This window comes from Moraxella atlantae NBRC 14588 (genome assembly GCF_001591265.1).
GTDB lineage: Bacteria > Pseudomonadota > Gammaproteobacteria > Pseudomonadales > Moraxellaceae > Faucicola > Faucicola atlantae.
Genome location: NZ_BCUL01000005.1, coordinates 1 through 57,671, shown reverse-complemented (window position 1 = coordinate 57,671; position 57,671 = coordinate 1). Strand labels below are relative to the sequence as shown.

Annotated in this window: 52 protein-coding genes (1 of these 52 running past the window's edge); 30 read left to right on the top strand and 22 right to left on the bottom strand. The window is 48.7% G+C overall.

Features of this window, described 5'->3' with window-relative positions:
* Positions 1-585: the end of a 5-(carboxyamino)imidazole ribonucleotide synthase gene (locus MA2_RS04550; RefSeq protein WP_079351957.1), read on the top strand. 606 nt of this gene lie to the left of the window's left edge; the window shows 585 of its 1,191 coding nt (coding positions 607-1,191); the start codon falls outside the window, past its left edge; it ends in the stop codon at positions 583-585.
* A 93-nt stretch (positions 586-678) separates the two neighbouring features.
* Here the strand turns inward: MA2_RS04550 and MA2_RS04545 are convergent, their stop codons facing one another.
* On the bottom strand, positions 679-1,920 hold the full coding sequence (locus tag MA2_RS04545; protein ID WP_067057192.1) for a toxic anion resistance protein: 1,242 nt from the start codon (positions 1,918-1,920) through the stop codon (positions 679-681).
* 536 nt (positions 1,921-2,456) lie between these two features.
* The gene (efp, locus tag MA2_RS04540) at positions 2,457-3,029 is read right to left on the bottom strand and encodes an elongation factor P (protein ID WP_067057189.1); all 573 of its coding nucleotides are present in this window, start codon (positions 3,027-3,029) and stop codon (positions 2,457-2,459) included.
* A gap of 183 nt (positions 3,030-3,212) precedes the next feature.
* Between efp and epmB the strand changes: the two genes are divergently transcribed.
* From epmB to MA2_RS04510, 6 genes are all read left to right on the top strand, one after another.
* On the top strand, positions 3,213-4,244 hold the full coding sequence (epmB, locus tag MA2_RS04535) for an EF-P beta-lysylation protein EpmB (protein WP_067057186.1): 1,032 nt from the start codon (positions 3,213-3,215) through the stop codon (positions 4,242-4,244).
* Positions 4,245-4,436: 192 nt separating this feature from the next.
* The gene (locus tag MA2_RS04530) at positions 4,437-6,599 is read left to right on the top strand and encodes an EAL domain-containing response regulator (RefSeq protein WP_067057183.1); all 2,163 of its coding nucleotides are present in this window, start codon (positions 4,437-4,439) and stop codon (positions 6,597-6,599) included.
* A 53-nt stretch (positions 6,600-6,652) separates the two neighbouring features.
* Complete coding sequence (locus tag MA2_RS04525; protein WP_067057180.1) at positions 6,653-7,102, top strand: c-type cytochrome; 450 nt, start codon at positions 6,653-6,655, stop codon at positions 7,100-7,102.
* A gap of 60 nt (positions 7,103-7,162) precedes the next feature.
* On the top strand, positions 7,163-8,149 hold the full coding sequence (locus MA2_RS04520; protein WP_067057177.1) for an AAA family ATPase: 987 nt from the start codon (positions 7,163-7,165) through the stop codon (positions 8,147-8,149).
* Positions 8,150-8,184: 35 nt separating this feature from the next.
* Positions 8,185-9,243, top strand: coding sequence for a DUF58 domain-containing protein (locus MA2_RS04515; protein WP_067057174.1), 1,059 nt, complete (start codon positions 8,185-8,187; stop codon positions 9,241-9,243).
* Between the two features lie 67 nt (positions 9,244-9,310).
* Positions 9,311-11,464: a transglutaminase TgpA family protein gene (locus MA2_RS04510; protein ID WP_245945348.1), complete on the top strand. Its 2,154-nt coding sequence runs from the start codon at positions 9,311-9,313 to the stop codon at positions 11,462-11,464.
* A gap of 104 nt (positions 11,465-11,568) precedes the next feature.
* Here MA2_RS04510 and MA2_RS04505 read toward each other — a convergent pair whose 3' ends face one another.
* Entirely contained in the window at positions 11,569-13,602 is a 2,034-nt protein-coding gene (locus MA2_RS04505) for a PhoX family protein (protein ID WP_067057168.1), read from the bottom strand.
* Between the two features lie 400 nt (positions 13,603-14,002).
* Here MA2_RS04505 and murG point away from each other — a divergent pair, with 400 nt between their 5' ends.
* The 7 genes from murG to lpxC all read left to right on the top strand — a co-directional run bounded on the left by murG (position 14,003) and on the right by lpxC (position 23,071).
* Positions 14,003-15,238, top strand: a complete 1,236-nt coding sequence (gene murG / locus MA2_RS04500; protein ID WP_067057164.1) for an undecaprenyldiphospho-muramoylpentapeptide beta-N-acetylglucosaminyltransferase — start codon at positions 14,003-14,005, stop codon at positions 15,236-15,238.
* Positions 15,239-15,442: 204 nt separating this feature from the next.
* Complete coding sequence (murC, locus tag MA2_RS04495) at positions 15,443-16,876, top strand: UDP-N-acetylmuramate--L-alanine ligase (RefSeq protein ID WP_067057395.1); 1,434 nt, start codon at positions 15,443-15,445, stop codon at positions 16,874-16,876.
* A 14-nt stretch (positions 16,877-16,890) separates the two neighbouring features.
* Positions 16,891-17,838, top strand: a complete 948-nt coding sequence (locus MA2_RS04490; protein ID WP_067057162.1) for a D-alanine--D-alanine ligase — start codon at positions 16,891-16,893, stop codon at positions 17,836-17,838.
* A 245-nt stretch (positions 17,839-18,083) separates the two neighbouring features.
* Positions 18,084-18,992: a cell division protein FtsQ/DivIB gene (locus tag MA2_RS04485; RefSeq protein ID WP_245945347.1), complete on the top strand. Its 909-nt coding sequence runs from the start codon at positions 18,084-18,086 to the stop codon at positions 18,990-18,992.
* A gap of 193 nt (positions 18,993-19,185) precedes the next feature.
* Complete coding sequence (gene ftsA, locus MA2_RS04480; protein WP_067057156.1) at positions 19,186-20,469, top strand: cell division protein FtsA; 1,284 nt, start codon at positions 19,186-19,188, stop codon at positions 20,467-20,469.
* A 236-nt stretch (positions 20,470-20,705) separates the two neighbouring features.
* Complete coding sequence (gene ftsZ / locus MA2_RS04475) at positions 20,706-21,953, top strand: cell division protein FtsZ (RefSeq protein ID WP_067057153.1); 1,248 nt, start codon at positions 20,706-20,708, stop codon at positions 21,951-21,953.
* A 200-nt stretch (positions 21,954-22,153) separates the two neighbouring features.
* Positions 22,154-23,071 carry a UDP-3-O-acyl-N-acetylglucosamine deacetylase gene (gene lpxC / locus MA2_RS04470; protein ID WP_067057151.1) on the top strand — a complete coding sequence of 306 codons (918 nt, stop codon included), beginning with the start codon at positions 22,154-22,156 and terminating at the stop codon, positions 23,069-23,071.
* A 348-nt stretch (positions 23,072-23,419) separates the two neighbouring features.
* Here lpxC and MA2_RS04465 read toward each other — a convergent pair whose 3' ends face one another.
* Positions 23,420-23,902: a hypothetical protein gene (locus MA2_RS04465; protein WP_067057148.1), complete on the bottom strand. Its 483-nt coding sequence runs from the start codon at positions 23,900-23,902 to the stop codon at positions 23,420-23,422.
* Positions 23,903-24,074: 172 nt separating this feature from the next.
* Here MA2_RS04465 and MA2_RS04460 point away from each other — a divergent pair, with 172 nt between their 5' ends.
* Positions 24,075-24,776, top strand: coding sequence for a M23 family metallopeptidase (locus MA2_RS04460; RefSeq protein WP_067057145.1), 702 nt, complete (start codon positions 24,075-24,077; stop codon positions 24,774-24,776).
* Positions 24,777-24,842: 66 nt separating this feature from the next.
* Here the strand turns inward: MA2_RS04460 and MA2_RS04455 are convergent, their stop codons facing one another.
* Together MA2_RS04455 and yhbY are read right to left on the bottom strand one after the other, a co-directional pair.
* Positions 24,843-25,604: a DOMON domain-containing protein gene (locus MA2_RS04455; RefSeq protein ID WP_067057142.1), complete on the bottom strand. Its 762-nt coding sequence runs from the start codon at positions 25,602-25,604 to the stop codon at positions 24,843-24,845.
* Entirely contained in the window at positions 25,597-25,959 is a 363-nt protein-coding gene (yhbY, locus tag MA2_RS04450; RefSeq protein WP_245945346.1) for a ribosome assembly RNA-binding protein YhbY, read from the bottom strand. Before yhbY ends, MA2_RS04455 begins: the two co-directional genes overlap by 8 nt.
* 158 nt (positions 25,960-26,117) lie before the next feature.
* On the opposite strand from yhbY, the gene MA2_RS04445 reads away from it, so the two are divergent.
* From MA2_RS04445 to MA2_RS04415, 7 genes are all read left to right on the top strand, one after another.
* Positions 26,118-26,750, top strand: coding sequence for an RlmE family RNA methyltransferase (locus tag MA2_RS04445; RefSeq protein WP_067057389.1), 633 nt, complete (start codon positions 26,118-26,120; stop codon positions 26,748-26,750).
* A gap of 370 nt (positions 26,751-27,120) precedes the next feature.
* The gene (gene ftsH / locus MA2_RS04440; RefSeq protein ID WP_067057387.1) at positions 27,121-29,022 is read left to right on the top strand and encodes an ATP-dependent zinc metalloprotease FtsH; all 1,902 of its coding nucleotides are present in this window, start codon (positions 27,121-27,123) and stop codon (positions 29,020-29,022) included.
* 111 nt (positions 29,023-29,133) lie between these two features.
* Positions 29,134-30,021, top strand: coding sequence for a dihydropteroate synthase (gene folP, locus MA2_RS04435; protein WP_067057139.1), 888 nt, complete (start codon positions 29,134-29,136; stop codon positions 30,019-30,021).
* A gap of 32 nt (positions 30,022-30,053) precedes the next feature.
* Complete coding sequence (locus tag MA2_RS04430) at positions 30,054-30,335, top strand: FAD assembly factor SdhE (protein ID WP_067057136.1); 282 nt, start codon at positions 30,054-30,056, stop codon at positions 30,333-30,335.
* A 20-nt stretch (positions 30,336-30,355) separates the two neighbouring features.
* The gene (locus MA2_RS04425; RefSeq protein ID WP_067057133.1) at positions 30,356-30,823 is read left to right on the top strand and encodes a hypothetical protein; all 468 of its coding nucleotides are present in this window, start codon (positions 30,356-30,358) and stop codon (positions 30,821-30,823) included.
* A gap of 95 nt (positions 30,824-30,918) precedes the next feature.
* Positions 30,919-32,235, top strand: coding sequence for a glutamate-1-semialdehyde 2,1-aminomutase (gene hemL, locus MA2_RS04420; RefSeq protein ID WP_067057130.1), 1,317 nt, complete (start codon positions 30,919-30,921; stop codon positions 32,233-32,235).
* Between the two features lie 31 nt (positions 32,236-32,266).
* Positions 32,267-33,058, top strand: a complete 792-nt coding sequence (locus tag MA2_RS04415) for an NRDE family protein (RefSeq protein ID WP_067057127.1) — start codon at positions 32,267-32,269, stop codon at positions 33,056-33,058.
* A gap of 25 nt (positions 33,059-33,083) precedes the next feature.
* On the opposite strand, the gene MA2_RS04410 is transcribed toward MA2_RS04415, so the two are convergent.
* From MA2_RS04410 to MA2_RS04400, 3 genes are all read right to left on the bottom strand, one after another.
* On the bottom strand, positions 33,084-33,740 hold the full coding sequence (locus tag MA2_RS04410; RefSeq protein WP_067057124.1) for an anthranilate synthase component II: 657 nt from the start codon (positions 33,738-33,740) through the stop codon (positions 33,084-33,086).
* Entirely contained in the window at positions 33,737-35,158 is a 1,422-nt protein-coding gene (locus MA2_RS04405; protein ID WP_067057121.1) for an anthranilate synthase component I family protein, read from the bottom strand. Before MA2_RS04405 ends, MA2_RS04410 begins: the two co-directional genes overlap by 4 nt.
* Before the next feature lie 90 nt (positions 35,159-35,248).
* Positions 35,249-35,542 carry a Trp family transcriptional regulator gene (locus MA2_RS04400; RefSeq protein ID WP_079351968.1) on the bottom strand — a complete coding sequence of 98 codons (294 nt, stop codon included), beginning with the start codon at positions 35,540-35,542 and terminating at the stop codon, positions 35,249-35,251.
* 202 nt (positions 35,543-35,744) lie between these two features.
* Here MA2_RS04400 and MA2_RS04395 point away from each other — a divergent pair, with 202 nt between their 5' ends.
* The 5 genes from MA2_RS04395 (at position 35,745) to MA2_RS04375 (ending at position 41,586) form a co-directional block, all read left to right on the top strand.
* On the top strand, positions 35,745-36,785 hold the full coding sequence (locus tag MA2_RS04395; protein WP_067057115.1) for a DNA cytosine methyltransferase: 1,041 nt from the start codon (positions 35,745-35,747) through the stop codon (positions 36,783-36,785).
* A 9-nt stretch (positions 36,786-36,794) separates the two neighbouring features.
* Positions 36,795-38,225 carry a protein NO VEIN domain-containing protein gene (locus MA2_RS04390; RefSeq protein WP_067057111.1) on the top strand — a complete coding sequence of 477 codons (1,431 nt, stop codon included), beginning with the start codon at positions 36,795-36,797 and terminating at the stop codon, positions 38,223-38,225.
* A complete protein-coding gene (locus MA2_RS04385) occupies positions 38,195-39,181 on the top strand; it encodes a DNA cytosine methyltransferase (RefSeq protein ID WP_067057108.1) in 987 nt (328 codons plus the stop codon). Before MA2_RS04390 ends, MA2_RS04385 begins: the two co-directional genes overlap by 31 nt.
* Positions 39,182-39,186: 5 nt before the next feature.
* Positions 39,187-39,885, top strand: a complete 699-nt coding sequence (gene bioD, locus MA2_RS04380) for a dethiobiotin synthase (RefSeq protein WP_158080591.1) — start codon at positions 39,187-39,189, stop codon at positions 39,883-39,885.
* Positions 39,886-40,119: 234 nt separating this feature from the next.
* Positions 40,120-41,586, top strand: a complete 1,467-nt coding sequence (locus tag MA2_RS04375; protein ID WP_255246908.1) for a C13 family peptidase — start codon at positions 40,120-40,122, stop codon at positions 41,584-41,586.
* On the opposite strand, the gene MA2_RS04370 is transcribed toward MA2_RS04375, so the two are convergent.
* From MA2_RS04370 to MA2_RS04350, 5 genes are all read right to left on the bottom strand, one after another.
* Entirely contained in the window at positions 41,546-42,706 is a 1,161-nt protein-coding gene (locus MA2_RS04370) for a glycosyltransferase (RefSeq protein ID WP_067057105.1), read from the bottom strand. The genes MA2_RS04375 and MA2_RS04370 overlap by 41 nt on opposite strands.
* 140 nt (positions 42,707-42,846) lie before the next feature.
* Positions 42,847-43,203: a hypothetical protein gene (locus tag MA2_RS04365; RefSeq protein WP_067057102.1), complete on the bottom strand. Its 357-nt coding sequence runs from the start codon at positions 43,201-43,203 to the stop codon at positions 42,847-42,849.
* A 105-nt stretch (positions 43,204-43,308) separates the two neighbouring features.
* Entirely contained in the window at positions 43,309-45,075 is a 1,767-nt protein-coding gene (locus MA2_RS04360) for a phospholipase D family protein (RefSeq protein ID WP_067057099.1), read from the bottom strand.
* Between the two features lie 181 nt (positions 45,076-45,256).
* Entirely contained in the window at positions 45,257-46,672 is a 1,416-nt protein-coding gene (locus tag MA2_RS04355; RefSeq protein WP_067057096.1) for a nicotinate phosphoribosyltransferase, read from the bottom strand.
* Positions 46,673-46,779: 107 nt separating this feature from the next.
* Positions 46,780-47,889, bottom strand: coding sequence for a bifunctional nicotinamide-nucleotide adenylyltransferase/Nudix hydroxylase (locus MA2_RS04350; RefSeq protein WP_067057092.1), 1,110 nt, complete (start codon positions 47,887-47,889; stop codon positions 46,780-46,782).
* A 294-nt stretch (positions 47,890-48,183) separates the two neighbouring features.
* On the opposite strand from MA2_RS04350, the gene nfuA reads away from it, so the two are divergent.
* Complete coding sequence (nfuA, locus tag MA2_RS04345) at positions 48,184-48,828, top strand: Fe-S biogenesis protein NfuA (RefSeq protein ID WP_067057089.1); 645 nt, start codon at positions 48,184-48,186, stop codon at positions 48,826-48,828.
* A 424-nt stretch (positions 48,829-49,252) separates the two neighbouring features.
* Here the strand turns inward: nfuA and MA2_RS04340 are convergent, their stop codons facing one another.
* The 5 genes from MA2_RS04340 to metX all read right to left on the bottom strand — a co-directional run bounded on the left by MA2_RS04340 (position 49,253) and on the right by metX (position 52,897).
* Entirely contained in the window at positions 49,253-49,864 is a 612-nt protein-coding gene (locus MA2_RS04340; protein ID WP_079351962.1) for a tetratricopeptide repeat protein, read from the bottom strand.
* A gap of 310 nt (positions 49,865-50,174) precedes the next feature.
* Positions 50,175-50,783, bottom strand: coding sequence for a methionine biosynthesis protein MetW (metW, locus tag MA2_RS04335; RefSeq protein WP_067057085.1), 609 nt, complete (start codon positions 50,781-50,783; stop codon positions 50,175-50,177).
* Positions 50,784-50,891: 108 nt separating this feature from the next.
* Entirely contained in the window at positions 50,892-51,218 is a 327-nt protein-coding gene (locus MA2_RS04330) for a hypothetical protein (RefSeq protein ID WP_067057083.1), read from the bottom strand.
* Complete coding sequence (gene dcm / locus MA2_RS04325; RefSeq protein ID WP_373279750.1) at positions 51,193-51,651, bottom strand: DNA (cytosine-5-)-methyltransferase; 459 nt, start codon at positions 51,649-51,651, stop codon at positions 51,193-51,195. The genes MA2_RS04330 and dcm overlap by 26 nt, the downstream gene beginning before the upstream one ends.
* 37 nt (positions 51,652-51,688) lie before the next feature.
* Positions 51,689-52,897: a homoserine O-succinyltransferase MetX gene (metX, locus tag MA2_RS04320; protein WP_373279751.1), complete on the bottom strand. Its 1,209-nt coding sequence runs from the start codon at positions 52,895-52,897 to the stop codon at positions 51,689-51,691.
* Between the two features lie 408 nt (positions 52,898-53,305).
* Between metX and hemH the strand changes: the two genes are divergently transcribed.
* Both hemH and MA2_RS04310 read left to right on the top strand, forming a co-directional pair.
* Positions 53,306-54,328 carry a ferrochelatase gene (hemH, locus tag MA2_RS04315; RefSeq protein WP_067057077.1) on the top strand — a complete coding sequence of 341 codons (1,023 nt, stop codon included), beginning with the start codon at positions 53,306-53,308 and terminating at the stop codon, positions 54,326-54,328.
* 43 nt (positions 54,329-54,371) lie between these two features.
* Complete coding sequence (locus tag MA2_RS04310; RefSeq protein ID WP_067057073.1) at positions 54,372-54,737, top strand: glutaredoxin family protein; 366 nt, start codon at positions 54,372-54,374, stop codon at positions 54,735-54,737.
* A 132-nt stretch (positions 54,738-54,869) separates the two neighbouring features.
* Here the strand turns inward: MA2_RS04310 and MA2_RS04305 are convergent, their stop codons facing one another.
* The 3 genes from MA2_RS04305 to MA2_RS04295 form a co-directional block, all read right to left on the bottom strand.
* On the bottom strand, positions 54,870-55,868 hold the full coding sequence (locus MA2_RS04305) for a MetQ/NlpA family ABC transporter substrate-binding protein (RefSeq protein ID WP_079351971.1): 999 nt from the start codon (positions 55,866-55,868) through the stop codon (positions 54,870-54,872).
* 111 nt (positions 55,869-55,979) lie between these two features.
* Complete coding sequence (locus MA2_RS04300) at positions 55,980-56,675, bottom strand: methionine ABC transporter permease (RefSeq protein ID WP_067057069.1); 696 nt, start codon at positions 56,673-56,675, stop codon at positions 55,980-55,982.
* 139 nt (positions 56,676-56,814) lie between these two features.
* Positions 56,815-57,555: a methionine ABC transporter ATP-binding protein gene (locus tag MA2_RS04295; RefSeq protein WP_067057376.1), complete on the bottom strand. Its 741-nt coding sequence runs from the start codon at positions 57,553-57,555 to the stop codon at positions 56,815-56,817.
* Positions 57,556-57,671: the final 116 nt, after the last annotated feature.

Genomic DNA, 57,671 nt, shown 5'->3' with positions numbered 1-57,671 from the left:
GAAGGTTTTATCCACTTTGAGCGTGAAGTATCTATCATTGCGGCACGTGACCAACACGGCAATGTGGCGTATTACCCGTTGGTTGAAAACCACCACCATCAGGGTATGCTGGCAAAAACCACCGCACCTGCACCCGATAGCGACGCATTAACCACCGATGCGCAAGCTGCCATCAAAAAACTGCTTGAGCACCTTGACTATGTCGGTGTGTTGGCATTGGAATTATTCGTCACCCAAGACGGGCTACTTGCCAATGAAATCGCGCCACGGGTGCACAATTCCGGGCATTGGTCGATTGAAGGCGCGGTCACCAGTCAGTTTGAAAACCATATCCGCGCGGTGGCAGGCTTGCCATTGGGCGATACGCGTATCGTTCAGCCATCGGTCATGCTAAATATCATCGGCGAATATCCCGACTTGGCAGCGGCAACGGCGGTGGCAGGCGCGCACGTGCATTTGTATGACAAAGAAGAACGCGACGAGCGCAAAATCGGACATATCACGGTGATGCCTGCCGATCGCAGTGAGCTTGCCGCACGGGTGGCAGAGGTGGTAGCGTGTTTGCCCAACACAATGGGTTTGTAACAAAATACATGACCAATAACGCCTGGTGATTGCTAACCTTTTGTTTTACAATCAATTTGTGAAGATGGTTTGGCATTTTTGATACCGTCTGAGTCAGATTTTAACCTCACCCAACGTTGATGTATCTTCAAGGCGCAACGTGCTGGACACTTCTTTGATGGTGGTTTGGCGATTGGCTTTATCCAAATATTGTTGTGCCTTGTCCACTTCTTGCGTCAGTGCATTGATGGTCTGCTGCATGTTGCCCAGTGCTTGCACTTTAAATTGGTCAATCGCATCCATCGTTTCATAAATATTGTTAAACGCTTTTTGTAATTTTTCAACTTCAATACCACTGGTGCTTGCCGCTTCGTGGACTTGTGTGGTTTGCTGTTTGAGTAGCATAGAGGTCGATTCAATCAGGCTACTGGTGGTGGTGTTGAGCGCGTTGATTTGGTCGAGTACCAATTTTTGGTTACTCAAGGCTTGCGACACCATCACTGCCGTGCGCAGTGCCGAGATTGTTGTGGTAGTCGCGCGATCCACGCCTTTGATCAGCTCAAGATTGTTTTTGCGAATCATGTCAAGTGCCAGATAGCCTTGGATATTGACTGCCAGTTGGGTGAGAAAATCCATGTTTTTTTGGCGCACATAAAACAGCATTTCTTCTTTGACGATGCGTGCTTTTTCAGGGTCAGTGGCTTCAAGCTCGGCGATTTTTTGCTCAAGACGTTCGTCGATTTTTTTGCCAACATAAATGTACTGGCGTAGCGACTGCATCAACGCCCACATATTGACTTTTTCTTGCTCGATGATAGCGTTGTCTTTAATCAGCTCGTCTTTGCCATTGTACAGGCTTTCGATGATGGCGTTGAGGTGCGCCTGTGAAGACTCGTAACGGCGAAAATAATCCTGCACGCCTTTGCCCATCGGAATGATGCCCAAAAATTTGCGCGGGCTAGACAACGCGCCTTGCTTGCTAGGGTCAAGATCTTCGACCACACCGCGCAGTTCGGTCAAGGATTTGGCGATGGGCGAATTGTCAAACAATGCCTTGTCTACACTTTTGGCAGGGCGGTCAAGCATACGATTGGACACCTGCGCCGATGCCCGAATCTCCGCGCTGCCCAATTGGTGAATGGCGTTGACTTTTTCATCAAACGTTGGTGTATTGACGGGGTTTGATAGTACGGCGGCGACAAAGTCATTGACCTTTTTATCAAGCTCGGGCACTTTGGATTGGTCAAGCTTGACCATTTGGTCGGCTTCGTCTTGTGGTACAACTGCCACAGGCTCAGGTGCTTCTAGCGTGATAACGGGGGTGGCGTTGCTTTTGGGTGGGATGAGTTCTTGCATGGTAGATCCTTATAAAAATATATAAAAATTTAAATTAATAAAATTTAATTTAAGCCAAATTAACGCTACTTTAACTGGCACTCAAGCTCACCAACCATGGTTTCGAGCACGTCATAACTGGGTGTGTTGATGACTTCGGTCAGCTCATCGGGCACATGATTAAGTTTTTGCAACTGAGCCAATCAAGCCTTTGATACTCAACACTTGCTTGACGGTAAGCGTTGCCTGTTGGGCAGTCACACGCGCGGTGTGTTCACGCTGCTAGCCATAATACAATACGCCGTCCAACGCCAGTACCACAAGGCAAAATAACGCGATGGCAAGTTGTTTATTCCTTCAATTCCTATTGTTGTCATGCATAGTATTATTTTAAAGGATTTATAACATAAAATTATCAAATTGCAAACCATCTGATAGCTAGTTAATGCCGCAATGGTTGCTTGTTTGTAACTTTTACGCCCTGTCAGTGGGTACAAAAAAAGCACAATCTTAACCGATTGTGCTTGTATTAAAGATAACAATCTAAACGTTAAAAATTATTGCACACGTGCCAAATACTCGCCTGTGCGCGTATCAACGCGGATTTTTTCGCCTTGTTGGACAAACAGCGGCACACGTACCACCGCGCCCGTCTCTAGCGTAGCAGGCTTACCGCCACCGCCTGAGGTGTCACCTTTTAGCCCAGGGTCGGTCTCGGTGATGGTCAATTCAACAAAGTTTGGCGGAGTTACGCTCAATGGCACACCATTAAATAACGTGATGGTGCATAGCTCGTTGCTGTTGTCTTTGAGCCATTTAGGCGCATCGCCCATGGCGTTGGCATCGGCTTGTAGCTGCTCAAAGCTCTCAGGGTGCATAAAGTGCCAAAACTCACCGTCACTGTATAGATAGTTCATTTCGGTATCGACAACGTCCGCACCCTCAAGGCTATCGCCTGATTTAAAGGTATTTTCAAGCACCTTGCCTGTTTTAAGGTTACGCATTTTGACGCGGTTAAACGCTTGTCCTTTACCGGGTTTGACGTATTCATTTTCTAAAATTGAATACGGGTTGCCGTCTAGCATGACTTTTAAGCCAGCTTTAAATTCATTGGTAGAATAACTTGCCATAATAAATCCTAAAAAGTTAGCAATTGCTCGCCCACAAAGGCGTTAAAAACATCGTGAAAACCGAACGCATGAAAAATCGTTGCCGCGTTGTAGGCACTTGCCAAACGCGCGTATAATAGCATGTTTCGATGACCGCGCGCCGATACGCGCCGCGGTTTGCATTTACGTGATAGTTAGACCGCCATGATACCGCATTTAGACCAACAAAAAAACTGGCAAGACGCATTTTCTGATTTAATCGACAGCCCCGAAGCCTTGGCACAGGCATTAAGCCTACCAAGTGATGCGTTTGCTGATGTGTTTGCCCATGCCAACAGTGGCTTTGCGCTTAAAGTACCACGGCGGTTTGTGCAAAAAATGCGCCGCGGCGATATCCACGACCCACTGCTGCGCCAAGTGCTGCCAACGTTTGCCGAAAACGTTGCGGTGTCAGGTTTTGTCACCGACCCGTTGGGCGAAAATGCCGCCAATCCGCTCAAAGGCATCATTCACAAATATGCCTCACGCGTGCTGATTCCTGTGACAGGGGCATGCATGGTGCATTGTCGCTACTGTTTTCGCCAGCATTTTGCCTACAACGACAACCTACCGACAGGCAATGACTGGCAAGCGATTGGCGAGTATATCCGCGCCCATCCTGTCATTCATGAGGTGATTTTAAGTGGCGGCGACCCGTTGTCGTTGAACGAACGGCGGCTTAATCAGATTTTAGACACGCTTGAAGCGTTGCCGCAAATCCGCACCATTCGGCTACACAGCCGCGTGCCTGTCGTAATTCCCGAACGCTTGGATGACGCGCTTTTGACCCGTCTGCAAGCCAGCCGCTGCCAGATCGTATTGGTGGTTCATGCCAATCACCCCAACGAGCTTGATGACGCGACGTTACACCACTTGGCGCGCACGCGAATGGCAGGCGTGACCGTGCTCAATCAATCGGTTTTGTTAAAAGGCATCAATGACAACGCCGATACACTTGCCAAATTAAGCGAACGCTTATGGCAAGCGCAGGTATTGCCGTATTATCTGCATGTACTGGACAAGGTTGCAGGTGCGGCGCATTTTTATATCCCCGATGAACAAGCGGTGGAGGTTTATTGGCAATTGTTGGCAAAATGCGCTGGGTATTTGGTACCCAAACTGGTGCGCGAATTACCCGATCAGCCCAACAAAACCCCGTTGGATCTGTACAGACACGCGCCCGCAATTGTTACGTGAATCTTAAGCAAAATAACAAGATAGCGTCTTACGGTGTGCTATCATGTGGTATGGTATCACTGATTATTATGTGGGATTAAAACAATTTTTATTTGCTCCCATAAAACGCTATACTACCCCGTGATAAATATTTGATGGCATCAAACTGCCATAAGCTTGGTTTATTGATCGTTGAATCAACGGATTTTGCCCATGTCAAACCCTACACGCCTCAATCTATTGGTTGTTGATGATAACCAACTGTTTGCTGAGCAGTTGGTTGATAAGTTATCGGACTATTATGACCGCGTGAATTTGGGTTTTTTGGATGCCAAAGATGAGCTGATCAAATTGTTGCGCCAATCGTGGGACGTGTTGGTCATGGGCAAGGCGTATGACATGACGTTTGTTCAGGTTATTGATATTATTAAGCAGCAAGACCTTGATTTGCCCGTTATTGCCATGATATCGACAAGCGGTGTATACGGTGATTTGTCTGCCAAGGACAAGCCATGGCTTGAGCTGGTCGGCGCAGATGACGCAACCGAGCCGAGCCTGCCGTTATATCTGCATTGGGGTGCCGCAGATGCCATTGCAAAAAATCGCTTGGTTGAGATGGCAGCGCAAATCTATCAACAACACCGCCAAAAGCAGGTGCGTGATGAGCTTGCTAAGCTGCGCTGCATACTCAAAGATGCCGAGCAACGCGCCAATTTGCTGATTAAAAACTCCAAAAGTGCGGTGGCATACATTGAAGACGGTATTCACATCTACGCCAATGAGCCGTATTTACAACTGTTTGGTTTTAAAAACCTAGATGAGCTGCGCGGCGTGCCTGTGGTCGACTTGATTGCCAGCAACAATATCAAAGATTTTAAACAGTTTTTAAAAGACTTTGAAAAAGGCAACCGCGACAACGTTGAATTTAAGTTTGAAAGCGTGCGCACCGATGGTTCAACGTTTGCTGCCAAATTACAACTTGCTGCGGCCACCTATGAAGGCGAGCCGTGTCAGCAGGTGATCATCCAACAAGAGGCAGGCAACAGTGCCGAATACGCCAAAAAACTGGCAGCGATTGAACGCAAAGACGCACTTACAGGGCTATACAACCGCCGCGGTTTTGAGGAAACTTTGGCAAGTATTCGTGCGGCAACGGTGGCACAAAACGGCACGGCAGGTTTGGTTGATGTGCGTATTGATAACGTTGGGCAATTACAAGCCAGCCTTGGCTTTCAAAGTACTGATGAGATCGTGATGACGCTTAGCCAAGCGTTACGACATCAGGTGGCGCAGGTACTGGGTGAGCCTGTGCAAGATGGCTTAATTAGCCGTTTTAATGACGTAAACTTCATGCTGATTTTGCCAAATCTTGATGAGGCACGCCTGTTGGCGTTTTGTCAGCAGCTGCAACAAGCGGTAGCAGGTGACCGTTTTGCGGTGGGCTCACGCAGTATTAAGGTCACTGTAACGCTGGGTGCGACGATGATCAATACCAGCTCACCTGATACCACAACCTTGATTGAGCGCGTGACCCATGCTGTTGTGACGGCCCTTGAAAACACCGACAAACAAGGCAACGGGCTGTATCTATACGACCCATCACAATTTGCCAGCAGTGATGAAGGTGCATTGCTTGAGGTCCTCAAATCCACTTTGCAGCAAAATAAATTTGGGCTGTTGTACCAACCGATTTATGACATCGAAACCGATACCAGTAACCTATTTGAAATTTATTTGCGCTTGCCTCTAGCCGATGGCACCAGCATGAAACCCAATGCGTTTGCCACTATTGCCGCCCAACACGGCTTGATGGAAAAAATCGACCGTTGGCTATTGTTGCATGCGTGTAAACGTCTCAAGGATTACCGTGCCAATGTCGATGCAAATGCACGGCTGCTAGTGCATCTAAGCGCGCAGTCGCTTAGCGATGACAGCTTACCCAAATTTGTGCAAAAACTATTGCAAGCAGTCGGTGGGCAGATAGATGGCGCACTGACGCTACAATTTGCCGAGCACACACTCAACGACTATCTGGCAGTGGCCGCCAAACAACGAGCAAGTTTTGCACAAATTGGCTGTCAATTTGGTATTTATGACTATGGCAGCACACCAAATACCGCTGAAGTCATTACCAACGTACAGCCCGATATCGTGCGCCTAGCGGCTAACCAAATCAAAGATTTATCCAACCCCGACAATGTGCAGACCTTGATGGCAACCGTGCAGCAAATCAACGCCACGGGCGCGGCGTGCCTCATGCCCTATATCGAAGACCCTGCCACCATGTCCACTGCATGGACGGTGGGCGCACGTTACTTACAAGGTGACTACCTGCAAGCCCCAAGCCCTGATATGCATATCGAAACCGAAGCTTAGCAAAGTGTTGTCATCGTGGGTATGATTGAATAGTAAATTACATGATTTTAAAAATGAGTTTAGCAAAAAAAACATGTGGTGATTGGCAGATGATCGGTTTATGCACCATCGTGGTGCTTGCTGTTAGTGGCTGTCATCGTGAACCACCGTCAGAACGCGCTGCGGTCACCTTGCCTGTGTATCACCCCGAATTGGTTGAGCAAGGGCGCGTTGCCTACCAAAACGACTGTGAGCAGTGCCACACCATACGACCTGGTAGCAACCACAAAGCCCCACAACTGATGCGCGTGTACGGTGCGCCAGCAGCACAACTCAAGGATTATCAATATACCGATGCCATGCAAGCCAAAGCCCAACAAGGCTGGCACTGGACAGCGCAAAATCTTGACCGCTACATCGCTGATCCTCATGCCGCAATTCCCGACACGCGCATGGAGTCTGAAAAAATTACCGACCCTGCCGAGCGGCAAGCGATTATTGCGTATGTATCAACCTTACGCTAATGATTTAAAAAACCTTAAGCTTTGTTAAAATAAAAACTGCTAAAATAATAGTTAAAATCCATGCCAACCAATCTAACCCAACACCTTACTGCCAACTATCCACCTGCCCAACTGCAAGCGCGGCTACAAGCCATGCTGACCAGTATCAACCAGATCGTGTTGGACAAAGCCGAGGTAGTCAAGCTATCCGTGGCGTGTTTGCTGGCAGGTGGGCATCTGTTGCTGCAAGATTTACCAGGCATGGGTAAGACCACATTGGCGCACGCCATCGCGCTGCACTTGGGGCTGGATTTTAACCGTGTGCAGTTCACCAGTGATATGCTACCCGCTGATATTTTGGGTTTGTCAATTTACCGCAATGACAGCGGTACGTTTGAGTTTAAACCCGGCCCTGTGTTTTGCCAACTGCTGCTTGCCGATGAAATCAACCGTGCCAGTCCCAAGACCCAGTCTGCGCTGCTTGAGGCTATGGAAGAACGCCAAGTGTCGCAAGATGGCGTGACGCGCGCGCTGCCATCACCGTTTTTTGTCATTGCCACCCAAAACCCAACCCAGCAAGCAGGCGTGTTTGTTTTGCCCGAGTCGCAACTTGACCGTTTTTTGATGTGTTTGTCTTTAGGCTATCCATCGGTGAATGCCGAGCGTGAGCTATTGCTAGGCACTGACCGTCGGCAGCTGTTGGCGCAAATTACGCCCATGCTGACGGTGGCAGAGCTACAAGCCGCGCAGCAACAAGTGGCAGCGGTGTATCTTTCGCCAACGGTGGTGGATTATTTGCAACGCTTGGTGGCAAAAACCCGTGAAAGCCGTGATTATCATGGTTTATCAACGCGCGGTGTGCTGGCGCTCAAACACGCAGCGCAAGCGTTTGCGTATTTGGGGGGTTATCAGGAGGTCACGCCTGAGGATGTGCAAGCGGTGTTTGCGCCCGTGGCTGATCATCGTTTGGGGCAGGCGTTTGTGCCGTTTAGCCAGTTAGGCGGCAGCGCGCCCGACAGCCTAGCGCGGCAAATCATGCGCCAAGTACCTGTTTTAAATTCGTTATAAAAGTCAAATAAAAATTAAAGAACCGAGCGCAACCAATGGCACGCCGTCAAGCCACCGCAAGGCTAACCCGTAAAACCACCAAACCGCCTAATCGTTTGCAGCGGTTGTTTTTGGAATGGGCTCAGCGGCGTGTGGCAAAGACCACCCAAACTACGCTCAATGTCCACAATATTTATATTTTTTTGAGCCGTGAGGGCGTGTTTTATGCAGTGGTGATTGCCATTACGTTTGTTGCAGGGATCAATTACGCCAACAATCTGGTACTTGGCTTGTGTTTTTTGATGACAAGCTTGCTGGTGATTACCATTCACTATACCTTTGCACATCTGGCAAATTTGCAGGTCAAGCTGATCGACGTGCAGCCTGCCCAAGTCGGGGATTATGTCGAGGTGCGTGTGCAGCTTGCCACGGTTGCACGCCGACCACATCGGCAAATTCGGCTAAGCCTTGGTGATGATGACAGCGATTTGACCATGCCTTTGTTGCCAAATGAGCAAGATAGTCCAAGCCAAACGCCCCGTGCGGTGCAGACTTTGGCGCAGGTGCAAACGGCGCAAACGGTGAGTCTGTGGCTACCTGCTGACAAACGCGGGCGACTAAAAATACCGCGCTTGACGATTAGTACCGTGTATCCGCTGGGGATTTTGCGCGCGTGGGCATATGTGTTTTTGGATGCTGAAGGCTGGGTCTATCCGCGCCCATTGGCGTATGACACAGCAGCACAGGCGTTTACGGTGAGTGCCGATGCCGAGCACGCCAATCAGACACAAGCAGGGCAGACCGATTTTTACCAGTTAGATAATTATCAGCTTGGTGAATCATTGTCGCGGATTTCGTGGGCGCATGTGGCACGTGGGCAAGGGCTGTTAGCAAAACGCTTTGCCGAGCCTGTCGGGCAGCAGCAGGTGCTGGATTATTACCAAATGCCTGCTGTCACGCATGAGGAGCGTTTGGCACAGCTGCGTTATGGGCTTGATACCTTGCAGCAAGCGCAAGTGGCGTATCGCTTGCGTCTGCCTGATGGCGAAGGAGAATTTGGGCAAGGCACAGCGTTTTATCATGACAACTTGCTGCGTTTGGCGCAGACACCGTGATGGTTATATGAGGTAAACAAACTAATCTATTCGCGACGCTATCAGCACACGTTACCAAAAGCACATTATGCCAAATATGTTATCCGCCACCAGCCAAAACCCTGCCCCAAACCTGCCAAAGCGTAGGTTTGGGTGGCGTGTGGCGCAGCTATCGGGCTACAGTTGGATTTTGCTGGCGCAGTGTGTGGTCTTGGCGGTTTACGCGCCCGTTATGCCACTGTGGCTGATTGGCTATGGCGTGGCGGTGATTGCGCTGCAGTTACCATTGCTGCGCCCTATACTGCCTCAAGTCTTCACCCGTGCGCGCGCCTTACAGCTGATCCAGTATATCGGCTTTATTGCAGGTTTGTTTGGGTTGTATGCCACTTACCACACGGCGATTGGGCTTGAGGTCGGGCTGGCGTTTTTGCTGTTGTGTGCGTTGAGCAAGCTACTTGAGCTCAACACGCGGCGCGACGGCTATGTGGTGCTGTGCTTGGCGTTGTTTGTGTTGGCAGGGCGGTTTTTGCTTGACCAAGGGCTATCCACGACGCTTGCGGTGGCGATGGCGATATTGCTCAATATTTTTGCCATGATTGCCCAGAACGATGATGGCACGGGGCGTTATCGCACACTGGGGCTGATGCTTGGGCAGGCGTTGCCGCTGCTGGTGGTGCTGTTTTTGTTTTTTCCGCGTTTGCCGCCGTTGTGGTCAGTACAATTGGGTGGTCAAAACCAAGCCACTACAGGCATGTCTGATAGCATGTCCCCTGGGGATTTTGCCAGTTTAAGCCAGTCCACCGAGCTGGCGTTTCGCGCTGAATTCACAGGCACGCTGCCACCGCAAGCGCAGCTTTACTGGCGTGGTTTGGTGTTTGATGCGTTTGATGGCAAAACATGGCGACCAAGCCACCAACCGCTAAAAATGTGGGTGCCAACCAGTTCTGCTGCACCTGTCAATGCAGGCACGCGCAATGGTGAGCCCTACGACACCGCCACGATGCCCAGTTGGCTGATTCCGACCGTGGTGCAAAGTCAAGTTGCCAACCAGCCGCAAGCCAATCGCTATCGTGTGATTTTGGAGCGCACGGGGCAACCTTGGCTATTTGCGCTTGATTATCCACTAACTGCGCAGCGCGGCATTGTGTTGACATCAAATTTCACCCTGCGCTATTGGGATAATGTCAATCAGCGGTTGGTGTATCAGGTGCAATGGCTCAATGATGCTGCCATAGGGCAGGCGTTGGCTCCATATGAGCGGCGGCAAGATTTGCAACTTCCTGATGATGGTAACCCGCAAAGCCGCCAGTTTGCCCGTGATTTATTCGCCCAAAGTGGCAATGATCCCATCGCATTTAGTCAAAATTTGGCGCGTTGGATTCGTACCCAGCCATTTCGCTACACCTTATCACCGCCTGCTTTGGGATCTGACCGCATTGACGAGTTTTTATTTGGCACACGGGCAGGGTTTTGTGAGCATTATTCGTCAAGCTTTGTGTTTTTGATGCGGTCGGCAGGCGTGCCTGCGCGTGTGGTGGCAGGCTATCAAGGCGGACAGCTAGGACGCGATGGCAAAAGTTGGGAAGTGCGCCAAATGGACGCCCATGCGTGGGCAGAGATTTGGGTCGAAGGACGCGGTTGGTTGCGTGTTGATCCCACGGCGTTTGTCGCGCCTGAGCGTGTTGAGCAGGGCATGGACAGGCTGACGCAAACGGCAGGTGCGCAGCTGTTTGGTGATGGTGCGGCGGCAAAATTTAGTTATCGGCAGTTTCAGATGCTTCAGCAAGCAAGGCGATTGTTTGACCAAGCAGGCTATTATTGGCAGCGCAACGTCGTCGGCTATGATCAAGACCGCCAAAAATCATCGCTACTCAAGTGGTTTAGCATCCAGTCGGTGTATCAGCAAGTGATGTGGATGGCAGCATTGTCGGTGCTTTTGTTGGCAATATTTGGGCTGTGGCTGTGGTGGCGACGGCGCAAACATTGGGACAAAGCTGACAAAGCGTTGGTTGATCTATCCGCCCGTCTTGCCAAACAAGATAGTACCCTTGCACGGCAAGCCGATGAGGGTGTGCTGGCGTATTTGACGCGTTTAGAAAGCGCGGTGCAGCAGCCTGAGCGCGTGCGCGAGGCGGCAGTGTTGTATCGCAAATTGCGCTACGCTGCGCTTGATGCTACACCCAACAATCAATTTTATGCTGATTTAAAGCGGTTGCTTAAATCCGTGCAGCCTTTGCGCTAACTGATATAAACTTTGATTGGCACGGTTTTTAGCCAACTTCAGCCAATAAAAAACCTCCGTATTTACAGAGGTTTTTTTGAACGTTTAAATTTACCGTGACAGCATTACGCTTGGAACGCCAAGTAACCCACACCACCTGCATAGGTGTTGTTATAGTTTTTCTTGATCTCTTCCATCAAGGCTTTAAACTTGTCGCTGCCCAAGGCTTTTTCATAGCTTTCTAGCTCATCGCCTGGGTGTTGGAAGTTTGACATCACATAAGTAAAGCCATTAACTTCATCAATCGCATGCAAGCCTGTAGATTCTGCACCTGCTGGGGTAGATAAAATACGTGATAGTTTACCGCTTTGAACATTGTATGCCCACAAGAAGTTGTTGATGTGCATACCGCTGTCTTCACCGATAAATAGGGTCTTGAACGCGTTTGAGTATTTCAAGTTATCGGGGTTAGCAACCAAATTGTCATCAGCAGTGTTGCCTAAGCTGTCTGGCTTATCTAGGTCTTTACCTGCTAAGCCTGACACTAGGTACATACGGGTTGAAACCCACTCTGAGTTGATGGTATTGCCGTCGGTATCTTTTTGCCCACCAGTTAGATCATGGGTATAGGTGCCACCTGCTTTTAGTGTACCGACATTTACACCGTAGGCAGGGTCATTGGTTTTGTCACCACCAACCATGCTCTTATATTGATATGAAATGGCAGAATAGGCTTTTTTGTCTTCAGGATTGACAGTTGTACCTTCATTTTTGGTGAATGCCATCGATGCGCCTTTAAGGGCAGCATAGCGTTGGGTCTCTAGGAACGCTGCGGCTTTTAAGGCAAATTCAGAGTTACTGGTCAATTTAACCCAGTTGTCTTTGCCGTTGTATTTGATTTTGGTGTAGGTGCTGTCTTTAGGATCTTTTAGCTGAACATCCATAAAGTCGCTGATTTTGATTTTGTTGGTTACCATGCCTTGGATTTCGGCACTGGTGGCATGACCTAGTTTGATCCATTGCACACCAAAGTCGCCCAGTTTGTCGCCAGCAGGAGAGCGTTGGTTCATTTTGGCGGCATACAGCGTGCCAGCAGATAAATCTTTGGCGTTGTCAGCGATAAACATAAAGATGCCTGCGTTGGTCGCATCATTACCCATCAACACAGTTTTTTGGTCAGGCATTACTTGCACCAATTCGTGTGATAGACGACCTAGGCAGTAATGTTTTTTACATGTACCTGTGCCATCGGCATTGACGGTGATTTCTGGTAGATGACCGTAGTTATAGACATACGCTGTGTTTTCATCACCAAACAAGTTTTTGCTGTACGCCGCAAATTGTTTGTCTGACGCGTTGCCATTGATGCTGATCAACCCGTCTGGCTCATACTCTTCTGATGATAAATGTGTGTTCCAAGGTGACAATGACGCACCACAGGTGATCCACAAGCCTTTGGCAGGTGACGTATCCACGTTGTGGTAGCGCACAAAACGCAATGCGCCTGTATTGGGATCTTGGTCAAAGGTCAGCACGGCAATCGGTGATGGCAGCTTGCCATACATGCTGTCGCCTGCTAAGTTTTTGGTGGTGTATTCAAATTGTACCACGGCAAAGACAGCGTTGCCTGCCACGCCAGCAGGCTTCGCGCCATTGATGGTTAGCATTGAAGTACCATCTGGACAATCTGAGAAGAATTGGCGTTTTTGACCATCAACAGAGGTGTCATAAATTGGGTTGCCATTGATGTCAAAATAGCCACCAGAGATGATGTTGCCGCCTGTGGTGCTTGGTACAGATTCGCCAGTGTTGAAAACTTTGTTATACACCAGTTTGTAGCTTTTGCTGGTGCCATCGGTCATTGTGGCTTGTAGTTTTGAATTAACAGTCGTGGTTGCCATCTCAGCGACATTAGTCGGTGCATCCATACCGACAAACTCAACCGATTTAACAGTTTTTGGTGCGTTGTATAAAGTGTTGTTTGGTGTGGTGGTTGCACTAACGACTTTTACATCATCATCGTCATCATCACAACCAGTCAATAGCATGGTGCTAGAACCTGCGGCAAGTGGCAGTACAGGCACACCTGCCAAAAAGCGCAATACTTGGCGACGGCTTAATTCTTTGGTCGCTAAACTGTTTTCTACGGGCTGGTTCATATTTACCTCTGGCGAGTTAGCTGGATAAAATATAAAAAACAAGTGGCAGCTTGGGGTGCTTATATTTGCAGCATCTTACCGCTGCCCAAAATCTGCAGACGGTAGTATACGGCAAAATTATGACAATTCTTTGACGAAAGCCTTACTTTTTCCTAACAAAAGTGAATGGTGTAAAAATTTTTGCAACAACTCGACACATTTTGTCAGGCGCACAACACGCTTAGCCAAGCGGTTAGACTTTTTTATTTAGCCAGAAAGTGCTATGATTTGTCCATTTTATTGAACCAATTTTATACCGCTATTTTTATCAAGTGATTTTGATCAGCACGATCAGGTGATCGGTGTTATTAAGTGAATTGATGCGCGATTAAAAGTCATATTGATGAACAAGGAATGACCCATGAGCCGTTCGCTGTCTGTCCCAACCGCCGAGCCATCATCCAAGCATGCGCCGCGCGTGTTGATGATGGCAGCAGGGACGGGTGGGCATGTGTTTCCTGCATTGGCGGTTGCGCAGGCCTTGGAACAACAAGGCGCGACCGTGCACTGGCTGGGCACGCTGATGGGCATGGAAAACGATTTGCTGGCGGATACAGGTTTTGTGTATCACGCTATCAATATGCAAGGCTTGCGGCGTAATGGCATGGGACGGCTGCTCAAAGCGCCTAGTACGCTGCTTAAAGCCACGTTGGCGTGTGTCAAAATCATTCGCAGTAATCACATTGATGTGGTTGTCGGCTTTGGGGGTTATGTCACCGCACCAGGTGGTCTGGCGGCAAAAATCTGTAAAGTTCCGCTGCTGATTCATGAGCAAAACGCCATTGCAGGTATGAGTAACCGCTATCTTGCCAAGATGGCAAATCGCGTGTTACAAGCCTTTCCGAATACGTTTCGCGAAAATAAGCCCGATGGTTTGGTGACGGTTGGCAACCCCGTGCGTGAAGCAATTGTTGAGTTGCCGCCGCCTGAAGCGCGCATTGATCCTAACGACCAAAGTCCGCTGCGTTTGTTGGTGATTGGCGGATCATTGGGCGCGCAAGTGCTCAATCAGACCATCGCGCCAACGCTTAAGCTGTTAGAAAATCAACCATCACAACATCGCCCACCAACTGCACCCAATATCCAACGTTGGCAGGTGCGCCACCAATGCGGGCGCAACAATTTGACCGACACACAAGCGGTATACGACCAAGCTGATTTGCAGCACACGCAATATGAAGTCACGCCGTTTATTGCCGATATGGCAGAAGCGTACGCGTGGGCAGATGTGATTGTGTGCCGTGCAGGTGCGCTGACTGTGACAGAGGTAGCAACAGCAGGTTTATTGGCGGTGTTCGTGCCGCTACCACATGCCGTTGATGACCACCAGACTGCCAATGCGCGTTGGCTTGCCAATCAAGATGCGGCGATTTTAATGCCGCAGCCGCAGCTGACCGCGGAGCATTTGGCGCAAACGCTGGGTAGACTTGATCGTGCCACGATTTTAGCCAAGGCAAAAAAAGCGCGCGCCCTTGCCCAACCAGATGCCACTGCCAAAGTCGCTGCACTGGTGTTGGCGGCGTGCCAAACCAAGCCGATGCTAAACGCACCCAGCACAAACCGTGCGGCATCCAATCTGCCGCCAAATGAAACCTGATTTAACCGTTAAACCAACCGTTTCACCTAGGTAAACGCCAGCGTTTGCCATGGGTGTTTGTAAGACCATCCAACCGAGCCTGCTATGCCAACCACCGCCAACCCCGATTTAATCGACCAAACCGCTATCCAACCATCCACATCACTCACCCCCAATCTGATAGGCGGCAGACGCTTTAGCAAACGCGTGATTGAGATTCCCGAAATGCGCCGTATCGAGCGCGTGCATTTTGTCGGTATCGGTGGGGCAGGCATGTGTGGTATTGCCGAAGTCGTGCATAATCACGGCTATGCGGTCAGCGGTTCAGACATCAAAGCCAGTCCTGTCACCGAACGCTTGACTCAAATGGGCGTGCAGGTCTTTATCGGGCATGATTCCAAAAATATCAGTGCCGCCGATGTGGTGGTGGTGTCATCAGCGATTGACCGCCAAAACCCCGAAATTCAAGCCGCCTTGACCGCGCGTATTCCTGTCATTCGCCGCGCCGATATGCTAGGCGAGCTGATGCGTTATCGCCACGGTATCGCGGTTGCTGGCGCGCATGGCAAGACCACAACCACCAGTCTTTTGACCACCATTTTGACCGAAGCAGGGCTTGACCCGACCTATGTCATCGGCGGTAAGCTCAACGCCTCAGGCAAAAATGCATCCTTGGGCAAAAGCTGTTATTTGGTTGCCGAGGCTGATGAGTCGGACGCGTCGTTTTTGTCGCTGCGCCCGATGGCGGCGATTGTCACCAACATCGACCAAGATCACATGGACACGTACGGCAATAGTTTTGATAAGCTCAAAGCGGCGTATGTCCAGTTTTTACAAAATATGCCGTTTTATGGCTTGGCGGTGTTGTGCGGCGATGACAAAGAACTGTATGCCATGATTGATGATATCGCGCGCCCTGTGCTGACCTTTGGACTTGAAAAACACAACGACGTACAAGCGGTGGATGTGCAAACCGATGGGCTAAAAACCCGTTTTACCGTACTGCGTAAAGACCGTGAGCCGTTGCCGATTACCTTAAATATTCCTGGTATTCACAATGTCTATAACGCATTGGCGGCGATCGCGATGGCGACCGACGAAGGCGTGCCCGATGATGCCATTGCGCGCGCGGTTGAAAAATTCTCAGGCGTGGGGCGGCGTTTTGAGCATCACGGGCGGTATACCGTGCCACAGGCAGCCGATCATGCAGCGGACAGCACGGCAAATGATGTCATCATGGTTGATGATTACGGGCATCATCCGACCGAAGTGGCTATGACCATCAAGGCGGCACGTCAAAGCTACCCCGACCGCCGTTTGGTCATGTTATTTCAGCCACACCGCTATTCACGCACGCGCGATTGTTTTGATGATTTTGTCGAGGTGTTATCGCAAGTTGATGTTTTGTTGCTACTTGATGTGTATAGCGCAGGCGAAGCACCGATCGAGGGTGCGGACAGCCGCAGTCTTGCGCGCAATATTCGCTTGCGTGGGCAGGTTGAGCCGATTTTGCTCAATATCAATGACATGGCGCAAATCCGCCAAATCTTGCCCAACGTGCTCAAAGCCAATGACCTGCTGATTACCCAAGGCGCAGGCAACGTTGGGCAGTTGTGTTTAGACTTAGCCAACAGTGGTTTATTTTTTAATCAACAATAAGTGGATAGCTGCCCATGAATGCGTTTTTTGGTAATCATATGGATATTAAAAATTTGGATGTACGCGCGTTTGGCAAGGTTGCCGTGGTGTGTGGCGGTTGGAGTAGCGAGCGCAAAGTATCTTTACACAGCGGTGAAGCGGTGTTAAATGCGCTGCAATCTAAAGGGGTGGACGCGCACCACTTTGACCCACAAGCGCAAGATATCGCTCTGCTGCGTCAGTTTGACCGTGTATTTAATGTACTGCACGGCACGTTTGGTGAAGATGGTGGCTTACAAGGCGTGCTTGAGGGCTTTAATATCCCGTACACAGGCTGCGGCGTGTTGGCATCAGCGATTGCGATGGACAAGTTTCGCACGCGGTTAGTCTGGCAAGGGCTGGGCTTGCCCAATGTGCCGTATGTGGTGCTGCACGATGACAGCGATTTTGCCGCGGTGGAAGCCGAACTGGGTTTACCGTTGTTTGTTAAACCTGCAGCAGAGGGTAGCAGTGTGGGCGTGATGAAAATCAAACGCCCAGGCGAGCTTGCTGAGGTGTATCCCACGCTCAAGCAATATCACGGCGAAATCTTGGCAGAGCGTGCCATCACAGGCGGTGAATATGCCTGCGCAATTTTGGGCGAGCAAGCCTTGCCAAGTATCCGCATCGTACCTAAAACCGAGTTTTACGACTATGAAGCCAAATACCTGCGTGATGACACCGAGTACCAATGTCCATCGGATTTGACCGAAGCGCAAGAGCGCGACATGCACACACTGGCAAAACGTGCTTTGGCAGCTTTGGGTGGCAAGGGTTGGTCACGGGTGGATTTTTTAAAGGACGATGACGGCAAGCTGTATTTGTTGGAGATTAACACCGTTCCAGGCATGACCGATCACAGCCTTGTACCGATGGCAGCCAAGCATTGCGGCATGGATTTTGCTACTTTATGCCTAGCGATTTTGGCGCAAACACTGGCATAAACATATAAGCGCAAATGATGATCTGTGTGCTGGCTAATGGCTTGCCCAAGCATATCATAGCATAAAAATCCGTCGCATGGCATGGTCAAGTGGGAGTTGATATGCTATGCTATTAAGACTTATAATTACCGTGTTTTAGCGCATGGCTAACTGCTTGATTTAGCAGGATTTTTGTATTTTGCGCGCCGAGTCTGTGGTGATTGTTGGTTTTGCCTGCCTGTTTTAGCCGATCTGGTGTTGTGGTTATGTCATCGTCTGCTTCTTCTTCTGCCTCTGCTGTCAAGTCTGCTGCACCGACGACAGCCTCTACAGATGAGGCACAAGGTATGATGGACGATGCTTCATTGCAGATGGTCGCCGAGCAAACAACCATCACGACCCATCAAAGCCGCCGCTTAACAGCAAGGGTTGGATCACACACACTGCGTCAAGGGCTGTCACTAATCGTGGCACTGCTGTTGGTTGCACTGGTGGCATTGGCAGTGTATCGGATACAGCAGTTGCCCAACGCGCCGATCGTGGTCAATCCAACCGGGCTGTCTGCGCTACAGTATCACCAATTGGCTGACACGTTAGGCACGCAAGCGGATAACAATGTGCTACAAGCGGATTTACCAAGCTATTTGGCACAGGCACAAACGCTAGATTGGGTTGCGCAAGCTGATATCCGCCGCGATTGGCAACAAGGGCTGCAGGTGCATGTGGTACCACGGCAGGCGGTTGCCAAATTTGGCAGTGAACACTTGGTCGATGCCACGGGTACGGTGTTTGCACCTGCCGATAGTAATGATTTAAATCAGCCGTATTGGGTGCGCTTGCAGGGTGAGCGTGAATACGCCGCCGCCATGCTACAACAAGCCAAACAAGTTACCGATTGGTACGCTCCACTTGGGCTAAGATTGCAAGAGGTCATCGTTACCCCACGGCTGTCTTGGTTGCTGCGGTTTGACAATGGCTTGCGTGTGTTGGTTGATAATGAGCGCACGACTGAAAAATTGTATCAGCTAAGTATTTTGTTACAAAATCAGTTGCAGCCACAGCTTGCCAAACTCCAGACCATCGATTTACGCTATAAAAATGGCATGGCAGTGACGTGGCGGCAGCCAGATTATGCGCCGACTAGCGATGCTGCGGCAAAAGACAGTGGCAAGTAAGTCTATACCAAAGCCAATCACGCCGCAGTAAGTCCAGCGAAGCGTGCGGCAATTTGTAAAGTGTGATATCCAACCCAATCGACTGAACTAACCGCCAAACCCACGGTCATAGCGTGCCGATTTAACCAGATTTGTTGCAAGATTTGCGCGACGGGTCGGGCTGATAAGCCTGTTTGATTAACCCCAACCAACCATGAAAAAACCAGATACCCTCGTTGTTATTCACCTCACCGCCACTGCCATTCATACCGTCATTGGGCAAGTGTATTCTGCGAGCGACATTCGCATCATCGGCATTGGCAGCGTCAAAAGCTACGACTTTTACCAAGGCACGATCCGCCACCGCGAACGGCTAAAGTCTGCCATCAAGCAATCCATGCAAGAAGCAGAGGACATGTCAAATTGCCGTATCAATAGCGTCTGGCTTAGCTTTGCTACACCAGATTTGCAAAGTCTCAACAGTGTCGGTGAAGTCGCTATCCATCATGACACCATTCAAGCCAAAGACGTGGTGACTGCACTGACCCAAGTCAAGCAGCAGCATGTGCGCGATGACATGTACTTGATGCATTACACCCAGCAGGGCATCGCGCTTGATGATGACGACCAAATGATTAACGATGCCATCGGTATGCAAGCCAAGCGTATGACGGTGCTGTATCATCTGATGATGATGCCCGTACGCGGACGGCAAAACCTGCAGCAGCTGTTGCAAGAATGTGACGTCAAAATTGACCAAATGCTGTTTGATGCGGTGTCATCTGCCGAATACTGCTTACTGGCGGATGAAAAATACCACGGTGTGTGTCTTATTGACATTGGCTATGCCTCAACCAGTGTGTGCGTGTACCGCGAGCACAAATTGGTCTATACCCATTGCTTTGCCGAAGGTGGTCACGATGCCACGTTAGATATCTCTATGCTACTGGATGTGACCATTGCTGAAGCTGAATTAATTAAGAAAAACCAAGCCAATGTTGATCGCCACGGCATCGATGCCAGCGCGTTTTTTACCGTCAAGCGTACCCAATTTGACGATGAAAAAGCCATCAACATGCAGCAGTTGCACAATATCGTACATGCCCGTTATGCCAAGCTGTTGGGCGATATCAAGCGCTCACTTGATGACGCTGGTTTGAGTGATTTTTTGCAGCAAGGTTATGTCTTGACAGGTGGCGGCAGCGATATGCGCGGCTTACTGCCACTTGCCAAACAAATGTTTGCCAACAAAGTGCATAAAGCCAATACCAACTCTGCCATTAGCCCTTACGCGCCATTTAGCGACAGCGATGAAAAACTGCGTGATTTGGTCACGCTAATTGAGCAGCGTAAATTTCAAACCGCGTTTGGTACACTGCTATACAGCCAAAGTGAAGACTTTTTACACAGTGAAAAAGCTTCACCCGATGCGCTTAAACAGCCTGCCTTACAGCGGCACATGCAGCAAATGGGCAATTTTTTGCGGCGATTTTTTTAAAACGATGATCAATGACATTGGGGTGGTGTACTAACTGCTAATTTCAAGCGATATTTTACGCTACCTAAAGTCATGGTATGATAAGACAATTTTGGTAAAACTTGGATGAATGCAACGGCGTGGAGTAGCCATGAGTATGGCTCAAAGATATGACGGCAAGCCGATATAGTCAAAATTAGCCGTGCGTTACCCACCATCAGCAAACAGCAAACAAATAGCGAGATAGGAAACCAGCAATGACTTTAAAATTCACCGGCGTAAGCGAGCAACCCGTCGATGATGGCATGGCGCGTCTCACCGTAATTGGTGTAGGCGGCGGCGGTGGCAATGCCGTCGAGCACATGGTGCAGTCGGGCATTAAAAACATCAATTTTGTTTGTATCAATACTGATAGACAAGCACTTGACCGTATGACTGCGCCCAACCGCTTGCAGTTGGTTGCCGATACCAATCGCGGGCTTGGCGCAGGCGGTAATCCTGAAGTGGGGCGCGAGGCGGCTGACAGTGAAGAAGAACACATCCGCCAACTGCTTGCCACCACCGATATGGTATTTATTACCGCAGGGATGGGCGGCGGTACAGGCACAGGCGCAGCACCCGTGATTGCGCGGATTGCCAAAGAAGAAGGCATTTTGACCGTTGCGGTTGTCACCACGCCGTTTAGCTTTGAAGGTGGGCGGCGCATGAAAGTCGCCAATGAAGGCATCGAGCAGCTAACCACCTATGTCGATTCTATCATTACTATTCCTAATGATAAGCTGATGAGCGTGTATGGCAAAATCTCCATGCGCGATGCGTTCAAAAAAGCCGATGAAGTCTTATTGCAAGCCGTGCAAGGCATTGCAGATATGATTACCTTTGATGGTCATATGAATATCGACTTTAATGACATCAAATCTGCCATGGCAACGCGTGGGCACGCGATGATGGGTACGGGACGCGCATCGGGCGAAGACCGCGCCGAAGCTGCCACCGAAAAAGCCATCAAAAGCCCACTGTTGGATAATCTATTGCTTAAAAATGCCAAAGGCTTGGTGGTCAATGTCATCAGTGGCGGTGACTTTAGCTTGGATGAACAAGCACGGATTACCGAAAAAGTTCGCAGCCTCGTTGATATTGACGATGCCAATATTTTCTATGGCTTTGTGTTCAACGATGAGCTAGGTGAAGAGCTCCAAGTTACCGTTGTGGCAACGGGCTTGACGATTGACAACACGCCAAAAAATGAGCGCCGTTTTGTACCTGATGCCAACAGCAACAGCAAGGTAGAAGCAGGCACCCATGAGGCGGCTTATCGCGACGCGCCAAGCTACCCACAATCGCCAAGTCAGCCTAATTCACACACGAGCCAAGTGGCTTACGCGCCACAACCTGCTACACCTGCGCCGCAGCCAAGTCCTGCACCTGCACAGCCAGAACCTGCCCCACGCACAGGTAACGGTATGCGCATTCAAGACTATTTGCGCCGCCAACAAGGCAAATAAGCGTTTAGTATAGTCAAATCATGCCCAACCCAATACCCTGAAGGTGTTGGGTTTTTTGCGCAATTGTTAAGCCGATGTTGGGCAACGATTGTCTCAACGGCGCTCCCCCTGCACAATCCTGCCAAATTTGCTACAATCGCCAATCAGAACACGCTGACGCAACAGTTTGCGCCTAGCACCTGATGACAGGAAAACGCCCGATGACCATTTCATCCACGCCGCTAACAGCAACCACCTTGCGCCAACGCACGCTGGGCGCACCGCTCGCGCTATCAGGCATTGGTTTACACAGTGGCAAAACTGTGCACATGACCCTACAGCCTGCACCAATCGACAGCGGCATTACGTTTGTCCGTACCGATCTTGCCGATGCTCAGCCTATCGCTGCGCATTTTACTGGCGTACGTGGTGCACAAATGGCATCAAATTTAGTCAATGACAAAAATCAGCGTGTTGGTACGGTTGAGCATTTGATGAGCGCGTTGGCGGCTTTGGGTATTGATAACCTGCGCGTCGAACTTGACGCGCCTGAAATTCCAATCTTAGACGGCAGCGCGCAAAACTTTTTCACCGCAATTCGCCCTGCCATCGTCGAGCAATCTGCTGCCAAAAAATTTATTGAAATTATCCAACCTGTTGAAGTGCGTGACGGCGACAAAATCGCGCGTCTCATCCCATACGACGGTTTTGCGCTTGATTTTACCATTGACTTTGCCCACCCTGCATTTTGTGCTGAGCACGCGACCTATCGCTTTGAATTCACCACAGATAATTTTGCCAAACAAATTGCACCTGCACGCACGTTTGGTTTTTTAAAAGATATTGAGGCATTGCAACGCCAAAATTTGACCCTTGGCGGCAGCATGGACAATGCTATTGTATTGGATGACAGCCGCGTGCTTAATCCAGAAGGGCTACGTTTTGCCAATGAATTTGTTCGTCATAAGATTTTGGATGCGATTGGCGACTTATACTTGGCAGGGCATCAAATTTTGGGCGAATTTTATGCCTATAAATCTGGTCACAGCCTCAACAATCGCCTATTACAAGCGGTATTCGCTGATGCAGCAAACTGGCAAATTGTAACAAAAGATGTCAAAGATGCGCCAAAATTTTAGCTTATTGGTTAGTTTTTCTTATGCTATTCGAAGTATAAATTTAACATTATGTAAAAAACTTGCAGATTGTGTAACATTTTAGCGTTATTCTTATATGAAACTTAAGAGACAATATTTTATTGATAATTTTTGGTTATATGCCTAAAAAAAATAATAACCATTAGCGTGTGCGCCAAACGACTGGTAGTAACTACCTTGGGAAAAAAGATATCTTTAACGAGATACACCAAACTATACAATCAACATTTGTTGGCTGAGTCTTTAGCTTTGTGCCCAAAAAGTATTACTGCCACCAAGTTAAATAAAGTAACAAAAATTACATAAAATTACATTGTAAATCTTATTTGTCTAGTCATCGAGCAGTTTTTGCAGCGAACGCTGTAAACGCTCACTTGAGGTGACAAGCGCGGCAAGCTGTGTTATATTTTGCCTCGTTGTCGCCGAGGGCTTACCCAAATTTACATTGCTTACGCTTTGATTACATTGTAAATTTGGTTGAGCGGTGAGGGACTTTAGCGTGATGACCCGAAATTGTAAGGTTGTAATTCTGATTAATTCGGGTAAGTGCTGGTGCAATTCGGCAAGCAAAATCTGCCGATGGTAGGTCAGATGATTGCACAACGTGTGATTTGCCGTGCTGATCACCAAGCGTTCACCATCATCGATATACACGCGTACACCGTCCAAGGCTTCACTGGGCAATAAAGTTTGCCACGCAGCGCGCAGTTGGTTGGTTAGATTGTCTAAAGCCAACAATTCGGCGTGATACGGCAGGCGATAGTGGGCGTATTGTTCGGTGGAAGAAGCAAGATGATTGACGGGCTTTTTCATCGGTATTGGCAACAAACAGATCTAACAAGGCGATTAAATAGTCGGCAAATCGCGTGGGTTATTCAAGTTATTTTAGCAAATTGTGCATTGAAATATAGCGCTTTAAATCAGCGGTTAGGGCTTGACTTTTGATGACATAAAGACCACCGCACAGGTTTGGAAGGATAAATCAATGAAACGTATCGCAACTGTGGTATCAGCATTCGCATCAATCGTGGGCATGACAAACGCCTACGCCCAAGAAACTTACTACCGCCCAGCACAGCAAGAGTTTTATATCGCCAGTGAGCGCGATATCGCAGACACCATTCAAAGCTTTAGCCGCCAAGCGCAGCTACGCGAAGACCGATTAGCAACGTTGGTACAAACCTTGCCATCGGCTTCTGTCACCACGCCTGTCTATACCGAAACGCGCTACATCACCAACGCCAGCATCGGTGGTGCAGCACGTCCTGCGTATTATGGCGCGCCAAGCTCACTAAATATACGCCCGATTGCGTCATCGGCGCAGCAAACCTCAGGTTTTGGTTACCGCTATTTGTTTGGCAGAACCAGTATGCACAAGGGCATCGACTTTGCCGCACCGATTGGCACGCCAGTTTATGCCACAGGTAACGGAGTGGTCACGCATGCAGGTTTTGGCAGTGGTTATGGTCGCTATATTGAAATCGATCACGGCAATGGCTTATCAACACGCTACGGGCACTTGTCAGCGATTTATGTCAATGAAGGCGATACCGTTGCGGTCAATCAAAACATCGGCGCGTCAGGCAACTCAGGCCGTTCAACAGGGCCTCACTTGCATTATGAAGTGCGCCAATACGGACAAGCGGTCAATCCACAAACTTATTTGGCATTGGCACCTGAGCGTTAATTCGCCAAGCGTTTAGCACAAAAAACCGCTATTGATTAAATAGCGGTTTTTTTGTTTGTATCAAAATCAAGGCAAGATTTGCCAAACTGGTTGGTGGTGAAAATCAGGCGGGGTGGCGTGTTGTGGGGCAAAAAATACCGCATGGTCGGCTTGATCCGCTTGTTTATCTGTCTTGCGGTATAAAATGGCACAAGGCTGAATCAGTTTGGGCACAAAAGCTGTGATCTGCTGCGCGCCATCAGCTAAACACACCGCCACATGCCGAACATAAAAATCGGCGAACTGTTTATCTTTTTTAAATTGTTTATCTTTTTTAAATTGTTTATCTATTGAATCAGCCGCGATGGATTGCACCACAAACTGCTGTGTGGTCAGTGGCGGTAGTGTATTTGGGGTGCGGTAATCTGTAAATTGATAAGCGTTAAATCGTGCATTGTTTGCGTCCGCGCTGATATTGATTTCAACATAACGGCTGTCCTCTGCCCAAGCAAAAAAACATTCCAAACAATTAGCTTGCCACAAACATTCATCGGGTACACGTGGTAGCGGTTGAAAAGCTGTCACAGGGTAAGTGGCAGATGCCTGCCAACGCGCAGGCACTAACCAGTCAAAACGCGGTATAAAGTAGCTGATACCCAACAGCGTGGCATCGGGCAGATGATCGCCAGTCGGCACAATGGTAATCGCTGCCCAAATTGGCGCAAGATCACTTTGGGCTGGCGTGTCAGCAAACGCATGCAGCGGTACAACCAAATCCGCGTTGCCAAATACCGCGTCATGCGCGTGCTGGCAGACGCTGGCTAAAATATGGGCAGTCGGACTAATCAAATCGCACCAAATTTGACAATTTGGGGTTCGCCTCTGGGTTTTGGCGCAGCAGCACGCACACACGCCCAATGCTGCTAATCAACGTTGCTTGCGTTGCTTCAACCACAGCTTGCGCCACCGCGTCGCGTTGTTCTTTACTACCTGCAGGAATTTTGATTTTGATGAGCTCGTGGTCATCAAGCGCGCGCCCGATTTCTTCAAGTACACGATCACTCACGCCTTGCGCCCCAATTGTTACAATCGGCGATAGCTGGTGGGCAATACCTTTGAGCGATTTGCGTTGCTCGTTGGTCAAGGGGTCAGTGAGCTTAACGCGCGGTTTGGATACGGTTTGGTTGGTCATGTTGGCTGCCATTTAATTACCTAAAATTGGTTAAACCAAAGATTATAGCATGTTTGCGGCAAAGCGTTGGCAAGACATTGATCAGCCTATTGCTAAATTGTGCTACAATGTCTAAAAACTTGCGTAAACCTTTGCATGATTTTCATTTCATCTTTTACCAAAAAACTGTTATGGCAACCCGAATCACCAACAAAAAACTATCCAAAAGTAGCCGCGCATGGATGCAAGAGCATTTGGATGACCATTACGTCAAGCTTGCGCAAAAAGACGGCTATCGTGCGCGCGCGGCTTACAAGCTGTTAGAAATCAATGACAAGCTAAAGCTGATCCGCCCAGGGATGACCGTAGTAGACTTGGGTTCAGCGCCAGGTAGTTGGTCACAGGTGGCGGCAAAGCTGGTTGGCGACAACGGCACGCTGATTGCGTCAGATATTTTGCCGATGGATTATTTGGATAATGTTACCTTTATCCAAGGAGATTTTCGTGAGCAAGATGTGTTTGACAACATCATGGCAGCGGTGGCAGGTCGTCCTGTTGACGTGGTGCTGTCTGATATGGCACCCAACACGTCAGGTTTTGCCGCTGTGGATCAGCCGCGCATGATGTATCTGTGTGAGTTGGCGGTGGATTTTGCCTTGCAGACGCTGACCGATGGCGGTACGCTGATTATGAAAGTGTTTCAAGGAGAAGGCTCAGATGAGTTGCGTAAAACCATGCAAGGGCAGTTTAGCAAATTACGCAGTATCAAACCTGCCGCCTCGCGCGCGCGCTCTAAAGAAATGTATTGGTTGGCGACTAAATGACTTTTTAGCCAAATGACTTTTTAGCCAAGTGGCTTCGTATACGTGACGCTGTGATGGTGTTGTAGTATTGCAGTATTTTAATGTACTTATTTTTAAATTATTTAAAATAATAATATTTATATATTAAATAAAATCGAGCTAAAATAGCGTTAATTTCTAAAATTTGTTAAAAAATACCAATGGAATGGGCTATAAAAACAAGCAAGGTTTTTATTAAACAAAATAACAGTTTTTTGGCTTGATTCTCGCCTTGTTGCCCCAAAATCGTGCTATATTAAGCAATTAAATGCAAGACTTTTGCCCAATTATTTTTGTCAAACGGTGCAAGTCTTTGCCACTACCAAAAGGACGGAAACACAACGTGAGCGACATGGTAAAAAATACCTTATTGTGGCTGGTCGTGATTGGTGTGTTGGTGGTTGTGTTCAGCAACTTTGACACCCGCAATCAGCCCGATAAGCTCAATTACTCACAGTTTGTCAGCGCGGTCAATAGCGACCAAATCAAAAGCGTGAAGATTGACGGCGAGCAAATTGTCGGCGAAAAGAAAAACGGCTCAACCTTTGAGACTGTGCGCCCGATGATTCAGGACAATGAGCTGATGCCCAAGCTGATGAAGCACAATGTTGAGGTGCAGGGTACCGCACCTGAGCGTCAAGGCTTACTGATGCAGTTATTGATCGCAAGTTTCCCTGTGCTGCTGATTATCGGGCTGTTTTTGTTCATTATGCGCAATATGCAGGGCGGTGGCTCAGGCGGTGGGCGCGGTATGGGCCCGATGAGCTTTGGTAAATCTAAAGCCAAAATGCTGACCGAAGACCAAGTCAAAGTGACTTTTGATGATGTGGCAGGCTGTGATGAAGCCAAGCAAGAGGTGACCGAGATTGTCGATTTCTTGCGTGATCCCGAAAAATTCACCAAGTTGGGCGCGACTATTCCGCGTGGTGTTTTGATGGTAGGCCCACCAGGTACTGGTAAAACCTTGTTGGCAAAAGCGATTGCAGGCGAGGCGAAAGTGCCGTTTTTCTCTATTTCAGGTTCTGATTTTGTTGAGATGTTTGTCGGTGTGGGTGCGTCGCGTGTGCGTGATATGTTTGAGCAGGCCAAGAAAAACTCACCGTGTATTATTTTCATTGATGAGATCGACGCGGTCGGTCGTCATCGTGGTGCAGGCATGGGCGGCGGTCATGATGAGCGTGAACAGACCCTAAACCAGTTGTTGGTTGAGATGGATGGTTTTGAAGGCAATGACGGTGTGATTGTAATTGCTGCGACCAACCGTGTCGATGTGTTGGACAAAGCCTTGCTGCGTCCTGGACGTTTTGACCGCCAAGTTCAAGTTGGTTTGCCTGATATCAAAGGCCGTGAGCAGATTTTGCGTGTACACCTAAAAAAACTGCCTTCAACCATCGGTGTGGATATCCGTTCTTTGGCACGTGGTACGCCGGGTTTTAGCGGTGCGCAATTGGCAAACTTGGTCAATGAAGCGGCGTTGTTTGCTGCACGGCACAACAAAACCAGTGTTGATATGAATGACTTTGAAGAAGCCAAAGATAAGCTATTCATGGGACCTGAGCGTAAGTCTATGGTGCTGCGTGAAGAAGAACGCCGTGCAACCGCTTACCATGAAGCAGGACACGCGTTGGTGGCGGAGCTATTGCCTGGTACTGACCCTGTGCATAAAGTCACCATCATGCCGCGTGGCTGGGCGTTGGGTGTGACGTGGCAGCTACCTGAGCACGACCAAACCAGCATGTATAAGTCTAAGATGCTCAATGACATTGCGATTTTGTTTGGTGGACGTATTGCCGAAGAGGTGTTCATCAATCAGCAATCCACAGGTGCGTCTAATGACTTTGAACGGGCGACCAAAATGGCGCGTGCGATGGTGACCAAATACGGCATGTCAGAAGCTTTAGGCATCATGGTTTATGAAGACGATGACAACGGTGGCTATTTTGGCGGCAGCAGTCGGACGATTTCAGAGGCAACTCAGCAAAAAGTTGATGAAGAAGTACGCCGAATACTAGAAGAGCAATATGATATTGCACGCGCGTTGATTGAAGGCAATGCCGACAAAATGCACGCGATGGTCGAGGCATTGCTCAAATGGGAAACCATCGACCGCGATCAATTGCAAGACATTATGGCAGGTATTCCACCGCGTGAGCCTAAGGTTTATCAAGAGCCTAGCAGAATCAGCATTGATAAACCAACCAATCCGCCAACAGGTGGTTCGGCATTAACACCGCCGCCCTTGCCTGCAATGTGATTCATTCAATAACTTTATCGAAAACCGCCAGACGTTGGCGGTTTTTTGGTTTTTAGCATACAATAGCCTAGACAAGGTTTAGTAGGTAAAAGACAAAATTTGGGATTATTTATGCAGCTTCATGACTTGCCGCCATTTGTTTTGCGCTATCGCAATCAGCAGTTGGATTTATCCACGCCGCAAATCATGGGGATTTTGAATGTCACGCCTGATTCATTTTCAGACGGTGGCAAATACAACCGCCTTGATGCAGCATTGCGCCACACCGAGCAGATGCTAAATGACGGTGCAGCTATTATTGATATCGGCGGCGAATCGACACGCCCCGATGCCGTGCCCGTGAGCGAAGAGGATGAGCTGGCGCGAGTTGTCCCCGTGGTGGCAGGTATTCGTGCACGCTTTGGTGAGGCGGTGTGGCTATCGGTAGATACCAGCAGTCCCGTTGTCATGCGCGCGGCAGCCGAAGCAGGTGCTAGTATTTGGAACGATGTGCGCGCTTTAAAACGCCCCAATGCCATCCAAACCGCAGCGCAATTAGCCATTCCTGTAATTTTGATGCACATGCGCGGCGAGCCCAAAACCATGAATCAGTTGGCGCACTATGATGACATAGCCAACGATGTCATCAATGAGCTACAACAGCGCATTGATGCGGCGCTGGCAGGTGGTGTTGCGCGGCAAAATATCGTTCTTGACCCTGGCTTTGGTTTTGCCAAACATGCCAAAGATAACTTGGCGTTGCTCAATGCATTTGCTCGGCTGCATACGTTTAACTTGCCTGTGATGGTGGCGATTTCGCGTAAGCGTGTGATGGGTGAGGTGCTAAGCCGTACAGGGTTGCCATCGGCGGTTGATGCGCGCGATGTGGTGAGCATGGTGGCGGCGTTGTTGGCAGTGCAGCAAGGCGCGTGTATCGTGCGTGCGCATGATGTTGCCACCACCAAAGCAGGTCTGGCGATGTGGCAGGCGATGATCGATGAGGGCAAATCGTGGCAATGAATCATACAAACGTGGATAGGGGAGCAAATCCCATGGCAAATACTAACGACACGCTGACGTTGGAGCAGCGCAAAACTATTTATCGTGCGCGGCGTGGGCTCAAAGAGTTGGATTTTTATTTTTCGCCCTATGTCAAGCACGCGTATTTGGCGGCGGACGCGGCAGAACAAGCACTGTTTGGTGAATTGATCGCGCAAGAAGATCCTGATTTGTTGGATTGGTTTTTGTATGATGCTGCGCCACCCAACGCCGAATGGGCTGCGTTGATTGCCAAAATCAAGCGTGTGGCAGCATCTGCTGATAGCCACGGTTAGAGCTGTGTCGATGAACGATTATGCCATTTATTGCCATTGATAGCGTGCTGTCGGGCAGTCGGCTGCGTCTGCTGTGGTGGCTAGGGGCAGCGGTGGGGCTAACGTTGCTAACGCTTGCGCTGCCGATTGGGCAGGCATATCAGCTGGCTATCACGGCGCTGCTATGGGCGTGTTTATGGGTTGGGCAGTTGTGGCAGCCGCATTTGTTGGCACTTAGTAGTACGGTCGATAGCAACGCTTCTGATGGGGCGAATGGCTTGGCCGTTTGGGACTGGCAGCTACAAGTGGCGCAAGGTTATATCCGCGTGCCGTTTGGGCAGACGCATGATGTGTGGCAAGCCAAACTGACGGCGGTAGAGGATATCGGCGCGGTCTTGCTGCTGCGGTTTTGGTTATTTGAGCCGTTTGGCAAATTTTTAACTGTGCAAATTTGGCAAGACCAAGTCGATACCGATACGTGGCGACAATTAAAGACGCTGGCGCATTAGTGGTTTGTGATCTAAATAACCGTAAACAGCGCCACGACTGGTAAAAATTTTAACCAATAACCCATGAATTTTTTAACGTAAAAAGTGAGTACACCATGACAACAACCAACCAACCAACCACCAATCAACTGCTGTTTAAACAAGCCAAAGCGCATATCCCTGGCGGGGTCAATTCACCCGTACGCGCGTTTGCAGGTGTGGGCGGTACGCCTGTGTTTGTCAAACGTGCGGCAGGTAGCAAGCTGTACGACACCGAAGACAATGCCTACATCGATTATGTTGGCTCATGGGGGCCGATGATTTTGGGACATGCCCATCCGCATATCATCGACGCGGTCAAACGTGCGGCGGATGATGGCTTGAGCTTTGGCACGCCAACCCCGTTTGAAACCACGATTGCCGATAAGATTTGCAAGCTTGTGCCCAGCGTTGAGATGATTCGCATGACCAATTCTGGCACCGAATCAACGATGTCGGCGATACGGTTGGCGCGCGGCTTTACGGGGCGTGATGTGATTGTCAAGTTTGAGGGCTGCTATCACGGGCACAGCGATAGCTTGCTGGTCAAAGCAGGTTCGGGGATGCTTGATATCGGCGTGCCCACGTCGTTGGGTGTGCCTGCTGATGTGGCAAAATACACCTTGACCTTGCCATACAATGATCCACAAGCGGTGCGTGATGCGTTTGCCAAATGGGGTGATAAAATCGCAGGCGTGATTGTCGAGCCTGTCGCAGGCAACATGAACATGGTTGTGCCGCGACGTGAGTTTTTGCAGACCTTGCGCGACTGCTGTGACCAATACGGCGCGGTACTGATTTTTGATGAAGTGATGACGGGCTTTCGCGTTGCGCTGGGTGGGGCACAGGCGCATTTTGGTATCACACCTGATTTGACGACGTTTGGCAAAATCATCGGCGCAGGCTTGCCTGTTGGGGCGTTTGGTGGACGTGCGGATATCATGCGCTATATTGCGCCATTGGGTGGGGTGTATCAAGCAGGCACGTTATCGGGCAATCCGTTGGCAATGCGTGCAGGGCTTGCGATGTTTGATTTACTGTGCCAAGACGGGTTTTATGACACCTTGACCGAAAAAACGCGCTATTTGACACAAGGTCTGCAAGCGCGTGCAGACGCAGCAAACCTACCATTTGCGACCACCTATGTTGGCGGTATGTTTGGCATGTTCTTTACGCCAAGCCAAGACAGCGATTTGCCGCAAAACTTCAATGAAGTTACTGCCTGTAATGCCGCGATGTTTGCCGACTTTTTCCACGGCATGTTAGCGCGCGGGGTGTATCTTGCGCCCTCGGCGTTTGAGACCGCGTTTATGAGCATGGCGCATAGCCAAGCGGATTTGGACGCAACACTGGATGCGGCAGAGCAAGTGTTTGCAACGTTGGACAATGCCTAGACGGTTTGGCAACGCCGATTTTTAGTAAGCTATGTGTATTGCTGCTATCGCTTGGCAACTGTTTGCTGATAAACCACTGGTGCTGCTGTCCAATCGCGATGAGTTGTTTGCGCGCCCGACAGCCGCCTTGCAGCATTGGCGCTCGGGTACGGTGGCAGGGCAAGATTTGCGCTCGGGTGGGACATGGCTCGGTGTGCGTCAAGTCACCCAATCATCTGGGCAGACTGACACGCGTTGGGCGATTGTGCTCAATTTTCGTGACGCAGCGCAGACGACACCGCCCAATCCGACCTCACGCGGGCAACTGGTGACCGAGTTTTTGCACAGTACGCTATCGCCACTGGCGTTTGCACGCGGTCTGGTATTGGCAGATTATGACGGGTTTAATTTGGTACTTGGGACGCGCAAGCAAGCTGTGATGCTCAACAATCGCGGCTATGGCATTGAGGTATTGCCTGCAGGGTTGTATGTGCTGTCCAATGGTCAGCCCAACGCGCCGTGGTTTAAATGTGAACGCTTGCGCGGACGGGTGCGCCAAGAGGTGCTACCGCTGATTGCCGAGCAGCAAAACTGGCAAGATGCGGCGTGGGCGGTGTTGCACGATGACGTATGCGCACCATGCGATGATTTACCCAAAACGGGCGTAAAGCCTGTCATCGAAGCGGCGTTGTCTTCTATTTTTATTCCAAAAGCACGGGCGACGGCAGTCTTGGGTGATGCCTATGGCACGCGTGTTAGTAATATTTTGACGCTGTCATCAATGGGGTTTGAATTTGCCGAACGCCACACCACAGATGGCAGCATTCGGCGGATAACGGGTTAAAAGCCAGCTGCTGGCGATTTGGGCATTAATGACCAAATAAGAAATTTTTTAACATCACTTTTGCGCCTTCGGTGGCAAACGATTCGGGGTGAAACTGCACACCTTGAATCGGATACTCACGATGGCAAATGCCCATAATTTCTGAATTTTCACCCATGTTTTGCACCACACTGGCAAAATCATGGGCGTTTGTTGGGTCATGTGTGTCATGCGCCAAACTGGTCACAGTCAAGCAATCGGGTAGGCTTGTTGCCTCAACCGCCAGCGAATGATAGCGCATGATATCCACGCCTTGCGGCAAACCGTGGTATACGCCTGCGCCATCGTGCCACAGCGGTGAGGTTTTACCATGCATTGGCACGCGCGCGCGCCCGACCTTGCCGCCAAATACATGCGCAATGCCTTGCATGCCCAAACACACCCCAAGCAGCGGCGTGTGCTTACCCCACGTCTGAATCACGTCGCTACAGATACCAAAATATGCAGGATCATCGGGCGCGCCAGGTCCAGGCGAGATGATAATTCGCTCAGGCGCGATGGTATCGATATCTGCTAGGCTCAAAGCGTTGTTGCGCTTGACGATCACATCAAACGGTGCGCGTTCGGCGCGTAAAATCTCACCGATATATTGATACAAGTTAAAGGTAAATGAATCAAAATTATCAATAATTAACACGTTCATACGGTACCTTTAGGATTTTTTTCTGCCATAAAATGCTGTAGAACCACGCGCATGGCGGCAAGCTTACGCACGATTTCTTCGTATTCATCATCGGCGTTGGAGTCATACACATTGCCGCCGCAAGTCTGCGCGTATGCTGTCGTACCATGGGCAAACAGGCTACGAATTGGAATGGCAAAAATACAATCACCATTCAAGCTAAATTGCCCCAATGCACCGCCATACGCGCCGCGCCCATCGGGTTCTAACGCACTGATAATTTTAATTGCCTCGATTTTGGGTGCCCCCGACAGCGTACCTGCTGGAAAATTGCTAGCAAGTGCACTGAACATATCTTCGTCGGGGTGCAAAATCCCAACGATTTCTGACGAAATATGCTGTACGTGCGAAAAACGCTTGATATCCATCAAATTACGCACCTTGACTGTGCCAAATTGCGCTACCCGTCCGATATCATTGCGGTGCAAATCCACCAACATATTGTGCTCAGCGATTTCTTTTGGGTCATTAAGCAGCGCGCGTGCCAGTTGGCGATCCTCGTGTGCATCCCTGCCGCGTTTGGTCGTGCCTGCTAGCGGAAACGTCTCCATCTCGCCACCGCGCAAACGAAACAACAGCTCAGGCGACGCGCCCAAGATTTTTTGTTGCCCAAATTTAACAAAATACATATGTGGCGACGGATTGACCTCACGCAGCCGCGCATAAATCGGCAAATACTCGCCCTCGATGCGATAATGCGACTTAAAGCCGACCTCGCATTGAAAAATCCGCCCTGCAATGATGTCCTCTTTGACCTGTGCGACAGCGGCGGCGTGCTCGGTACGGCTCATGCCATCGCCGACAAACGTCACCTGCGGCGGTGACAACTCGGGTACAGGCTGGCTCAATAACGCCTGAATTTGTGTCAAGCGATTTTCATTGTAATAAAAATAAAAAATCTCGCCCGTCATTTTGTCATAGCTTAAACCGTCTAAATACAAACCAAATTTAAACGGTGCAAAATTTGTATGCGCAGGTACATCAAGACTTGGCTCAAAAAAATTCACGCTGTCAAAGCCTAGATAGCCGACCAAGCCGCCCGTGTGCTGCCGCGCGATGACATGCTGCGGTGTGATGGCACGTAATAGCTGATACGGATTATCCGTTGCATAAGTCTGCGTTGTGCCGTTGCGATTATCCTCAATCACCAATGTGTGGCGGTCTTTGGCATAAATCGTCTGCACAGGGTCAAACCCGATGGCATGGTGACGCGCTAGGTGGCTGTCTGCACCCAACGACTCAAGCAAAAAACACGTGTCAAACTGCTGCTCAATGCGTTTAAATAAATCAAAAAAATCAATATCTTGTGCGATTTTGATTAAATTTGGCTTACTGGGAATATCTAGCATGGGCGGTGTGGTAGATGGTGTGGCAGGCATAAAACGACCTATGAAATCAAGCTATAAAATAATCATACAATATTATCATGTTCTAGTACATTGATACAATACTATGACAAAATAGACAAGCTAATGGGTTGGCAATGCGTCTGCTAAATTAGGTAGCAAGGCAGCAACAGCGTGGCGTTGGTAGGCTTTGGCACCGCGTGATACCGTGGCGATGCCCACCCCAAGGCGTTCGCTGATTTCACGCTGTGGCAGACCTTGTTGCAGCAGGGCAAAAATCAACAAGCGGTTGGCGATCTCTATCTGCTCGCTTTCTGTCAAAATCGCCGCTAACAAATCGCCGATACAAGCAGGCGTGTCGGCTTGGCTTAACGCGGCTAGCAAATAAGTATACGCGGCGGCGGATTGGTCTGTCATGGTGATCATTCGGCGACTATAGGGGTTATCATGATAGCCATGTGTTTCAAACTAAGCAAGATATAGACCAATGTTTGTATACGGGTTTATGATACTGTTGCTTGAGTTATATGGCGCATAAACTATACAAAGTGAGAAATTGCACGATACACTTGCATTTATGTTACAATCCTATTTTTTAGCCTAATTATGAGTTATAACAATGCGTTATAAAGTCTTAGATTTATTTTGTGGTTGCGGTGGTTTGTCTCACGGCTTTATTGAAGCAGGTTATGAAGTAGTTGCAGGAATTGACCATTGGCAGGACGCTTTAGATACGTTTGCATTTAATCACATCAAATCTAAGGCTATTAAAGCTGACCTATTTAATGTTTCACCAAAACAAATAGCAGAACAGATAGACAATAAAGAAATTGATGTCATTATTGGCGGGCCGCCCTGTCAAGGTTTTTCTATTGCAGGTAAACGCTTGATAGATGACGAGCGAAATCAGCTATATAAATCTTTTGTCAACTTTGTCGCTTATTTTAAGCCCAAAGCCTTCATTATGGAAAATGTGCCTAATATCATATCTATGGGTAAAGGAGCAGTTAAAGATGAGATCATCGAGGATTTTACAAATTTAGGTTATACGATCACCTATAAAATACTGCTAGCTTCTGAATATGGCGTACCCCAAAACAGGCGTAGAGCTTTCTTTGTGGGCTTAAAAAATGGTCAAACATTCGACTTTCCATTGCCTACTACTAAAGATTTTGTCACTTGCAAGCAAGCAATTGGTGATTTGCCTGATGAAACTATTGCAGATGGTGAAATTTATCCAGTTGAAGCCCAAAGTGAATATCAGCGACTAATGCGCATTGGTAGCACTGTTTTGCACAATCATCAAACCACGATCCATACTCCAAAAACTGTTGAAATTATTGCTCAAGTACCTGATGGTGGTAACTATAAAGATTTGCCTAAGCATCTAAGAGAAACTAGAAAGGTGAACATCGCATGGACACGGTTCAATAGTCAAAAACCTAGTTTTACTATCGATACAGGGCATCGACACCATTTTCACTATCGCTTTAACCGAGTGCCAACCGTTAGAGAAAGTGCTAGGCTACAATCATTCCCAGACAGCTTTATTTTTCTGAAAGGTAAAACCAGCCAGTATAAGCAAGTTGGTAATGCTGTACCACCGTTATTAGCCCAAGTTTTAGCTGAAAAGCTAAAAGACTATCTATCGGAAAATTGAAAGACAAATATGACATATCAAATCCCATCACAGTATTTTTATCGACTTCATCATGTCAGACCACGTTTTAAAAACGATGTTGAAGAAGTTTTATTGTATGTTGCCAATGCCATTACTGAACTTGACAAAATGCCAAAACAAGCATTTGATAGTGAGTTGAACAATATTTTGTTTAAATTTAAGAACAATGCTACTTCTACCAAGAAAACGATAGATAATTGGCGGACTGAAATATCGGCTTTGTTTGCTTTTATACAAGAAAATGATAATGAATTTTTTGCTAGTTTGACTGCTAGAAGGCTGTCGACTAATCAATATTTAGATGAATTTTTTAACTATTTTCTTTATACCTTTCAATATCCCGCAGGACACGTTAAGCCCCATACTGTAATTGAGCATATTAGACATGGAGTTAAATTTAAGCCTTGTGACTTTATATTAAAGACTTTAATTGAAGGTACAGCTTTACTAGGGAAGCCTTTGAGCATAACAGCTGAGGAGCTAACCCAATGCGCCTACTATGACTTACGAGTAACAGCTTATCACACAAAAACTCCTTTGGATGTCGCAAAGCAAATTATTGATAATCGTCAAAACAAAGTTAAATATAACCATCAATATCCTGAACTTCAAAAAGCTGATGGTAGCTATCCTTCACAAGGTGACGTTTATCGCTATGCAGGTGATATTCTAGATTATATGGTTTTAGCAAATTTACTAACTGATAAAGGTACGGGGCGTTGGTATTACTTAAATGATGACAATAAACAAGCGATTGATTATCACCTAAATAATCCTGTTTGGTTTAGTGCTTATGACCAATATTATCAACAAGCTACGATTCCTAGTAGCGAAATAACGAAATTAGAAAAATATTGGTTCGACTATGTGAATAGCTTTGATAATATCGAAGCATTTGCCCCACACTTAGGGTTAAACGAAATGCTTAACTTGTCCGACTTAATTCAAGAATACTACATTCAATTAGAAGGCGGACAAAAAGTACCAACGAAAATTATTGGTGACTATGGTGAAACGCTTGTACTAGCTCACGAGCATTTACGAACAATGGATGATAATAATAACCGAAGGCATTTAATTAATAAAATACCCACTCCTTTGGGTGTTGGCTATGATGTTCAAAGTATCGAAATACCGAGCATGAAACGCTATATTGAAGTTAAAACTACTAAATCTAAGAAGGCTTTAACCAATAATAAGGTTAGATTGACCCCGAATGAATGGGATAGTGCAATGACACTAGCAGACAGATATTTTATCTATTACCTAGTGATCAATGAAAATAGCAAAAATATTTTTGTTATCCAAAATCCAGTTAAGCAACTTAATGAAGGCAAATTAAAGCTAGATAAGAATTGGGTTGTTGAATTTACAGAAGGGGCGGGGCAATGGGAACAACTGTTAGAAGTCCAAAATTAAAAGTGGTATCACTATTTTGTGGTTGCGGTGGCATGGACTTAGGTATTCAAGGTGGTTTTGAGTTCTTAAATAAACGCTATAAAAAATTACCGTTTGAGGTCGTGTATGCAGTCGATAACGATAGCTATGCAACCACTATCTATAATGATAATTTTAAACACAAGGCGATTGTGAAAGACGTTAGAGAAATAGCCCTAGAGGAAGTGCCAGACCACGATATTTTATTGGGTGGCTTTCCTTGTCAGTCATTCTCTATTATCGCCCAAAATCCGCCACGATTAGGCTATAAGGATGAAAAGGGTAAACTGTTTTTTGAAATGGTCAGAATCTTAAAAGCAAAGCGACCAAGATTTTTTATAGGTGAGAATGTCAAAGGCTTATTGTCCGCCAATAAAAAACAAGCTTTTCCCATGATTATTAATGAATTTGAGCAAGCAGGATATCACATTAAGTTTAAGGTGCTAAATGCCTCGGAATACGGCATACCCCAAAAGCGTGAAAGGGTTTTTATCGTTGGTTTTAGAGATGAGCAAGATTTTAATAAATTTGAGTTCCCCCAGCCAGTCACCTTAGAAAACAAAGTTGCTCTAAAAGAAGTATTAGATACAGAAGCAGACCATGATGACCAATGGTTTTTTAGTCAAAAAGCCGTTGATGGTATGCTAAAGGTTAAACACAAAATGAATAAGGGTAGAAACCAAGATATAGAGCAACCTTGTAATACTATTAGCTCGCATTTGGCTAAGGTCAGTCTAAATAGTACTGATCCTGTTTTATTAGTAGGTGAACGATACAGACGCTTTACACCTAGAGAAGCCTCAAGCATTCAATCTTTTCCTATGACTTTTAAGTTAGAATCTGTTGCGAACAATCGTCAATATCGTGCTATTGGCAATGCCGTACCACCCGTTTTAATGTGGCATTTAGCAAAATCTTTATATAAATCTGTAGAATGATTAAAATGAAAAATAAATTAATGGATGATTTTTTTATATTGCCAACCCTAAACGGCGTCTATTTTGTCACAGGCACCGATACCGAAATTGGCAAAACCACCATCACCGCGCAATTGGTACGCCAATGCGTCACCGCAGGGCAACGTGTGTACGCCATCAAGCCTGTCACCGCAGGGCTTGATGATGGTGTCAGCAGCGACGCGCAGCAGATTAACCGCTTTGCCAATGTTACACCGCCATTGGCGGCCATCGCACCTGTGCGCCTTGCCACACCGTGCTCACCGCATATTGCCGCTGCGTGCGATGGTGTGCAACTGACTACCGATGCACTGATTGATGCGGTGCAAACCACCGTTGTTGATTACCCTGCTGATGTCGTGCTGGTTGAAGGGGCAGGTGGCTGGTTTACGCCGATTAATGCCACCGCAACGCTTGCCGATGTTGCAGCAGGCTTGGGTTATCCTGTGGTGTTGGTGGTCGGGGTGAAGTTAGGTTGCCTCAACCATGCCTTATTGAGCGTGCAAGCGATTTGGCAAGCAGGCTTGAGGTTGGCATTGGTGGTTTTCAATCAGCTTGCCGATGACACAGCGTTTGCCCATGAGCAAGTCGCGTGGTTATGCGCTGCTATAATGCGACAAGCACAGCACGTGCAAGCTATACCGCCACAGTTTTATTGGCAGGGATTTTTGCCGCACACGCTTTAGTCAATTGATTTTAAAGATCGAAGAATTTTTTTGAAACTGTTCAAAAATCACATGACCTATTAAAACGACAGTAAATGTCGCTTGGAATGCGTAGGCTGCTAAATTGTCACAGAATATTACGCGGTGATATGTTACAGTAAGCCATCTTAAATTTAGATGATACTTACTTAAATGCACTTAACGGCAATTTAAGCGTGATTGGTGTTATATGCTAGGATAGGTGGGCGTTTAATAGTGGCTTTTTCACAGTTGCGTTTAGCACCGCTACACAGTTTTACAGCAAATTTTTTGTCCAATATCCGCGCGGCAGGCTATATGCTGTTAGGTTCGCGTAAGGCGTTCTATTGGGTCAAGCCAACGATTGGACAGTTTTTTGCGTTTGCGCTGACGGCATTGGGCAGTAACTTGCTGTTTGCATGGCTATCAGCGGCAGATACCAGCGCGTTTAACGAGCAAGGCTTGGTTAGCTATTTGGTGTGGCCGATGGTCATGCTGGTGTGGGGACTGATATTGGCGCGGCGACATTACAATGCCATGCTGATTTATGTGCCTGCAATTTTGTGGCTGGTTGCCGATACCATGATGGCGCTGCTACAAAGCCTGTTTCAATGGCTTGGGCATGCAGGTTGGTTGCCTGAGTTTGGCTATATCGTGCTGCCTGTCGTGTTTACGCTGTTGTTTGTTTGGCAAGCGTTGTCGCTGTTGTGGGTATTTGGGCGGCAGCTGCATTGGTCGTGGCTTGAGCGCGTGTTGGTGATGGTGGCGGCGTTTGCTGTGTTTGCGGTGTGGCAAAAAAATGTCCAATCGCAGCCGATTTTTATGCCCGAAACGCCTGTGCCAATGCTAAGTGAGCAGGCGTTGTACGCCCAGCCCGAGCTACTGCGCCAAACGCTTGATAGCCTACAAGCTGAGCGCAAAGGCGTGACGGATTGGTATTTTATCGGCGTGGCAGGTTTTGCTGAGCAAGATGTATTTGCCCATGAAATTGAACAGGCGCGCCAGCTTGCCATGACCCAGCTTGGCATGGCAGGGCGCACGGCGGTGTTGGTTAATAACATACACACGCAAGACAGCCTACCGATCGCCAGTAAAACCAGCCTTGATATGGCGTTGCAAGCGGTGGCTAGTCGCATGAACCCTAGCGAGGACGTGCTGTGGCTGACAGTCAGCTCACACGGCGCGCCCAATGTCATTCAAATGCAAAATCCACCCATCGCGCTGGATGATTTAGACCCAGCATGGTTGCGCCAACGGTTGGATAAAGCGGGTATTCGTTGGCGGGTAATTGTGCTATCGGCGTGTTATTCTGGCTCGTTTATCCAGCAGCTTGCTAGCCCAACCACGTTGATTATCACCGCATCGGCAGCAGATAGAACCTCGTTTGGCTGTACCAATGACGCAGATTTCACTTACTTTGGGCAGGCGTTTTTTGGTGATAGCTTGCCAAAGTACCACCAATTTGCCCCTGCATTTAATCACGCCAAACAGCTGATTGCCAAACGCGAAGCCAAGATGGGCTTTGCGCCGTCCAATCCGCAGTGGGTGATCGGCAAGCAAATGCAGGCTAGGTTGCCTATGTTTGAAAAAGCCTTAATGCCAAGTCTGGTGAGCACGCCAACTGGCATAATAGCCGCCGCGCCCAATCACACCCATGAAGACGCTAGGGCAGCCGCGCCTCGTTCTGCGTCTGTGATACCTTAGCGGCTGGGCTGGGCAGGTTTTTGAGCATGTGCTCATAGACCGCGACGATCTCACGCGCGCTTTGTTTTTGGCTAAAATTTTGCGGCATAGCAGGGCGGTCTTTGTGCGTGAGCTGCTCGGCAATCACTTCACACAGCGTGATGGCGTTGATGTCATACACCAAACCTTCAGGATACAGCTCAGTCAAAATCTCGTTATACACGCCGCGTGCCCACGCCACCACAGGCGTGCCCAAATGAATTGCTTTGAGCACATTGATACCAATGCTTTCAGGCTGATTTGCCAGTCCCAACACGATGTTGGCAGCCGATAGCCACTCGCGCCCGTCGTCGCGCCGTCCGATAAAAGTAAAATAATCCATCAAATCCAGCGCATGGGCACGTTGGACAAATTCCTCAACAAAGTTGTTGTCCGCATCGGCATCGTCCATGATGATCACATGGATTTTGGGAAATTGCGCGCGCAAATTGCCAACGATATCAAACAACCACTGTTGCCCCTTGTGATGATCAATTTTGGATGGAAATAGCAGCCATTTTTGGTGTTCAAGTTTGGGATATTCGGCAAAAATCTGCTGCAACCAATGTACCGATGGCGTGTGGCGGTACAAATAACGCTGGGTATCCACCCCACGATACACGCGCGTCACGCTGTCGGGGTCGCGCTCGTGGTACTGTAAAATATACACCTTAACGCTGTCGGACACCGCAATCAGATGGTCGCAATCAAAAATCGCCCGATTGTAGGCATTGGACGGATAATAACCATAAATTGTCCCCACCGTCAGCGGACGCAAGGCGACAGGCACCAACTCTAATGCCCACTTAAGCACCCATGCAGGCGTACGCGAATGTACATGAATGACATCGGGGCGAAACTGATGAATCAGCCGCGCCAAACCAAACGCCGACCACAGCGACCACCACGACTGCTTAGCAAGATATAAGCGTTTGTATTCGCTGCCATCACGGCACAACCGCTGCGCCAACTCATGGCTTGCAGGCGTGCTAGACACCACCAACGACGTATAGCCTTGTCGCACCAACTGCCGACTAATCGCAATCACTCCGCGCTCATCGTCATCGTGGTGCAGGGTGGATAACAGACGCATCACACGCATAGCGGTATTCCGTAGCAATTACCGAATAAATCAATGAAAAAAAACGACATGTGGCTCATGGGATAAACAAGACTTTGACAAACACGCCCAAACATTGGCGTAGACAAATTGTACCGCTGTCAAGACAAGCGTTTCAACCACTAACGCTGTGAAATCGCTTGCCAAGCGGCTAGGAGATGATATTTAAAGCAATTTAAAAAATCACCAACCGCGCCCACCTTGATAGCCAACGCGCTGCTGCTGACGAGAATCTGCGCCATTACCCACGTATTGCCGATAAAATGTGCCAAATCAGCATGCATCGGCCATGACCCGACGATCCCAACCAGATTGGTGAGGGTAAACTCAAGCGGATGAATGCCCAGCGCATTCCACCGTCTAAACAACACACTGGTATTGCGCGTGAACATCAGCCACATTGGCACAAAAATCGCAACATACAGCCGTAGTGTTTGGGCAAGGCGCTGGTGCGTTAGGGCGATGATGGGATGGGGCATAGATTTGTTGGCTGGTCACAAGTCTGCTGCTGTCAGGTTTTACAACATCATAATAAAAAACGTAGTTAAAAATTTTTTAAGGAATTTACAAGATAAGCACGCTCGTTACAACAGCACCTCAACAAACGGCAAATGTGCCAGCAGCCACACCGCCGCGCGCTCCCATGCTTGGGTGTTGGGCTCATGGGTATAAACCAGTGTTTTGCCATGCTCGTGGGTGATCCAACGCAGCCGCCCAAATTTTAGCCGTACGCGGTAGCTTGCAGTCGGTGCATTTTGCTGCAAGCCATCAAACACCGTTTGGGCAAGCGCAGGGCTATGCACAATGACCCCCATCTCGGTGTTAAACTGCTCTGAGCGCGGGTCAAAGTTGTACGAACCGATAAAAATTTTTTGCCCATCAATTTCAAATGTCTTGGCGTGTAAACTCGAACCGGTGCTACCCGTGATGTATTTATCACGAAATTTTTCTGTACGTGCGTTGGGCTTCATCTCATACAGATCAATACCGTGGCGCAGCAGGCGTTTGCGGTACTTGGCGTAGCCTGAATGCACGATTTTGACATCCGTCGCACTCATGGCATTGGTCAAAATACCGATATCCACCCCTTGCTTAGCAAGCTGTATCAGTGCGCGTGTACCTGCTTTGGTCGGCACAAAATACGGCGACACAATACGCAGCTGTCGCGTTGGTGTACGCAAAATTCGCATAAACTCACGTGACACACGGCGGCGCAGTCGCAGTTTACCCGAGCGAAAACCCAGTGTTTTGTCGGGATCATCACCAACCAATTCGACACGCGCCCAAAACAGCGGTAAGCCCTTGGCACGCAACTGGGTGACAAAATCCGTGTTTTTGACCAATGCCAAATAGCGTTTACGTAACGCCTTGGCGCGGCGATTTTGGCGACGCAAACGCCGCGCGGTGTATTGCACGACCGCGCGTGACGTGTCACGTTGGCGTACAATCGCCTCAACAGGATAAGCAAGCGCGCTGTTCCAATAGCGGTCAAAATCTTGCGAAATTTGTGGCACAACTTGCCCAATCAGTAAGGTATCCAAATCGGCAAAAAACACATTGCCTTCAACGGCAAAGTACTCATCGCCGATATTGCGCCCGCCCGTGATGCTCACGCGGTTGTCAGCAGTTAGGCTTTTGTTGTGCATTCGCCGATTAAGGCGCGGCAAATCGCCGATAAAACCCAACCAGCGCAGCGTGCGGTAGCGGTTGGGATTATACAGACGCACCTCGATGTTGGGGTGGCGGTTTAGGGTGACAAAAATCGGATCATTGCCCAATGTGTTGTTGTCATCGATCAGCAGGCGCACGCGTACGCCGCGTTCGGCAGCTTGGCGCACCGCCTGAAACAGCAGCATGCCTGTGACATCGCTGTCCCAAATATAGTATTGCAAATCCAGTGATTTTTCGGCGCTCATGATCACAGCAAGGCGCGCAGCAAATGCGTCAGTACCTTGGCTAAGCAGATACACGCCCGTTTGGTCGGGGTGGTTGGCGGTCAGCGTATCGATGGCTTGGTGCAGATCACGGCGTTGGCTGTCAGACAATGGGGCGACGGTATCGCTTCGGATATTGAGGCGTTGTATGTGACTAAGCAAACGGCGGAACAGTTTGGATCTGCGGTGAATGGGCGCAACGTCTGGCAGTGGGTTGGTTTTGGCATCATAGTGCTGGCTTGGGATTTGCGGATTGGGCGGCAGCTTGCCAAAACGTGCAATCGCGGTCAGCGTCAAACCTGCCAGCGCGATGCAGGCTGCCGCGCTTGTGCGCTGTGTGTGTGCGACACGGCTGAATTTTTTGCCCATGTGGTGTAATCGCGCTGACCGCGTGCCTAACTGCCAATGTAAATCCATGACAAAACGTTTTCCGTGTTTGGGGTTAAAATCAAACAATCATGAAACAACATTGTCGCAAAGTTGAATCAATTTGAAAAGGCAGCACCATCATCCAGACACAAAAAAGACCAGCGTTATTAGCCGCTAGTCTTTTAGCCAAAATCAGCATTGTAAAACAATGCTGAAAAATACCCAAAATCTACAGCCCGAGCCCTGCTGCCGCGCGTTGGCGAATTTGCGTCAAATGATCATCAATCAACAGCTCGCCATCGCGAAAAACATCACGCAGCAGATTATCGCGTCCGTTTAACTCATCCTCACGCACCGTTGCCAGTTTGGTATTCTCTGATCGCACCAATGCCAAACGTCCGCGCTTGCTGCGCTTGTTGACACTGGTAATTGGGTCTTTGTACACATCTTGCCATTGCCCTGCAATGCACGCGCTGCTGGCTTTCATAGCAAAGCCTAGTGTGTCACGATTGACCTGTTGCAACAGCCCACCGCCCATACCAAACGTGACATTGTCGCTGCTAAAGCCTGCCGCCAATATCGCATCGATGACGTGGGCAAGACTGGTTGTGCTGATTCCATCGCCTTGAATCACACGGATATAATCGGGTAAGACCTTGTAGCCCTTGTGGTTGGTGCGTATGCCGAATTTTGCACCCAGTCGTTGTAGCAGCTCACGCACCACCTTGACAGGGTCGCCGCTGTCGGGACGCACCACCAACGTGCCACCCATCTGCTCAACTTGTCCTTTAAGCGTACCACCCCAAATCTCATCGATGGCGTGCCACAAATCATAGTTGTCACTAACCACCGAAAATAGCCGCCCCTCGCCGCCAAACTGTGCCACCATGTTGGCATACGCGTCCGCCTCGTGTTCGCGCCCCCATGCCGTCATCGTGCTGTGCTCTGCAGCAGGAATCGAAAACCCAGCCAGCTCTTGATCCATACCATACCAACGGCTTGCCCCGACCAACGCCGCCAAATTGTCCGTACCAGCAAAATTGACCAAATGCCCAAGCCCACCCAGCGCAGCCGACTCTTGGCTTGACACCCCACGCGCACCAAAATCGTGTAGCTTAAACGCCAAACTATCCAGATTATCCGCCGATTTTTGCAACCCCTCGACGATGATTTGCTTGCAGCGATATGACAAACTTGCCACGGTACTGGGGTACCACACCGCGCGCAGCAATGCCGTCTCGAGATAGCTGGTTAGCCAAAAAAACTCGGCATCGGTATTGACGACTTGACACAGCACTTGGCTGGTTGGCACCACGCTGCCCTCGGCCACCGCTTGAATACGCAGCGGCAAATAGCCACCGTGCTTAGCCAGCAGCCGTTGCCAACCCTCAGCAAAAAACGGCAAACCATGCGCCGTTAGCATAACGCGTGCTTCATCAATATCGGCTTGGCGAAACGGGCGGCACAGATATTCTTTGATAAACGCTTGTAGCCCAAAAAACACCACATCGGCAAAGCTGCCACCGCGCGCTTCGATATAGCTTGAAACATATTCGGTTTGTGGTGGGTACTGTAGCCAATGCGAGGCCTTGTAGCTATCGGCGTTTAGGATAAGATTGTTCAGATTTTGGCTAAATACTGACATAGATGACCTTGAATAACGATTGTAAAATCAATACGTTAAAAAAAGCTAGATTGACTGGTTAATGTTTAAGTGATGTTTGAAAAAAACTTGGCATAGCCACCGCAAGCTTATAGCCCAACCATTTTACAAATAATCGCGTAATGATCTTCAAACAGCTTGTCCGCGCGTAGCTGCGCCAACGGCAACCAAAACGCGCGTTTGGCATCGTCGCTACCCTTGACCGCAGGCAAGCCTTTGGGGTCATTTTTAAGCACAAAATAAAATGCTTGGGTAATCGTGCGCCCACGCGCCGAACGATACGGGTCATCAAACGTATGTTGGCTATGACGTGAGCCGCGCAGCACCGCTTCGGGCACTTTAAGGCGCGTTTCCTCGCGCAGCTCGCGGATACAAGCATCAAACAGCGTCTCTTTGGGATTGATAAAGCCGCCTGGCAACGCCCACAGCCCTTGTCCTGGCATACCGCGCCGCTCAACCAACAAGATATGCCCCGATTGCACCACCACCGCATCAACGGTCATAAACGTCGGCGGATATGGCGCGTCTTGCCATTGTTTTTTGTATTTATCAATAAAGCCTGCTTCTTCATGCAACTGCTTGTATTCAGGCGTTTTTTTAAAGGCTTTCATCACCTTGGCGGTGGAAGCAGGCACCAAGTCGAGCAGTGGATCTGCGCCCAACAAATAGCCCTCGCGCAGCGGTGTGGCGGACAATTCGCGATAATTTGCCACCGCCACCGATTGCCAGTTGGGAAATAGTGACAAATAATACGACGAGCTGTCCTTAGAATGCCCAATCAAGCCAATATTGGCATCAAGCGTGCCCGTTACCGATTGCACGCACGCTTGTACGTATTGCAGCCAGCGCGTGTCGTTGTATAGCGCGTCAGGCAAGCCAACGCAATGAATGCGCTTAGCATCCGCCTTGTCATACGCACCCAAAATCATCTGCTCACGCTCAGCAAAACTAAAACTATTGCGCGTGCTGCGCGGCAAATTTGCCGACCCAATCAGCACAATCACGTGTTGGGCAAGCTGTAGCGCGGCATCGATCACCGACTGATGCCCCAGATGAAACGGCTGAAACCGTCCGATAAACACCAAATAATCAAACGGATAGCCGCCGCTATTTGTAGCACTGTTATTTGTAGTACTGTTATTTACAGTACTGTGCTTGGAATGATCTTTTGATGGGTTAGCAGAAGCGGATTTTGGCATAACGCAAACTCCTTGCGTAAAATCATGCGCCTGTTGTTGCGTCTATCGCAAAAGGCACAAAAAAAATAAGCAGATGAATTTAGACCAATGAGCGACACGCGCCATGCACGGTCAGCCAATGCCAACTTATCATGCCAAATTTTACCAAAAAAGCAAGCGTGATTTTGTTGAGAATGCACAGTGCCAACCTTATGTTAGCAAGACTCACCAGCCAAAGCGACCAACCAAAATCCCGAGTATTTTACTCAAGTTTATGCTATACTTTAGCAAATGATTGATCACAGGTAACCGACCATGACCGATACCGCCGCCCAAGCGCACAGCCAAACCAACGAGCTAACCAGCAATATCCAAATCACCGAATCTGCCCAAGGCTACTTGACCGAACTGCTTGCCAAACAAAACACCGATGGCATCGGTGTGCGGATTTTTGTTGAGCACGCAGGCACGCCACGCGCCGAATGCTGCATGGCATACAGCCAGCCTGATGAGCACAACCCTGAGGATCTGCAAATCGCTTATCCCAATTTCACCGCTTACATTGACCGCCCGTCAATTCCATATCTGCAAGATGCGGTGATTGACTACAACAAAGACCGTTTTGGTGGGCAACTGACCTTTCGCGCGCCCAATTCAAAAGTGCCAAAATTGGGCGAAAATGCCAGCTTAGAAGAACGTATCAACTACGTACTTGCGTCAGAAATCAACCCCAATCTAGCGGCGCATGGTGGGCATGTGCAGTTGGTTGATTTGCTTGAGCAAGAAGGCGTGGGAACCACAGCGGTGCTAAAATTTGGCGGCGGCTGTCAGGGCTGTTCAGCGGTGGATATGACCTTGCGCCAAGGTGTTGAAGTCACCCTCAAGCAACAAATTCCTGAGCTCACCCAAGTGATTGACGAAACCGACCACAGCTATACCGCCAATGCGTTTTATCGCTAAGCATGACAGCTAGTGTTGACTTCCTCCCCTCCCTAAAGTGAGGGGATTCCTTCTGCAAGACGGTGAAGCCCCACCGCAAACCTAAGACAATGGCAACCGCCCGTACGACACACCGTACATCTTAGGTTCTTATTTTAAGCTAATCCTACCGTTAGGATTGTCACAGACACGAATTAGCTTAAGTGTGTGTTTGGAAACGTCTTACCAGTTAAGTTACTGCGTACTCGCAATTTAGTCTTAACTTAACTGTGGAATGTAAGACATTGAATATAGTGAGATGAGTATAGCAAAACTCATCGCATTTAACAATTGCCTTATATCCACCGCCTGAAGTCGCAGGTTTACGGCAACGAATGATAAAAAAAATCCCGCCTACGGACAGTGGGATTTTTTAGTTATCTAAAATGTCGATTTGTTAAAACGCCTATTTGGCCTGAAACCAAGAATCTGCTAGACGGCGCGCGTTGGCAATATCTTGCGAGCTTAGATTCAATGCCAATTGCCCGATTTTACTTTGTGCACGGCTGCGTACTTCGTTAGACAACATACCATCACGCGAGGCAAGGTCATACCACTTGTACGCATCGACCATTTTACGCTCTTTTTCATCGAGCATGGCAAGTGTGTAGCTAGCACGGTTATCACCCAATTTGGCAGCTTTTTCTAGCCAGTAGCGTGCTTGTTGAGCGTTTGGCGCAACACCTTCACCGCGGATATACATCATCGCTAGGTTAAGCTGGGCAGGTGCGATGTTTTGGCGGGCAGCGATGGTATACCATTGGATGGCTTGTTGAAAATTTTGTACGACACCTTGCCCTTTTTGCAAGCGTTTTGCCAAGAAAAATTGCGCCTGCTGGTCACCTTGCTGCGCGCTTGCCATCAACTGACCAATCGGCATGATATCAAAGCGTGATTTATCAAGCGGTACGTTAGAGATGAGCTCAGCGTGTGCGGTTGTGCTGATACTAAGGGCTGGTGCACCTACAATGGTTAAGGTAAGCGCGGCACGTTTGGCAAATTGGGCTAGGGTATTCATAGATTACTCCGACGTTACAACGCGATGGGGCACAAGTTGGCGCAAGCGTTCGGTCGTTGTGTTCGTGTGAAAGGCAATACGATTAGGTATTAACAAAAGTTAAAGTGGCAGAATATCAAGCCTGCCTAAAATCTGCGCTTAGGGTAACATCGTTTACTACACGTTGCAAACCATTGGGTTACATTGTCATAAATTCTTACAATATTTCACGTATTTTTTGCTCTAGGCGACAGTAAATGTCGTCATATGCTTGACAAAATTTTGGCAAATCTATTTATTAGACTTGCTTATTTATCAAACGCTTACATATCTACCGTTTGGTCACCCGATACACCGCCACATCTGCCAACAAATTGGGATATTTGCGGATCACTTGCGCGGCTGCCCACGCATAGGGGCGCGAATGCTCCTGCACAGCAAAACGGTTTAAAATGCGGATATCATGATCAACGCAAAGCTGCTCAAAGTCTTTAAATGTGCATAGATGAATGTTTGGCGTGTCATACCACTGATACGGCAAGGCTTCAGACATGGGCATCATGCCTTTGATGCCCAAATGAATGCGGTTTTGCCAATGCGCAAAGTTGGGAAACGTGACAATCACCTGCCGCCCAACGCGCAGCATATCAAGCAGTAGTTGGTCGGGTGCTTTGACGGCTTGCAAGGCGCGCGCCATCACCACCGTGTCAAAGCGATTGTCGGCAAAGCGTGCCAACCCGTCGTTGAGGTCTTGCTCAATCACGTTCACGCCGTTGGCGATACAGTCGATGATTTTGTCTTGGTCAATCTCAATGCCGTAGCCTTCTATACCCAATGCGCGCTGCAAATGCGCCAGCAGTGAGCCATCGCCGCAGCCCAAATCCAGCACCTGCGAGCGCGGGGTAATCCATTGTTCGGCAAGTTGGTGGTCAATTTTCATCGCTAACCTTATGATTTTGCTAATGCTTGTAATGTGGCTAAAGTTAAATCTTTACACGAATAGATGTTAGCTATATTTTGCCAATCTACATTGCTGTGATAAATTTCGTCAGCAATAATCGTCAGCAATAAATAGGTAAATTCCATGATTGACGATTGCGTTGGCTTTTTCGACCGTCAAATCCGTGCCCAATGTTACCTCAATCATCACATCAATCGGAGACATTTGGGCGGTTTTGATAAATTGCTTGTAACGTTCGCGCAGGGTTCTTTTTGCACCAATGCCATAAGTTTTGCCATCTAGCTCAAAAAACAAGTCAAATTCGGTAGAGCTATCTACCTTATTATGAGTCTTAAGCAAAGTACTTTCAGCAATTCCTATTTGCAGCAGCACCGATTTAATGCGTTTTTCATAAAAAGGTATTGCCTTTGTCATGGTTTTTAAAGCCTTTGACATTTTCTAAAAAAATTAATTTTGGGCGATGATATTGTGCAATACGCGCCACATCAAAAAATAATGTGCCGCGCGTATCGTCAAAGCCTTTGCGTAATCCTGCCACACTAAATGCTTGACAGGGAAAACCAGCCAAAATGATATCATGGGATGGAATATCTTTGGCCTCAATTTGGGTGATGTCGCCATGGGGCAATTCACCATAATTAGCGTGATAAGTTTGGCAGGCAAATTTATCCAATTCTGAGGCAAACACAAACGTTAATTTTTCTTTAAAAACTTGCTGAAAGCCCAAACGAATGCCACCAACGCCTGCAAACAGGTCGATGGCTTTAAGTGTAGTGTGAGACGTTTTGCTATCCGCCATAGATGAAGACGACGTATTGTCAAATAGCGTAAGTTGTTTGTAGTGCAATAGTTTACCTTGGTGTGTTGTCAAAACTTAAGTAAAATTAGTTGGTCAAAAAATTCGCCAACGCGCGCCGATACAGCGGAATATCAAACAAAAACGAATCATGCCCATATGGCGCATCGACGTTGAGATAACTTACTGCCTTGTGACTGGCAAGTAGCGCATCAACGATTTCTTGCGAACGCGCAGGCGTAAAACGCCAATCGGTGGTAAACGATACGATAAAAAACCGACACTGTGTGCCGCTCAATGCTTGCATCAAAGCGCGTTGTTCGGCGGTATGCATATCGCTGCCGTCATCATTGTCAGCTGGCGTACGAGCCTGTGCCAAAAATGGCTGGGCAGGATCAAAATAATCCAACGCCTTGGTCATCAGCAAGTAGGTATTGGCATCAAAGCGTTCACTAAAGCGTTCGCCTTGATAGCGCAGGTAGCTTTCGACCTCAAATTCCACATCAAAATTAAAGTTTAATTGTCCTGTTTTGAGGTCACGCCCAAATTTAACGCGCATCGCCTCATCGGTCAAATAGGTGATATGCCCAACCATCCGCGCCAAAATCAAGCCGCGTTTTGGCGTTTTGCCGTATTCCAAATACCGTCCTGCGCAAAAATCAGGATCGGATAAAATCGACTGCCGTGCAACCTCATTAAAGGCGATATTTTGCGCTGATAGCTTGGGCGTACTGGCAATGACCACGCAGCGTTTGAGGCGTGTTGGGTAGTCAATCGACCATTGCAATGCCTGCATACCGCCCATCGAGCCGCCGACTACCGCATGCCACACGTCAACACCAAGTCGGTCTGCCAACATAGCTTGGGTTTTGACCCAGTCTTTGACCGTCACCAGCGGAAAATCTGCGCCATATGGCTTGCCTGTGTCGGGGTTGGTACTGGTGGGGCCTGTTGAACCATAGCAGCTACCGATATTATTGAGGCACACCACAAAAAACTTATCAGTATCCATCGGCTTGCCTGGACCAATAAACACATCCCACCAACCAGGTTTTTTGTCGGTCGTGCTGTGGTAGCCTGCTGCATGATGGCTACCCGACAGTGCATGACAAACCAAAATCGCGTTGGATTTGTCGGCATTGAGTGTGCCATACGTCTCAATCACCAATTCAAAAAACGGCAACGTGCGTTGGCATTGCAACGTCAAAGGCGCGTCAAAACGCAACGTCTGCGGCACCACGATACCCACCGAGCCACGGTCTTGCTTGGGGTGCACGTCATCATCAGGGTGCGGCACACTGGGCAAGGCGTTGGGGTGACTTGGTGGTTGAAAATTTGAGGATGAAGTGTTCACACGGGCTCTTTTGCTTGGCAGTGGATGATTTTACGCTGTGGTTTAAGATTATCATGCTAAACGCAACATTGTAAGCCGAAGCCCTGCGTATCTCAAGTGTTGTTTAAACGCTAATCTGTCAAATAAACAACGTATGAGTCAAACATACCCAGTTCGTTAAGCAGTAGAATTGGCTAAAAATTGGGCAACATTTTGGGCAGATGTTTAGGCAAAAAGTTGGCTAAAAGCTGGCTAAAAAAAGTTGAGTAAATAAGGTACAATGCCCAGCCATGACCAAGCGTTTTGCTAGTACGATGTGCTATAACCGCAACGCCCACTAAATAGAGAAAAGTTCGTATTACTATGGTTACGATGCCTGCCAAACCTGTCCCGACTTATCAGCCCAATCCCACCATTGCCGTATTGTTGGTCAATTTGGGTACGCCCGATGCGCCCACCGTGCCAGCCGTGCGTCAGTACTTGCGCCAGTTTTTATCCGACACGCGCGTGATTGAAGTACCCAAGCTGGTTTGGGCGATTATTTTAAACTTATTTATCCTCACCACGCGTCCTAAACGCGTCGCTCATGCTTATGCCAGCGTGTGGGATGACGACTCACCATTGCGCCAAATCGCCTATATGCAAGCGGATTTACTACAGCAACGCCTTGATCAACAGGATTTTGGCGTACCTGTCAAGGTTGAGCTTGCCATGACGTATGGCAAGCCTGCGCTGACTGACGCATTGCACAACCTCAAGGCACAAGGTATTGAGCGCGTCGTCGTGCTGCCTGCTTATCCGCAATATTCTGCCAGCACCACCGCAGCGGTGTTTGACGTGATTGCCAAATACGGCTTAAAGGCGCGTGACTTGCCTGCGCTGAGCTTTGTCAAAGACTACTACAACCATCCGCTGTATATCGCCGCGCTTGCCGATAGTGTGCGCCGCTACCAAGCCGAACACGGACAGGCACAAAAACTGCTGTTTAGCTTTCACGGTATCCCCAAACCCTACGCCGACAAAGGCGACCCGTACCCCGAACGCTGCAAAATCACAGCACATGCGGTTGCTGCCAAGCTTGGGCTAACAGATGAGCAATGGGCATACAGTTTTCAATCACGCTTTGGACTGCAAGAATGGGTTAAGCCCTACACCGATGAGTTACTGACCGAGTGGGGTAAGGCAAATCTTGCTTCCGTGCAAATTCTAAGCCCTGCATTTTCCGCCGATTGCCTAGAAACATTAGAAGAATTGGCAGTTGAAAATAAAAACACCTTTCAAGAAAATGGCGGTGGTGAGTACGGCTATATCCCTGCGCTCAATACCGACCCAATACACATTGACTTATTCACTGCGTTGGTGCTGCCACACGTGCAAGCATGGGCAACCACATAACATCTAAGAGCTTGCGATGATTAAAGGTTTACAAGGAAAATTCATGGGTAAAACTACCGCCAGTTTGGCATTGGGTCTTGCCTTGGCAGCGTGCTCTGTCCATGCTGAAATCAGCCACAGCAACGTCACACTCGGGCAATTGGCGCAAAGCGTTAAACCCAAAGACGTCACGATCTATACCATGCTAAATTGCGGCTACTGCCAACAAGCCAAACGTTGGCTAACCGCCAATCGTTTTGCGTTCACAGAATGTGACATCAGCGCGCGGGTATCATGTGAGCGTGAATTCAACACGCTGCATGGCGATGGTGTGCCATTGCTGGTTGTCAAACGTGGCGGTAAGCAGTACATCATGGATGAAGGCTTTGATGCCGCTGAGTTTTTATCATTCGTTGCCGCAGCCCCGTGACTTTATGCGCAAGCGCGCAGGATAAAGCCGACGAAAAAAAAAGCATTGGCTAGATGGGCAAATGCTTTTTTTGGGTTCACACGGTTTTTTGCTCAAAACCGCGTGATTAAAGCAAGGCGGTCAAACAACGTGTTACGGCGCGTTGCTGGCAACTACTGTGGCAGGCGCATTGCTGGCAGTGGCTGTATTTTCGCCCCAAATCGCAGGATATTTGTAACCAGGAAAGGTTTGGTGAGCATACTGTTTGAATGCGTCTGAATTGTACGCATTGGTCACATCACGTACCCATGGCGCGTTTTTGTCTTGTTGGCGCACCGCTGCCCAGTTTACGTAAGCGTAGCTTGGTTCTTGGTACAAAGCGTCGATCAGCTTGATGCCTGAACTGGTCGCGTAATTACCATTGATAACAGCAAAATCAACATCTTGGCGTGAGCGTGGCAGCTGTGCGGCTTCTAGCTCAACCAATTTGATATTTTGAGGATTTTCGGCGATATCGGCTTTGCTGGCGGTCAAAGGGTCGATGTTGTCTTTGAGTTTTACCCAGCCCAATTCGTTGAGCATGACCAACGCGCGCGCAAAGTTACTTGGATCATTGGGTACCGCCACACTCATACCGTCTTTGGCTTGGTCAAGCGCGGTAAGTTTGCCGCTATATAGCCCAAGTGGTGCAGTCGGCACTTGGAACACTTCAACCAAATCAAGGTTGTGCTGTTTTTTAAACTCGTCTAAATAAGGCTTGTGCTGAAACACGTTGATATCAATATCACCGTCTGCCAATGCTTGGTTAGGGCGTACATAATCAGAAAATTCAACCAATTTTACCTTATAGCCTTGTTGCTCAAGCTGTGGCTCGATGCTGCCTTTGACCATATCACCAAAGTCGCCCACCGTCGTACCGATGATAATTTGTGGCTTGTTGGGGTCAGGCGTGCCAGTGTTGGCATTTGCCGCGGTCGCGTTGTTTGTGTTGACATCAGAGGCGGTCGCTTGGCTGGCAAGCGCGCTTGCAGTTTGGCTATCAGGCGTTGCGGTGGTTGTTTCGGGGGTTTTGTTACAGCCAAACAATGCCAAACTTGCTACACTGATTAGACCAATCTGTGCCAAACGGCGTGTGGATTGGGTTGGGTTCATGAGTTGCATAAAAGATCCTTTTCAATGACTTACCGTGAAATCAAAAAACTCACACTATAAATCGGTGCTTTATTAAACGCATCAAGATCAAACGTCGCAGGGTCAAACATATCAACGCTTGTCTAATTTTGCCGCCAACAGGTTGCCAACGGTTTGAATCACCACCACCATCAGCACCAATAAAATCACCATAAAAATCATCACATCATTTTGGTAGCGGTTGTAGCCATAGCGAATCGCCAAATCGCCAAGTCCACCGCCACCAATCATACCTGCCGCTGCGCTGTACGACAACAGGCTGATCATCAGCGTGGTCGCACTGAGCACCAAACTTGCCCGTGATTCATTGAGCAACACATGGCGCACGATTGTCCAATGGCTTGCACCCATCGCTTGCGCTGCCTCAATGACTCCACGCGGCACATCGCGTAGGTTTTGCTCAACCAACCGCGCAAAATAAAACAGCCCTGCTAGGCTCAACGCCACCGACGCGGCAACTGGACCAATCGTCGTACCTGCAAGCAAGCGCGTTAGCGGAATTAGCACAATCATCAAAATCACAAACGGAAACGCGCGAATCAAGTTGGTCAATCCGCCCAACGCTGTGTACGCACCTGCGCGTTCAGCCAGTTGGTTTTTGCTGGTCATAAACAACGCCACCCCAACCAACAGGCCGCCGATAATCGATACGGCACTAGAGATACCAAGCATCACCAAGGTCTCCCAAAATGCTTGCCAAATCTCATCACGCATTGCCCAAAGGTTTGCGCTGGCGGTTTGCCATGCCTGTTGAAGTGTGTCTGTCATACCAAGGTCATACCCAACGTATCTTACATGCCTAGCATGTCTTGCGTTTTTAGTGGCTTAACGTTTACTGCATTTAGATTAAGCAAGCGGTGGTTGGCAAAATGCTTTTGCGCGCTGGTTGGCTCAATTTTGCCAAACTTTATAAATCCTCATAAACCAACGATTGCCCAAGTGCGGTTGTCGCCAAAATCTGCCCGTCACGCACGTCGCTGATTTCTACCACATGCCCTTGCTCAAGCAGCGCGACACGGTGGCACAATTTACGAATTACCGACATTTCATGGGTGACAATAACAATCGTCACGCCAAACGTTTGGTTAATCTGCTGCAAGCAGTCAAGCACATTGCGTGTGGTGGCAGGGTCAAGCGCAGAGGTCGGCTCATCTGCCAATATCACCCGTGGGCGTGGTGCCAAGGCGCGTGCGATACCTGCGCGTTGTTTTTGTCCGCCCGATAATTGCGCAGGATAGTGGCGCGCGCGATCGGCAAGCCCGACGATTTGCAAACATTCAGCCACCCGTGGTGCGATATCAGCGTGTTGCCAACCTGCCACCTGCAAGGCAAACGCTACATTTTGTTCCACAGTGCGATTTGCCATCAGGTTAAACTGCTGAAACACCATGCCGATGTTTTGTCGTGCATGGCGCAAGGCTTTGCCATCAAACTGGGTCAAATCTTGCCCATCAACCACCACCGCGCCGCTATCAGGGCGTTCAAGCAGATTAATCAGCCGTAGCAGTGTTGATTTGCCTGCACCAGAATAACCCATCAAGCCAAAAATTTCGCCTTGGGCAATCGTCAGCGAGGTGGGCGCAACGGCGGTAAACCAATCGCCATTTTGCCCAACAAATCGCTTACTCACGCCATCTAAGACAATCATCGGTGCCTCACGCTCGTTATGTGCTGCCAAAACGGTTGATACCTGCCAATCCAAAAAGCCAATTTTGCCAAAAGGTGCAAATTTTAACACAACTTAAACCGATCGCATAATGTTAG

Excerpts from the sequence above, each read along its gene's own strand:
- MA2_RS04405 (WP_067057121.1), bottom strand. The coding sequence starts at position 35,158 with ATGCCTGCCACACCATCTACCACACCGCCCATGCTAGATATTCCCAGT.
- MA2_RS04530 (WP_067057183.1), top strand. The coding sequence starts at position 4,437 with ATGTCAAACCCTACACGCCTCAATCTATTGGTTGTTGATGATAACCAA.
- MA2_RS04330 (WP_067057083.1), bottom strand. The coding sequence starts at position 51,218 with ATGACAAAGGCAATACCTTTTTATGAAAAACGCATTAAATCGGTGCTG.
- MA2_RS04445 (WP_067057389.1), top strand. The coding sequence starts at position 26,118 with ATGGCAACCCGAATCACCAACAAAAAACTATCCAAAAGTAGCCGCGCA.
- MA2_RS04510 (WP_245945348.1), top strand. The coding sequence starts at position 9,311 with ATGCCAAATATGTTATCCGCCACCAGCCAAAACCCTGCCCCAAACCTG.
- MA2_RS04350 (WP_067057092.1), bottom strand. The coding sequence starts at position 47,889 with ATGCCAAAATCCGCTTCTGCTAACCCATCAAAAGATCATTCCAAGCAC.
- MA2_RS04430 (WP_067057136.1), top strand. The coding sequence starts at position 30,054 with ATGGCAAATACTAACGACACGCTGACGTTGGAGCAGCGCAAAACTATT.
- MA2_RS04385 (WP_067057108.1), top strand. The coding sequence starts at position 38,195 with ATGGGAACAACTGTTAGAAGTCCAAAATTAAAAGTGGTATCACTATTT.
- MA2_RS04355 (WP_067057096.1), bottom strand. The coding sequence starts at position 46,672 with ATGTCAGTATTTAGCCAAAATCTGAACAATCTTATCCTAAACGCCGAT.
- MA2_RS04340 (WP_079351962.1), bottom strand. The coding sequence starts at position 49,864 with ATGAATACCCTAGCCCAATTTGCCAAACGTGCCGCGCTTACCTTAACC.
- epmB (WP_067057186.1), top strand. The coding sequence starts at position 3,213 with ATGATACCGCATTTAGACCAACAAAAAAACTGGCAAGACGCATTTTCT.
- MA2_RS04395 (WP_067057115.1), top strand. The coding sequence starts at position 35,745 with ATGCGTTATAAAGTCTTAGATTTATTTTGTGGTTGCGGTGGTTTGTCT.
- MA2_RS04295 (WP_067057376.1), bottom strand. The coding sequence starts at position 57,555 with ATGATTGTCTTAGATGGCGTGAGTAAGCGATTTGTTGGGCAAAATGGC.
- MA2_RS04460 (WP_067057145.1), top strand. The coding sequence starts at position 24,075 with ATGAAACGTATCGCAACTGTGGTATCAGCATTCGCATCAATCGTGGGC.
- folP (WP_067057139.1), top strand. The coding sequence starts at position 29,134 with ATGCAGCTTCATGACTTGCCGCCATTTGTTTTGCGCTATCGCAATCAG.
- murG (WP_067057164.1), top strand. The coding sequence starts at position 14,003 with ATGAGCCGTTCGCTGTCTGTCCCAACCGCCGAGCCATCATCCAAGCAT.
- MA2_RS04485 (WP_245945347.1), top strand. The coding sequence starts at position 18,084 with ATGTCATCGTCTGCTTCTTCTTCTGCCTCTGCTGTCAAGTCTGCTGCA.
- MA2_RS04415 (WP_067057127.1), top strand. The coding sequence starts at position 32,267 with ATGTGTATTGCTGCTATCGCTTGGCAACTGTTTGCTGATAAACCACTG.
- MA2_RS04370 (WP_067057105.1), bottom strand. The coding sequence starts at position 42,706 with ATGCGTGTGATGCGTCTGTTATCCACCCTGCACCACGATGACGATGAG.
- MA2_RS04410 (WP_067057124.1), bottom strand. The coding sequence starts at position 33,740 with ATGAACGTGTTAATTATTGATAATTTTGATTCATTTACCTTTAACTTG.
- hemL (WP_067057130.1), top strand. The coding sequence starts at position 30,919 with ATGACAACAACCAACCAACCAACCACCAATCAACTGCTGTTTAAACAA.
- MA2_RS04305 (WP_079351971.1), bottom strand. The coding sequence starts at position 55,868 with ATGAACCCAACCCAATCCACACGCCGTTTGGCACAGATTGGTCTAATC.
- ftsZ (WP_067057153.1), top strand. The coding sequence starts at position 20,706 with ATGACTTTAAAATTCACCGGCGTAAGCGAGCAACCCGTCGATGATGGC.
- nfuA (WP_067057089.1), top strand. The coding sequence starts at position 48,184 with ATGACCGATACCGCCGCCCAAGCGCACAGCCAAACCAACGAGCTAACC.
- metW (WP_067057085.1), bottom strand. The coding sequence starts at position 50,783 with ATGAAAATTGACCACCAACTTGCCGAACAATGGATTACCCCGCGCTCG.
- MA2_RS04490 (WP_067057162.1), top strand. The coding sequence starts at position 16,891 with ATGAATGCGTTTTTTGGTAATCATATGGATATTAAAAATTTGGATGTA.
- MA2_RS04525 (WP_067057180.1), top strand. The coding sequence starts at position 6,653 with ATGAGTTTAGCAAAAAAAACATGTGGTGATTGGCAGATGATCGGTTTA.
- yhbY (WP_245945346.1), bottom strand. The coding sequence starts at position 25,959 with ATGGCAGCCAACATGACCAACCAAACCGTATCCAAACCGCGCGTTAAG.
- ftsH (WP_067057387.1), top strand. The coding sequence starts at position 27,121 with ATGGTAAAAAATACCTTATTGTGGCTGGTCGTGATTGGTGTGTTGGTG.
- MA2_RS04390 (WP_067057111.1), top strand. The coding sequence starts at position 36,795 with ATGACATATCAAATCCCATCACAGTATTTTTATCGACTTCATCATGTC.
- MA2_RS04360 (WP_067057099.1), bottom strand. The coding sequence starts at position 45,075 with ATGGATTTACATTGGCAGTTAGGCACGCGGTCAGCGCGATTACACCAC.
- MA2_RS04425 (WP_067057133.1), top strand. The coding sequence starts at position 30,356 with ATGCCATTTATTGCCATTGATAGCGTGCTGTCGGGCAGTCGGCTGCGT.
- hemH (WP_067057077.1), top strand. The coding sequence starts at position 53,306 with ATGCCTGCCAAACCTGTCCCGACTTATCAGCCCAATCCCACCATTGCC.
- MA2_RS04400 (WP_079351968.1), bottom strand. The coding sequence starts at position 35,542 with ATGACAGACCAATCCGCCGCCGCGTATACTTATTTGCTAGCCGCGTTA.
- efp (WP_067057189.1), bottom strand. The coding sequence starts at position 3,029 with ATGGCAAGTTATTCTACCAATGAATTTAAAGCTGGCTTAAAAGTCATG.
- MA2_RS04520 (WP_067057177.1), top strand. The coding sequence starts at position 7,163 with ATGCCAACCAATCTAACCCAACACCTTACTGCCAACTATCCACCTGCC.
- MA2_RS04505 (WP_067057168.1), bottom strand. The coding sequence starts at position 13,602 with ATGAACCAGCCCGTAGAAAACAGTTTAGCGACCAAAGAATTAAGCCGT.
- MA2_RS04365 (WP_067057102.1), bottom strand. The coding sequence starts at position 43,203 with ATGCCCCATCCCATCATCGCCCTAACGCACCAGCGCCTTGCCCAAACA.
- MA2_RS04545 (WP_067057192.1), bottom strand. The coding sequence starts at position 1,920 with ATGCAAGAACTCATCCCACCCAAAAGCAACGCCACCCCCGTTATCACG.
- MA2_RS04465 (WP_067057148.1), bottom strand. The coding sequence starts at position 23,902 with ATGAAAAAGCCCGTCAATCATCTTGCTTCTTCCACCGAACAATACGCC.
- bioD (WP_158080591.1), top strand. The coding sequence starts at position 39,187 with ATGAAAAATAAATTAATGGATGATTTTTTTATATTGCCAACCCTAAAC.
- murC (WP_067057395.1), top strand. The coding sequence starts at position 15,443 with ATGCGCCGTATCGAGCGCGTGCATTTTGTCGGTATCGGTGGGGCAGGC.
- ftsA (WP_067057156.1), top strand. The coding sequence starts at position 19,186 with ATGAAAAAACCAGATACCCTCGTTGTTATTCACCTCACCGCCACTGCC.
- lpxC (WP_067057151.1), top strand. The coding sequence starts at position 22,154 with ATGACCATTTCATCCACGCCGCTAACAGCAACCACCTTGCGCCAACGC.
- MA2_RS04300 (WP_067057069.1), bottom strand. The coding sequence starts at position 56,675 with ATGACAGACACACTTCAACAGGCATGGCAAACCGCCAGCGCAAACCTT.
- MA2_RS04515 (WP_067057174.1), top strand. The coding sequence starts at position 8,185 with ATGGCACGCCGTCAAGCCACCGCAAGGCTAACCCGTAAAACCACCAAA.
- MA2_RS04310 (WP_067057073.1), top strand. The coding sequence starts at position 54,372 with ATGGGTAAAACTACCGCCAGTTTGGCATTGGGTCTTGCCTTGGCAGCG.